Genomic DNA, 56,805 nt, shown 5'->3' with positions numbered 1-56,805 from the left:
GCACGATCATCGCCATCGCCTCGAACTCCGTCATACCCCGGCTCATCAGGTAGAAGAGCTGGTCCTCGCTGACCTTGGAGACCGTCGCCTCGTGGCCCATCGACACGTCGTCCTCGCGGACGTCCACGTAGGGGTAGGTGTCCGAGCGGGAGATGGTGTCCACCAGCAGCGCGTCGCAGAGCACGTTGGACTTGGCGCCCTTGGAGCCCTCGCCGATCTCGATCAGACCGCGGTAGCTGGTGCGGCCGCCGCCTCGTGCCACCGACTTGGAGACGATGTTGGAGGAGGTGTTCGGAGCCATGTGCACCATCTTGGCGCCGGCGTCCTGGTGCTGGCCCTCGCCGGCGAAGGCGATCGAGAGCGTCTCGCCCTTGGCGTGCTCGCCCATCAGGTAGACGGCCGGGTACTTCATCGTCACCTTGGAGCCGATGTTGCCGTCGACCCACTCCATGGTCGCGCCCTCATAGGCCACGGCCCGCTTGGTGACCAGGTTGTAGACGTTGTTCGACCAGTTCTGGATCGTCGTGTAGCGGCAGCGGCCGCCCTTCTTGACGATGATCTCGACCACGGCGCTGTGCAGCGAGTCCGAGGAGTAGATCGGGGCGGTGCAGCCCTCGACGTAGTGGACGTAGGCGTCCTCGTCGACGATGATCAGCGTCCGCTCGAACTGGCCCATGTTCTCGGTGTTGATCCGGAAGTAGGCCTGCAGCGGGATGTCCACGTGGACACCCTTGGGCACGTAGATGAACGAGCCACCGGACCACACGGCCGTGTTCAGCGAGGCGAACTTGTTGTCGCCGACCGGGATGACGGTGCCGAAGTACTCCTTGAAGAGCTCCGGGTGCTCCTTGAGCGCGGTGTCCGTGTCCAGGAAGATCACGCCCTGCTGCTCCAGGTCCTCGCGGATCTGGTGGTACACGACCTCGGACTCGTACTGCGCGGCGACACCGGCGACCAGGCGCTGCTTCTCCGCCTCCGGGATGCCGAGCTTGTCGTACGTCGCCTTGATGTCGGCGGGCAGGTCCTCCCAGGACTCGGCCTGCTTCTCGGTCGAGCGCACGAAGTACTTGATGTTGTCGAAGTCGATGCCCGTGAGGTCCGAGCCCCAGGTCGGCATGGGCTTCTTGCCGAAGAGCTTGAGGCCCTTGAGACGCAGGTTCAGCATCCACTCGGACTCGGACTTCTTCGCCGAGATGTCGCGCACGACATCCTCGCTCAGGCCGCGCTTGGCCACCGAGCCGGCGGCGTCGGGGTCGGACCAGCCGTACTCGTAGGTGCCCAGACCTTCGAGCTCCGGGTGCGAAACGATGTCAGTCATACGAGGTTCCTCCGCGCGGACGCAGGTTCCGGATCAGTGGTTGGCGTACCGGCAGTCGGCACGGCATCGGGCGTCTGCTGCGCAGACGACGATGCGGCACCGGATGCCGGCACATAGGTGGTGCAGACCCCGTCGCCGTGGGCGATGGTGGCCAGCCGTTGCACATGGGTGCCCAGGAGCTGGGAGAAGACCTCGGTCTCCGCCTCGCAGAGCTGCGGGAACTGCTCGGCGATGTGCGCGACCGGGCAGTGGTGCTGGCAGAGCTGGGCGCCGGCCGGGGCCGCCTTGGAGGCCACGGCGGACGGCACACGCCGCACCGTCGCAGCGTACCCGTCGGCACTGAGGGCCTGCGCAAGCGCCTCCGTGCGCTCACCGGCCGCGGCCTGCTCCAGGGTGGAGAGGTAACGCTCGCCCTGCTTGCCGAAGCGGGCCCGGGCGAAGGCGGCGACCGCCTCCTCGCCCGCCTTGCCGCCGCCCACCGCGTCGGAGATCCAGCGCAGGGCGTCGGCGGCGAGCTGGTCGTACGCCTGGTAGAAGGCGTCCCGGCCGGATTCGGTGAGGGCGAAGACCTTGGCGGGGCGACCCCGGCCGCGGCTGCCGTAAACCCGCTGCTCGCGGGACTCGACCAGGCCCGACGCGGCTAGGCCGTCCAGGTGACGGCGGACCGCCGCGGCCGTCAGGCCGAGCCGGTTCGCCAGGTCGGCGGCGGAGGACGGGCCGTGGTCCAGGATCGAACGGGCGACCCGGTCACGCGTCGCCCGGTGCCCGTCCAGCAGCACCTCGGCCGCCGTCTCGGGCACGGCACAGCCGGGGGCCGACTCGGCCTCCTGCATGTCCCGACGCTCCCGCACGTTTTTCACAACACCAGTGTTGCGTAATTACTTCCGGCAGGACAAGCCGTGACCCACGCAACATTCGTAACCTCAATCACGCAGGTAAGCCTTACCTGACCTGCGGAAACGATCACTCGCGCACCGCCGGGAGGGTCCGCGCCCCGTTCCGGGCGCCCCCGGCACCCCTCCCGCCACACCCCGGCGGCGGCCGGACGGCGCCCGCCGGCACCCCTCCCGACCCCCGCCCCGCGCCCGGGATCCGCCCACGCCTCTCCTAAACTCACCGCTATGCACGCAGAACCCGCAGTCGAGATCGCCGGGCTGGTCAAGCGCTACGGCGACAAGACCGCGGTGGACTCGCTCGACCTCACCATCCGGCGGGCCTCGGTCACCGCCGTCCTGGGCCCCAACGGGGCCGGCAAGACCACCACCGTCGAGACCTGCGAGGGCTACCGCCGCCCCGACGCCGGCACCGTCCGGGTGCTCGGCCTCGACCCCGTGACGCAGGGCGCGCGGCTGCGCCCCCGGATCGGGGTGATGCTCCAGTCCGGCGGCGTGTACGCGGGCGCACGCGCCGTCGAGATGCTCCAGCACACCGCCCGGCTGCACGCGCACCCGCTGGACGTCCCCGAGCTCGTCGAGCGGCTCGGCCTCGGCTCCTGCGGCCGCACCACCTACCGCCGCCTCTCCGGCGGCCAGCAGCAGCGCCTCGCCCTGGCGATGGCCGTGGTCGGCCGCCCCGAGCTGGTCTTCCTGGACGAGCCGACCGCGGGCCTGGACCCGCAGGCCCGCCGCGCCACCTGGGACCTCGTCCGGGACCTGCGCCGGGACGGCGTCACCGTCGTCCTGACCACCCACCACATGGACGAGGCCGAGCAGCTCGCCGACGACGTCGCCATCGTCGACCGGGGCCGGGTCATCGCCGCCGGCACCCCCGATGAGCTCTGCCGCGGCGGCGCCGAGAGCAGTCTGCACTTCGACGGCCCCGCCGGCCTCGACCTCGCCCCGTTGCTCAAGGCCCTCCCGGACGGCTGCACCGCGCTGGAGCCCGCCCCCGGCAGCTACCGCGTCGAGGCACCCGCGGTCGACCCGCAGCTGCTGGCCGCGGTGACCGGCTGGTGCGCCGCCGCCGGCATCCTCCCCGAGCGCCTGAGCGTGCAGCGGCGCAGCCTCGAAGACGTCTTCCTCGACCTGACCGGACGGGACCTGCGCTCATGACCACCTACACGCCGGACCCCGGCGCGGCGCCCGTCGGCCGCATGCTGCTGGCCCAGACCGCCTTCGAGACCAGGATGCTGCTGCGCAACGGCGAGCAGCTGCTGCTCACGGTCGTCATCCCGACCGTCCTGCTGGTGCTCTTCAGCGCCGTCGACATCGTCGCGGTGGACGGCCCCGGCAAGCGGGTGGACTTCCTCGCCCCCGGGCTGCTCGCCCTCGCCGTGATGTCCACGGCCTTCACCGGTCAGGCCATCGCCACCGGCTTCGAGCGCCGCTACGGCGTGCTCAAGCGACTCGGTGCCAGCCCGCTGCCGCGCTGGGCCCTGCTCACCGCCAAGACCGGCTGCGTGCTGGTGACGGAGGCCCTCCAGGTCGCCCTGCTGTCGGTGATCGCCCTGGCGCTCGGCTGGTCCCCGCACGGGCTCGCCACACCGCAGGGGGCGCTGTCCGTCGCCGCGCTGCTCGTGCTGGGCACCGCCGCCTTCTCCGGGCTCGGCCTGCTGATGGCCGGCACCCTGCGCGCGGAGGCCACCCTCGCCGCGGCCAACCTGGTCTTCGTCCTGCTGCTGCTGGCCGGCGGCGTGATCGTCCCGCTGAGCAGGTTCCCCGCCGGCGTACGCGCCGTGCTGGAGCTGCTGCCCATCAACGCGCTCTCCGACGGGCTGCGCTCGGTGCTCCAGCACGGCGCCGGCGTGCCCTGGTCCGACCTCGGCGTCCTCGCCGTCTGGGCGGCCCTGGCCCTGGCCGCCGCGGCCCGCTTCTTCCGCTGGGAGTAAGGGGCGGCCGGGCGGACCCCGGACGCGCCACGGCCCGGCCCCCACTCGGTGGGGGCCGGGCCGTGGCGCGTCGGCTACCTGATCGATCGGCTACCCGGTCAGTGGCGGCCGGCCGCACGGCGGCGGCGGGCGAGCAGGAGCAGACCGCCGCCGACCACGACCACGCCGGCGCCGGCCGCCGCGACGATCGGGGTGGCGTCATTGCCACCGGTCTGGGCGAGCGCCGGGGAGTTCGGGCTGGGCACCGTGCTGACCGGCGCGGTGACCGCCGGAGCCGCGGTGGTGGTGGCCGGGCTGCTGGGCGGGGCCGGGGTCGAGGTGCTCACGGTCGGGGCGGCGGTGGCCTTGGTCGTCGTGGGCGCCGCCGTGGTCGGCGCGGGGGTGGTGGGTGCCGAGGTGGTCACCGTCGGCGTGGGGGTCGGGGTGCTGGTCTTGGTGGCGGTCGGGGACGGGGACGGGGTCTGGCAGACCTCTATGGTCTTGGTCTCCGTCTTGTTCCAGTCGGGGTTCTTTGGGTCCTCGGTCGTGGTGACCACCAGGGTCGCCTTGACCGGCGCGGAGTGCGCCGCCACCGGGAACGTCTCGTGGTACGCGCCGCCGAACTGGTGCTGGTCGAGCACCTTCTTGCCGTCGACGGTGAGGCTGACCACGTTCTTCGTACCGTGGTCGTCCTTGTAGTTCTTCAGATCGATGACGATCTTGTCGCAGGTCACCTGCCAGGTCGGGGTGTGCGCCGAAGCGCTGGTCGCCAGCACACCCGGCACCAGAACGGCAACGCCCGTGACCACGGCGAGCGCCGCGCCGAGTGTCCGCACCTGTCGCGCCATTTCGCTCTTCCCTCCGAACGGTCTTTCGCGGCAGGACGTTTGGCCGAACCAGGGACGCCCCGCTACGCCTTGCGGGGGGACTCTACCGGCACTCCCGCACCTCGCTACCCCCCCGTTCGGCCTGATCCGTCCTGTCCGCCAGACCCCCGGAGGCGGCCCAGCGGCGCGCCGTACCCACCCACCAGGACAACGGGACGCGGGCCCGGTCCGGTTCAGCTTGAATTGATCATGCCAGAACGGACCGGCCGCAGGTGCCCGATTCGACCGGAACGGACCGGTGGACGTACGGAAACCGACGTAGTCGACCGATCCGGCGAGCACGGACGACCGGCGCCCCGCCCGGCCCAGGCACCGACCCGCCCCCGCCCGAAGATCGCCTACCACGCAACCTAGGATGAAGCGGTGCGTACCCCCTCCTCCCTGCTCGCCGAACGCTGGCACCCGTCCGCCGTGGTCGTCCGACGCGCCGCGCTCGCCGCGCTGGTGATGAGCGTGGTGATCGTGGTCACCGGCGGCGCCGTCCGGCTCACCGCCTCCGGCCTCGGCTGCACCACCTGGCCCCGCTGCACCGGCGAGAGCATCGCGCCGACGCCCGAGATGGGCATCCACGGCGTCATCGAGTTCACCAACCGGATGCTCACCTACGTGCTGAGCGCCGCGGTCGGCTGGGCGATCCTGGCCGCCCGCTGCCACCGCCCCTGGCGACGCAGCCTCACCAAGCTGGGCTGGGCGCAGTTCTGGCTGGTGATCAGCAACGCCGTGCTCGGCGGCATCACCGTGCTCACCGGCCTCAACCCGTACACCGTGGCGCTGCACCTGATCGCGGCGATGGCGCTGGTCTGGGTCGCCCTGCTGCTCTGGGAGCGCTCGAAGGAGGGTGACGGCCCGCCGCAGCCGGCCGTGGCCCGGCCGATCGTCCAACTCTCCCACGTCCTGGTCACGGTGATCGGCCTGCTGGTCGCCGCCGGCACGCTGGTGACGGGCGCCGGGCACCACCCCGGGACGCCCAAGGACAACAAGATCGTCCCGCGGATCCCGCTGGACTACGACCGGCTCGCCCAGGTCCACGCGGACCTGGCGTTCGTCTCGGTCGGACTGGTCATCGCGGTGATCTTCGTCTTCGCCGCGGTCAAGGCCCCGCCGGCCGCCCGGGCCAGGACCCGCGAGCTGTTCGTCGTCCTGCTGCTCCAGGGGGTGCTGGGCTTCGTCCAGTACTTCACCGACGTCCCGGAGATCCTGGTCGGCCTGCACATGCTGGGCGCCACGCTGACCTGGATCGCCGCGCTGCGCATCCCCCTCGCCCTGCGGGTACGCGAGCCCGCCGAGCCCACCGCCGGGGTGCCGGCACCGGCCGCGCAGGGCGAGGCGGCGGGGCGGACCGAACAGGCCGCGCCGACCGAACAGGCCGCCGGCGTCTGACCCGCACCGCGCCCACGCACGACGGCCCGGCTCCCCCGCGAGGAGAGCCGGGCCGCTGCCGTTCAGCCGCCGGGGGCGGCGCTCAGCCGCCGATCTGGATCCCGGCCATCCGCTTCCACTCGTACGGGCCGGTACGCACCCGCAGTGCCAGCTCGCCCTCGAAGGAGTCGTGCAGCTTGAGGCCGGCCAGCTCGGCGGCCCGCCGGCCGACGGCGTACGTCGGGGCGACCTGGTCGCCCCAGGAGCCGTCCGCGCCGACCAGGACGATCCGGGTGGCCGTCCGGCCGACGTACTCGACGACGGCGTCGGCGCTGCCGCCGTGCTGGGCGGCGAAGCCGGTGAGGTTCTTGGCGATGCGCTTGGCGCGGCGCTCGGCGCGGGCGTCCGGCGCGGCGGGGGTGGCGGTGTCTGCGCTGCTCATGCCCGCATGCTACCCATCGGTAGCCGCACTGGCGACGGCAGCGGCGTGTGCGGCGGACCACACGGCGCCGATCTACCCTGGCGTGGTGACCTTCCAAGGCTGGCCCGCCGAGGCGCTGGAGTTCTACGAGCGCCTGGAGACCGACAACTCGAAGACGTTCTGGCAGGCCCACCAGGGCCGGTACGAGGACGCCGTCCGCGCGCCGATGACCGCCCTGCTGGAGAAGCTGGAGCCGGAGTTCGGGCCGGGGAAGATCTTCCGCCCCAACCGCGACATCCGCTTCAGCGCCGACAAGACGCCCTACAAGACGCACATCGGCGCCGTCCTGGACTCCGGCGGCTACATCCAGCTCTCCGCCGACGGGCTGGCCTGCGGCAACGGCCTTTACCACCCGGCGGCGGACCAGCTCGCGCGCTACCGCGCCGCGGTGGCCGAGGACATCGGCGGCGCGGAACTGGAACGCCTGGTCGCCGAGGTGCGCCGGGCCGGCCCGCAGGTGGTCGGCCGGGACCCGCTGAAGACCGCACCGCGCGGCTACCCCAGGGACCATCCACGGATCGAGCTGCTCCGCTACCGGGGCCTGATCGCCTGGCAGGAGTGGGAGCCCGCACCGTGGCTGGGCACCGCTCAGGCGTACCGGCGGATCACCGGCTTCCTGCACGCCTCCCGGCCGCTGAAGGACTGGCTGGACGAGCGCGTCGGCCCCAGCGAGCTGCCGCCGCGCTGAGCGGCCCGGGCGCCACCCGGGCGGGCCCCGCCGCACCCCGGCGAACACGAACGCCCCCGCCGCCCGGACCGGGCGGCGGGGGCGTCGGCGGCTCTCGGAGCACGGCGCGGGGTGGTCAGCCGATGAACGGATCCACCGCGATCACCACGAAGAGCAGCGTCAGGTAGGTGATCGACCAGTGGAACAGCCGCATCTCCTTCAGCTTGGCGCCCACCACACCCGACTTGGCGCGGGCGTGCAGGCCGTGCGCCTCCTTCAGCCAGGCGGCGCCCAGCACGAGGGCCGAGACGGGGTACAGCCAGCTGGTGTGCGCCAGCGGCCACAGGGCCAGCGAGACGGCGACCATGACCCAGGAGTAGGCGACGATCTGCCGCGCCACCGCCAGGTTGCCCTTGATCACCGGCAGCATCGGCACACCGGCCTTGGCGTAGTCCTCGCGGACCTTCATCGACAGCGGCCAGTAGTGCGGCGGCGTCCAGAAGAAGATGACCAGGAAGAGCACCAGCGCCGACCAGGACACCGAGTTGGTGACGGCCGCCCAGCCGACGAACACCGGCATGCAGCCGGCGATCCCGCCCCAGACGATGTTCTGCGCGGTGCGCCGCTTCAGCCCGAGCGTGTAGACGAAGACGTAGAACAGCAGCGCGGTCAGCGCGAGCGCCGACGCCAGCGGGTTGACGAGCAGGCCCAGCCAGATCGTCGAGCCGACCGCCAGCGAGATGCCGAAGACCAGCGCCTCGCGCGGCGAGACCATGCCGGTCACCAGCGGCCTGCGCTCGGTGCGCGACATCACCGCGTCGATGTCGCGGTCGATGTACATGTTGAGGGCGTTGGCACCGCCGGCCGAGAGGTAGCCGCCGATGACGACCTCCAGCACCAGCAACGGATCCGGCACCCCGCGCTGCGCCAGGAACATCACCGGCACGGTGGTGATCAGCAGCAGCTCGATGATCCGAGGCTTGGTCAGTGCGATGAATGCCCCGACGCGGGCCCCGAACGGCCGGTGCGCAGGCGTCGCCCCGGTGACCCCGGCCGGGCGGGTTTCGACGGCGGTCACTAACACCCCAACTGAAGATGAATCTTCGCAGGCGTCCAGCGGGACCATAGGTGCCGAATCGTCCGCTCTGCGCGTACCACGCCACCTTAGACGCTCCATATCTCCCCACCGGCTTCGGGGTCCCCCGGCGAGGCGTAACGCACACCCCTGGGTGAACCGACAAAGCTGACCTGGGACAACCCCGCTCCCCCGTCCTGACCACCGGAGGGGCAGATGCGGTCAATGCGGGAGAGGGTGGGACAAAAGTCCCACCCTTCTCATCGTGGGAATCACCATACGAATATCCCGGTTCCATCAGCACGGAGGGTGAGCCCCGGCCCGGGCGGTAGGCTCGCACAGAGAAGCGGGATCTACCCTCCGTGACCGGCACCACCCAAGCGTCAGGTCCACACCGCCGTGGCCGACCCGGTCCCCTTCACGGGGTCACTCTTCAATACGGAAGGAGCCCTGAGACAGGGTGAGCACGACGCCGACGAACGCATTCGAGTGGACCGAGCTGGACGAGCGCACGGTCGACACGGCCCGCGTCCTGGCCATGGACGCAGTACAGAAGGTCGGCAACGGACACCCCGGGACGGCCATGTCGCTGGCCCCCGCGGCGTACCTGATCTTCCAGCGCTTCCTGCGCCACGACCCGACGGCCCCGTCCTGGGTGGGGCGCGACCGCTTCGTCCTCTCCCCCGGGCACACCAGCCTGACCCTCTACACCCAGCTCTTCCTGTCCGGCTACGGCCTGGAGCTGGACGACCTCAAGTCCTTCCGGGTCGCCGGCAGCCGCACCCCGGGCCACCCGGAGCACGGCCACACCGCGGGGGTCGAGACCACCACCGGGCCGCTCGGCCAGGGCATCGGCAACGCGGTGGGCATGGCGATGGCCGCCCGCTACGAGCGCGGCCTGTTCGACCCCGAGGCCCCGGCCGGCGAGAGCCCGTTCGACCACACCATCTGGGCCATCGTCTCCGACGGCGACCTGGAGGAGGGCATCTCCGCCGAGGCGTCCTCGCTGGCCGGCCACCAGAAGCTGGGCAACCTGGTCGCGCTGTACGACGACAACCACATCTCGATCGAGGGCGACACCGCGACCGCCTTCTCCGAGGACGTGCTGGGGCGCTACGAGGCGTACGGCTGGCACGTCCAGCGGGTCGCGCCCAAGTCCAACGGCGACATCGACGTGGCCGCGCTCGCCGAGGCCCTGGAGGCCGCGAAGGCCGAGACCGGCCGCCCGTCCATGATCGCTATGCGCACGATCATCGCCTGGCCGGCCCCGGACGCCCAGAACACCGCCAAGGCACACGGCTCGGCGCTCGGCGCGGCCGAGATCGCCGCGACCAAGAAGGTGCTCGGCTTCGACCCCGAGAAGACCTTCGAGGTCAGCGACAAGGTCCTCGCCCACGCCCGTGAGGTCATCAAGCGCGGCAAGGCCGCCCACGCCACGTGGGAGCAGGACCTCGCCGCCTGGCGCTCGGCCAACCCGCACCGCGCCGAGCAGTTCGACCGGATCCAGACCGGCGAGCTGCCCGAGGGCTGGAAGAAGCACCTGCCCGCGTTCCCGGCCGGCAAGGACGTCGCCACCCGCAAGGCGAGCGGCGAGACCCTCAAGGCGCTCGGCGCGGTGATCCCGGAGCTGTGGGGCGGCTCGGCCGACCTCGCGGAGTCCAACCTCACCACGATCGACGAGGACAGCTCCTTCCTCCCCGCGGGCAACCCGCTGAAGTCCGCGAGCCCGTACGGTCGCACCATCCACTTCGGCATCCGCGAGCACGCCATGGGCTCGGTCATGAACGGCATCGCGCTGCACGGCCGGACCCGGGTCTTCGGCGGCACCTTCCTGGTGTTCGCCGACTACATGCGCCCCGCCGTGCGCCTGGCCGCGCTGATGAAGCTGCCGGTCACCTACGTCTGGACGCACGACTCGATCGGCCTCGGCGAGGACGGCCCGACCCACCAGCCGGTCGAGCACCTGGCCGCGCTGCGGGCCATCCCGGGCCTGGCGATGGTCCGCCCGGCCGACGCCAACGAGACGGCGGTCGCCTGGCGCACCGTCCTGGAGCGGCAGAGCACCCACCCCGGCCCGGTCGGCCTGGCGCTCACCCGCCAGAACGTCCCGACCTTCGACCGCGAGGTCTTCGGCTCCGCCGAGGGCACCGCCAAGGGCGGGTACGTCCTGGCCGAGGCGTCCAACGGCGCCCCGCAGGTGGTCCTGATCGGCACCGGCTCCGAGGTCCAGCTGGCCGTCGCGGCCCGCGAGGCCCTGGAGGCCGAGGGCATCGCCGCCCGCGTGGTCTCGATGCCCTCCGTCGAGTGGTTCAACGAGCAGGACCAGGCCTACCGCGACCACGTCCTGCCGCCGACCGTCAAGGCCCGCGTCTCGGTCGAGGCCGGCATCGCGCAGGGCTGGCGCGAGCTGGTCGGCGACCACGGCGCGATCGTCAGCCTGGAGCACTTCGGTGCCTCGGCCGACTACCAGGTGCTGTTCCAGGAGTTCGGCATCACCACCGAGGCCGTGGTGCACGCCGCCCACAAGTCGCTGCGCTCGCTGGAAGCCGTGAACCGCTAGTACCCCTGCCCGTGAGCCGAAGGACGCGCCGATGCCGAGAGTGACGAGCGACCAGCGCCGCAGGAGCGCCGGAGCGAGGACCGTCGGCACCGGATCCGGGCGTCCGGAGGCGAGCAGGCAGTAACGCTCGCGAGCCGCGTGCCCGCCCGCACAGCGGGCACGCGGCCCGTCTGACGACCCCACAGACAGACGAAGAAGACGAACGAAGAGGACTGAGCACCATGACTGACGCACTGAAGCGCCTCAGCGACGAAGGCGTGGCGATCTGGCTGGACGACCTCAGCCGCAAGCGGCTGAACACCGGCAACCTGGCCGAGCTGGTGCAGAACAAGCACGTGGTGGGCGTCACCACCAACCCGACCATCTTCCAGAAGGCCATCGCCGGCAGCGGCGACTCCTCCTACGACGGCCAGCTGCGCGACCTCGCGGTCCGCAAGGTCACCACGGAGGAGGCGGTCCGGATGATCACGACCTCCGACGTGCGCGACGCCGCCGACGTGCTCCGCCCCGTCTACGACGCCAGCAACGGCCGTGACGGCCGGGTCTCGATCGAGGTCGACCCCCGCCTCGCGCACCACACCGCCCCCACCGTCGCCGAGGCCAAGCAGCTGTGGTGGCTGGTGGACCGCCCGAACGTGTTCATCAAGATCCCCGCGACCAAGGCCGGCCTGCCCGCCATCACCGAGGTCATCGGCAAGGGCATCAGCGTCAACGTCACGCTGATCTTCTCGCTGGAGCGCTACCGCGCCGTCATGGACGCCTTCCTGGCCGGCCTGGAGCAGGCCAAGGCCAAGGGCCTGGACCTCTCCCAGATCGAGTCCGTCGCCTCCTTCTTCGTCTCCCGCGTGGACACCGAGATCGACAAGCGCCTGGACAAGGTCGGCGGCGACGCCAAGCAGCTGCGCTCCAAGGCCGGCGTGGCCAACGCCCGCCTCGCCTACCAGGCGTACGAGGAGGTGTTCGGCTCCGCCGACGGCCGCACCGCGCCCTCCGAGCGCTGGAAGGCCCTGGAGGCCGCCGGCGCCAACCCGCAGCGCGCGCTGTGGGCCTCCACCGGCGTGAAGGACCCGGCCCTGCCGGACACCCTCTACGTCACCGAGCTGGCCGCCCCGGGCACCGTCAACACCATGCCCGAGGCCACCCTGGAGGCCACCGCCGACCACGGCGTCGTCACCGGTGACACCATCACCGGCAACTACGCCGACGCCAAGGCCGTGATGGACGCGATCGCCGCCGCCGGCGTCGACTACGACGACGTGGTCCAGGTGCTCGAGGACGAGGGCGTCGAGAAGTTCGAGCAGTCGTGGAACGAGCTGCTCGACACCGTCACCGCCTCGCTGGCCGCCTTCGCCGCCGAGAAGTGACTCCTGCTCACACCAGCGCACTGAAAGCGGAGCCAATCAAGTGAGCACTGATTTCCCCGAGTTGACGTCGGAAACGGACGCGGACGATCTCCCGCCCGCACCCGTCAACCCGCTCCGTGACCCGGCAGACCGGCGGCTCCCGCGTATCGCGGGGCCGTCCGGCCTGGTCATCTTCGGGGTCACCGGCGACCTGTCCCGCAAGAAGCTGATGCCGGCCATCTACGACCTGGCCAACCGCGGTCTGCTGCCACCAGGGTTCTCCCTGGTGGGCTTCGCCCGCCGCGAGTGGGAGGACGAGGACTTCGCCCGGGAGGTGCACGACGCGGTCAAGGAGCACGCGCGTACGCCGTTCCGCGAGGAGGTCTGGCAGCAGCTCGCCAAGGGCATGCGCTTCGTCCAGGGCGACTTCGACGACGACGAGGCCTTCGACCAGCTGCGCGCCACCATCGAGGACCTCGACAAGGCGCAGGGCACGGGCGGCAACTTCGCCTTCTACCTGTCGGTGCCGCCGAAGTTCTTCCCGACCGTGGTCCAGCAGCTCAAGAAGCACGGCCTCGCCGAGCCCCCCAAGGGTTCCTGGCGGCGTGCCGTCATCGAGAAGCCGTTCGGCCACGACCTGGAGAGCGCCCAGGAGCTGAACCGGATCGTCCACGAGGTCTTCCCCCGGGACGAGGTCTTCCGGATCGACCACTACCTGGGCAAGGAGACCGTCCAGAACATCCTGGCGCTGCGCTTCGCCAACACCATGTTCGAGCCGATCTGGAACCGGTCGTACGTCGACCACGTGCAGATCACCATGGCCGAGGACATCGGTATCGGCGGGCGCGCCGGGTACTACGACGGCATCGGCTCGGCCCGGGACGTCATCCAGAACCACCTGCTCCAGCTGATGGCGCTCACCGCCATCGAGGAGCCCGCGTCCTTCCACCCGAAGGCGCTGGTGGCCGAGAAGCTGAAGGTGCTCTCCGCCGTCAAGCTCCCCGCGGACCTCGGCAAGCACACCGTGCGCGGACAGTACGCGGCGGGCTGGCAGGGTGGCGAGGAGGTCGTCGGGTACCTCGACGAGGACGGCATCGACCCGCGCTCGAAGACGGACACCTACGCGGCGATCAAGCTGGAGATCAACAACCGCCGCTGGGCGGGCGTGCCGTTCTACCTGCGCACGGGCAAGCGCCTGGGCCGCCGGGTGACGGAGATCGCGGTGGTCTTCCAGCGCGCGCCGTACCTGCCGTTCGACTCCTACGCGACGGAGGAGCTGGGGCAGAACGCCCTGGTCATCCGGGTGCAGCCGGACGAGGGCGTCACGGTGCGGTTCGGCTCCAAGGTGCCGGGCACCTCCTTCGAGGTACGGGACGTCACGATGGACTTCGCCTACGGCGAGTCCTTCACCGAGTCCAGCCCGGAGGCGTACGAGCGGCTCATCCTCGACGTCCTGCTCGGTGACGCCAACCTCTTCCCCCGGCACCAGGAGGTCGAGCTCTCCTGGCAGATCCTCGACCCGATCGAGCAGTACTGGGACACCCACGGCAAGCCCGCCCAGTACCCGGCCGGCACCTGGGGCCCGGTCGAGGCGGACGAGATGCTCGCACGAGACGGCAGGAGCTGGCGCCGGCCATGAAGATCGACCTGACGAACACGACGTCCAGCAAGATCAACGCTTCACTGATGGACGCCCGTCGGCGCAGCGGCTCCACCGCTGCCGGCATGGTGCTCACCCTGGTGATCGTGACCGACGAGGGCAGCGCGTACGACGCCCTCAAGGCCGCCAACGACGCCTCCCGTGAGCACCCGTCCCGCATCCTCGCGGTGATCAAGCGCGCCGGGCGCTCGCCCCGGGCCCGCGCCGAGACCCGCCTGGACGCCGAGATACTGCTCGGCGCCGACGCCGGCCCCGGCGAGACGGTCATCCTGCGGATGCACGGCGAGCTCGCCGCGCACGCGCAGTCGGTCGTCCTGCCGCTGCTGCTCCCGGACGCCCCGGTGGTGGTCTGGTGGCCGGAGAACGCCCCGGCGCACCCGGCCCTGGACCCGCTCGGCTCGATCGCCCAGCGCCGGATCACCGACGCCGTGACGGCCGAGTCGCCGGTGGGCCAGCTCGCCCAGCGGGCCCAGAGCTACACCCCGGGCGACACCGACCTCGCCTGGACCAGGATCACCGGCTGGCGCTCGATGCTGGCTGCCGCGCTGGACCAGCGGCCCACCACGATCACCTCCGCGGTGGTCGAGGGCGAGTCGTACAACCCCAGCGTGGAGCTGCTCGGCCTCTGGCTGCTGAACCGGCTGCGGGTGCCGGTCGAGCGGGTGGTCACCGGCGGCCCCGGTATCACCGCCGTCCGGCTGCGCACCAAGGACGGGGACATCGTCCTCGACCGTCCGGACGGGCTGATGGGCACCCTCTCGATGCCCGGCTCCCCGGACCGCCAGGTCGCGCTCAAGCGCCGTGAGACGGCCGAGCTGATCGCCGAGGAGCTGCGCCGGCTCGACCCGGACGACATCTACGCGGCTGCCGTGCGGACGCCCGTGGACCGGCTTCGCGAACCGGCGGACGCGGGCGTCGCGGCGGAGGCCGCGCCGGCCGGCAAGGTCATCGAGGCCGCCGTCACCGCCAACCCCGCCCGGGTCACGGCCAAGATCCTGGCCGAGAAGACGGTCGAGAAGGCGGTCGACGAGGCCTCCGACGGCGGGGGCGGCGCCGAGAGCGGCAGCGTGACGGCCGGCGCAGGGAAGGCTCCGGGCAAGCGCGCCGGCAAGCGGAGCGGCGCATGAGCACGACCGCGCCGCAGCTGGTGGTGCACCGCGACAAGGAGCTGATGGCCCAGGCCACGGCGGCGCGGCTGATCACCCGGATCGTCGACGCGCAGTCCGCCCGCGGCACCGCCTCGGTGGTGCTCACGGGTGGGCGCAACGGCAACGCGCTGCTCGCCGCCGTCGCCGCCTCCCCCGCCAGGGACGCGGTGGACTGGGCGCGGCTGGACCTCTGGTGGGGCGACGAACGGTTCGTCCCCGCCGAGGACGGCGAGCGCAACGCCGTACAGGCCGGGGAGGAGCTGCTGGCGAGCGTCCCGCTGGACCCGGCCCGGGTGCACGAGATGCCCGCCTCCGACGGCCCGGACGGCCCGGACGTCGAGGCGGCGGCCGCCCGGTACGCGCGGGAGCTCGCCCGGGCTGCCGGGGCGGACGCCCGCTCCGGTGTGCCCGAATTCGACGTGCTGCTGCTCGGGGTCGGCCCGGACACCCATGTGGCGTCCCTGTTCCCCGAGCACCCGGCGGTCCGCGAGAGCGGGCTGACGGTCGTCGCGGTGCGGGACGCGCCCAAGCCCCCGCCCACCCGGATCTCGCTCACGCTGCCCGCCATCCGGGCCGCCCGCGAGGTATGGCTGCTCGCGGCGGGCGAGGACAAGGCGGAGGCCGTCGCGCAGGCCCTGTCGGACCCGGGCGAGGTCAAGGCCCCGGCATCGGGCGCGTACGGGCGGGAGCGCACCCTATGGCTGCTCGACCGCTCCGCCGCGGCGAAGATCCCGGGCCGGCCGTAGCGCCTGCCGGATGAGAGCGGCCGGTGGCCGGGCGTCCTGGACGCCCGGCCACCGGCCGCTCGGCGAAGCGCGGCGGGCCGCGCCGGGCCGCGCCGGGCCGCCTAGAGCGGTGCGCAGCGGACCCTGCGGAGCACGAGCAGGACCAGGGCCGCCGTCAACGCCAGGCAGATGCCCGACTCCGCCGCCTGAAGCGGCCAGTAGTCACTCGCCCGGTGGATGTTGAACTCCTCGTTGCCGCCGTGCGTCAGCAGGCAGCCCGAGTAGTCCGGGGCGACGCTGCACAGGTCGTACGGCAGCTGGTGCGCGACGGATCCGAGGAACTGCCGGGCGAACCCCCAGGTGTCGTAGCCCACCGCCGACGGTCCACCGCGCGCGGTGTCCCAGTGGATCAGGTACGGACGGACGGCTCCCAGCAGGTACTGCAGTACCAGCAGCACACACGCGGTGGCCGCCATCGCCCGGACGACCCGGCGCAGCAGCAGGCCCGCCGCGGCGCCGAGCGCCAGCCCCAGCAGGGTCGTCGCCACCAGCACCGGGCCGCCCGCCGCCATGAAGCTCTTGCTGAACCAGCGGACGCCGGTCAGCTCGCCGCCGCCGGCCAGCCAGAGCCAGCGGTACATGACCATCGCCACGGCCGAGACGGCCAGGCCGATCGCACCGACCGTCAGCAGCTTGGCCGCCACCCAGCGGGTGCGGGTGACGGACTGCGTCAGCACCAGCCTCCAGGTGCCGCGCTCGAACTCGGCGGCCAGCAGCGGGGCACCCACGAAGACGCCGAGCACGAGCGGCATCAGCGTCAGCAGCGCGCCACCGAGCTGCAACAGCCGCCCGTAGGTCTCCTGGAAGTTGTGCATCGCCCTGCCCGGGCAGGCCGGGTCCCGGGTGTACTCCCGGCAGCCCGCGATGTGGTGCGAGTCGATGTAGGAGACCATCGCGGAGTGCACCACCGGTACGGCGACGACGGCGACGGCCACCGCCACCAGCAGCACCCGGATCAGCATGCGGTGCTGGCGCCACATCAGCCAGCCCAAGCGGGCCTGGAGCGGCGCCCCGGAGCCGGCCGCGGCGCCCGGCCTGTCGGCGGTGACCGGCTGGGCGGCGCTCACGCGGCCACCGCCGACCGCGCGGGGCGGGCCTCGTCGGTCAGCAGCGCGGGGGCGGCGGGCGAGCGCAGGTGGGCCAGCAGCACCTCCTCCAGGGTCGGGGCGCTCGCCTCCCAGTCACCGGGGACCGGCCCGTCGGGGCGTACCAGCGCGGTGAGTTGACGCCCGTTCTGCCTGCTGTCGATGACCTGGTGCGGTGCCAGCGCGGCGGGCAGCTCCGGGCCGACCGACTGCCTGGGCACGGTGGTGCTGCCGATCAGCAGGCGGTGGGAGTCCACGATCTCGTCGATGTCGCCGGCGAGCAGGGCCCGGCCCTCGGAGAGCAGGAGCAGGTAGTCGCAGGCGTCGGCGAGCTCGGCGATCACGTGCGAGGACATCAGCACCGTGGTGCCGCGCTCGGCGGCCTCGGCCATCAGCACGCCCATCATCTGGTGGCGGGCGAGCGGATCGAGGTCGGACATCGGCTCGTCGAGGATCAGCAGCTCGGGGCGCTTGCCGATGGCGAGCGCCAGCGAGACCCGGGTGCGCTGGCCGCCGGAGAGCGACCCGATCCGGGCGGAGAGCGGCAGGCGCCCCTCGGCGATGATCTCCTCCGCCCTGCCCTGGTCCCAGAACGGGTTGAGGTCGCGGCCCAGCCGCAGCAGTTCGCCGACCGTGAAGCCGGTGTAGAGCGGCTTGTCCTGGGCCACGAAGGAGACCCGGCTCTGCAGCTGCGGATCGTCCAGGGGCAGGCCCAGCACCCGTACCGAGCCCTCGGTGGGCACCAGCAGATGCGAGGCGATGGACATCAGCGTGCTCTTGCCGGCGCCGTTCGGGCCGACCACGGCACAGATCCGCCCGACCGGCACCCGGAACGAGCAATCGCGCAGCGCCCAGCCGTCCCGGTAACGCTTGCCGAGGCCCACGGCCTCCAGGGCCGGCGGCTCGGCGCCGACGTGCTGCTCGGTCATTCGATCCCCTCGATTGCTTCGGTCCGGCTCCCCGGACCTACCGTGTACTCCTCGTCGAGCACGGCGGTGACCAGGGCGGCGACGTCGTCGCGTTCCAGGCCCGCCGTGCGGGCTCTTCGGGCCCAGGACGACAGTTCCGCACGCAACGGGGAGTCCGTCGCCGCCTCCTCCCGGGCGAGTGAGCGGAGCACGAAGGTGCCCTTGCCCGGCCGGGGCGCGACCAGCCCCTCCCGTTCGAGCTCCCGGTAGGCCTTGAGCACGGTGTTCGGGTTGACCGCCGTGGCGGCCACCACCTCCCTGGCCGTCGGCAGGCGGTCCCCCGGCAACAGCAGCCCCAGGCGTAGGGCGTTCCTGGTCTGCTGGACGATCTGGAGGTACGTGGCGACACCACTGCGGCGGTCGATGCGGAAGTCGACCATCTGCATCACCATTCCACTAAGTAGTTAGTGGAATGGTGATGCAAAGAAGCCCCGCCGTCAACCTGGACGGCGGGGCGAGTGGGGCAGAGCCGGTCCGAGCATGGCCGAAGGGCGGTCGGGTGCGGCCCGCCAGGGGCCGGCGGGACAACGGCAGGGCGAGGGCCGGGGCGGTGGCGGGGCAGCGCCGCCCGCGAACGCCAACGGGGGCCGGGCCGACGGCCCGACCCCCGCTACCGAGGTGACATGGGTTCAGATCTCGCCACGCAGCTTGGCGAGCGCCTCCGCGAGGATCGCCTCGCCGTCGGCGTCGGTGCGCCGCTCGCGGACGTACGCGAGGTGGGTCTTGTACGGCTCGTTGCGCGAGGGGGCCGGCGGGTTGTGCTCGTCCTGGCCGGCCGGGAAGCCGCAGCGCGGGCAGTCCCAGGTCTCCGGGATGACGGCCTCGGCGGCGAAGCTCGGGCGCGTCTCGTGCTTGTTGGCGCACCAGAAGGAGATCCGGTTGCGGGGGGCGGACTCGCCGCGCTCCGCCTCGCCCATCGGGCCGGCGCCGACTCTGCTGCCACGGATGGCGTTGCCACTTGCCACGGTCTGACTCCCTGCGTGCTGGTGCGATGCGATCTCAGCCGACACCCTGGGACAGGGAGACCGAGGCCCCGTGACGGGCCAAGGTCGCGGCCAGTATCCACTGCCGGCCGGCCGCGGCCTGCGGACGGTGGCGAAGTTGTCCCAGTGTAAGCAGCCGATAAGGATCTGTCGCACCGCCTCCGGGACTGTGCCCGGGGGCACCGCTCCAGGATAGGCGGGCGGACGACGCTCCGTCAGATCTGCGGCAAATCGGCCGCCACGCGAGGGCACTGCCGCCCGGGCGCGCTCAGGTCTGGTACTTGAGCAGCAGGCCGAGCACAACGATGCAGGCGAACCAGCCGAGGCCGACGATCACGGTGATGCGGTCGAGGTTACGCTCGGCCACGGCGGAGCCACCGCCGGTGGACATCGCGCCACCGCCGAACATGTCGGACAGGCCGCCGCCCTTCCCCTTGTGCAGCAGCACCAGGAGGATCATCAGCAGGCTGAAGATGATCAGGGCAATCGAGAACCCGAGAACCACGACGGGACCAACTCTCTCGTATCTTCGGCGAAGGGGCCGGGCCGTGTGAAGACGGTCCGGCCCCAAAGCCTACGTTGCTGCGGCGGCGTTAGCCTACTGCCTGCTCACGGTAGCGCACGATCTTGACGAACTCGTCGGCGTCCAGCGAGGCACCGCCGATCAGCGCACCGTCCACGTCCGGCTTGGCCATCAGGCCGGCCGCACTGGAGGACTTCACCGAACCGCCGTACAGGATGCGGACCTTCTGGGCCAGCTCGGCGCCGTACAGCTCGGCGAGGCGGGCACGGACCGCCGCGCAGACCTCCTGCGCGTCCTCCGGGGTCGCCACCTCGCCGGTGCCGATCGCCCAGACCGGCTCGTACGCGACGACGATCTGCTCGGCCTGCTCCGCCGGGACGCCCTCCAGGGCGCCGTCCAGCTGGGCCAGGGTGTGCGCGACGTGGGTGCCCGCCTTGCGGACCTCCAGCGGCTCGCCGATGCACAGGATCGGCAGCAGGTCGTTGCGGAAGGCCGCCTTGACCTTGCCGTTGACGATCTCCTCGTTCTCGCCGTGGTACTGGCGGCGCTCCGAGTGGCCGATGGCCACGTAGGTGCACTTCAGCTTGGCGAGCATCGGGCCGGAGATCTCCCCGGTGTAGGCGCCGCCGTCGTGCTGCGAGATGTCCTGGGCACCGTACTTGATCTTCAGCTTGTCGCCGTCGACCAGGGTCTGCACCGAGCGCAGGTCGGTGAACGGCACCAGGACCGCCACCTCGACCGCGGCGTAGTCCTTGTCGGTCAGCGAGAAGGCCAGCTTCTGGGTGTGGGCGATGGCCTCGAGGTGGTTGAGGTTCATCTTCCAGTTGCCCGCCATCAGCGGGAGACGCTCAGTCATGATGATCAGCCTTCCAGTGCGGCGAGACCGGGAAGGGTCTTGCCCTCCAGGTACTCCAGGCTTGCGCCACCGCCGGTCGAGATGTGCCCGAACTTCGTCTCGTCGAAGCCCAGGATGCGGACGGCCGCGGCGGAGTCGCCGCCGCCGACCACGGTGAACGCGTCGCTCTCCAGCAGCGCCTGCGCGACGGCCTTGGTGCCCTCGGCGAAGGTCGGGTGCTCGAAGACGCCGACCGGGCCGTTCCAGAACACCGTCCGGGCGTCGGACAGCTTGGCCGCGAACAGCTCGCGCGTCCTGGGGCCGATGTCCAGGCCCTCCTTGTCCGCGGGGATCTTGTCCGCGTCGACGACCTCGAAGTCCTCGACCGGGGCGTGCGTCTTGGTGTCGGGGAAGTGCGCGGAGAGGCAGATGTCCACCGGCAGCACGAACTCGACGTTGTTCTGCTTGGCCCGCTCCAGGTACTCCAGGACGACCGGGATCTGGTCCTTCTGCAGCAGCGAGATGCCGACCTCGTGGCCCAGGGCCGCGAGGAAGGTGTACGCCATGCCGCCGCCGATCAGGATGCGGTCGGCCTTGCCCAGCAGGTTGTCGATCACGCCGACCTTGTCGGAGACCTTCGAACCGCCGAGGACGACGACGTACGGGCGCTCGACCTCCTCGGTGAGGCGCTTGAGCACCGCCACCTCGGTGGCGATCAGGTCGCCGACCGCGTGCGGCAGGCGGGCCGGCAGGTCGTACACCGAGGCGTGCTTGCGGTGCACCGCACCGAAGCCGTCGCCGACGTAGAGGTCGGCGAGGACGGCCAGCTGGTCGGCGAACGCGCCGCGCTCGGCGTCGTCCTTGCTGGTCTCGCCCGGGTTGAAGCGCAGGTTCTCCAGCAGCGTGACCTCGCCGTCGGCCAGGGCGGCGACGGTGGCCTTCGCGCTCTCGCCCACGGTGTCGGTCGCGAAGGCGACCGGACGGCCGAGGATCTCGCCGAGGCGAGCGGCGACGGGGGCGAGGGAGAACTGGGCCTCGGGCTCGCCCTTGGGGCGGCCGAGGTGCGAGGCGACGATCACCTTGGCGCCGGCCTGAACCAGCTTGGCGATGGTCGGTGCGACGGCGCGGATCCGGCCGTCGTCGGTGATCTTGCCGCCCGAGAGCGGCACGTTGAGGTCGGCGCGGACGAATACCCGGCTGCCGGCGACGTCGAGGTCTTCGATGGTCTTCACGGTCTTCGAGTCTCCTGGGGAGAAGGTGCGCGAGGAAGGCTGCCACACGAGGGATCGCACGCGGCACGCGCCCCCCGGGGGAGGGGGCAGCGGCGACGGGCCGCCTGGGGGGTTCGAGGGTGCGCAGGGGAAGGGCCCGGACGGTCGTACTGGGTGTCCGGGCCCTTCCCCTATGTCACGTCAGCTCCCGCTGCGTCAGAGCTGGCCGCCGACGAGGGAGGTCAGGTTGACGAGGCGGTTGGAGTAGCCCCACTCGTTGTCGTACCAGCCGAAGACCTTGACCTGGTTGCCCTGGGCCATGGTCATCAGGGAGTCGAAGATCGTGGAGTACGGCGAGTTCACGATGTCGGAGGAGACGATCGGGTCCTCGGTGTACTCCAGGATGCCCTTGAGGGAGCCCTCGGACGCCTTCTGGAAGGCCGCGTTGACCTCCTCGACGGTGACCTCACGCTCGAGGGTCACGACCAGGTCGGTGATCGAGCCGGTCGGGACGGGGACGCGCAGCGAGGTGCCGTCCAGCTTGCCCTTGAGCTCCGGCAGGACGAGCGCGGTGGCCTTGGCGGCACCGGTCGAGGTCGGGATGATGTTCAGCGAGGCGGCACGGGCGCGACGCAGGTCCTTGTGCGGGAAGTCCAGCGTGACCTGGTCGTTGGTGAACGCGTGCACCGTGGTCATCAGACCCTTGACGATGCCGAAGCTCTCGTTGAGGACCTTCGCCAGCGGCGCCACGCAGTTGGTGGTGCAGGAGGCGTTGGAGATCACGGTGTGGTTCGCCGCGTCATACTTGTCGTCGTTGACACCCATGACGATGGTGACGTCCTCGTCGGTGGCGGGCGCCGAGATGATGACCTTCTTGGCGCCGGCCGAGACGTGCTTCTTGGCCTGGTCGGCCTTGGTGAAGATACCGGTGGACTCGATGACGATGTCCACGCCCAGCTCGCCCCAGGGGAGGTTGGCCGGGTCACGCTCGGCGATGACCTTGAAGGTCTTGCCGTCGACGGTGATGCTGTCGGCGGTGTGGCTCACCTCGGCCTGGAGGGTACCCAGGATCGAGTCGTACTTGAGCAGGTGCGCCAGCGTCTTGGTGTCGGTCAGGTCGTTGACACCGACGATCTCGATGTCCGCGCCCTGGGCTCGAACCGCACGGAAGAAGTTGCGGCCAATGCGGCCGAATCCGTTGATGCCTACCCGGATCGTCACGAAACCGATCTCCTTGTTAGGTACGCCGGAACTATGCCGACGGGGGTGGAAATGGGATGTCCCCGACCACCCATGACCCTACCCCTCCGAAGCGGGGAGGGGCACATCCCCCCTTGGTCAAGGCCTTGGCGTGGCGCGTCAAGACCGCATAATCAGGGCTTCTCTCCTCGGGCCCGCGGCAGTTGGTGGAACATCCCGGAATTCGGCGCCGACTCCGGCGCAGCGCAGGTTCGGGCACGAAGCAGCCGATGTCCGGAATCCGGACATCGGCTGTTTCGACAGGTGGGACGGATGAGCTCAGTTGAGCGCCATCTCGTCGGTCAGGTTGGCCTCGGTGCTGGGCAGACCGAGCTCGGATGCGCGCTTGTCGGCCATCGCCAGCAGCCGGCGGATCCGGCCGGCCACCGCGTCCTTGGTGAGCGGCGGATCGGCCAGGGCGCCCAGTTCCTCCAGCGAGGCCTGCTTGTGCTGCATCCGCAGCTGGCCCGCGGCCGCCAGGTGCTCGGGCACCTCGTCGCCGAGGATCTCCAGCGCGCGCTGCACCCGGGCACCGGCAGCGACCGCCGCACGGGCCGAGCGGCGCAGGTTGGCGTCGTCGAAGTTGGCCAGCCGGTTCGCGGTGGCCCGCACCTCGCGGCGCATCCGGCGCTCCTCCCAGGCCAGCACCGACTCGTGGGCGCCCAGCCGGGTCAGCAGCGCGCCGATCGCGTCGCCGTCGCGGATCACCACCCGGTCCACCCCGCGCACCTCGCGCGCCTTGGCCGGGATGCCCAGCCGCCGGGCCGCGCCGACCAGCGCCAGCGCCGCCTCGGAGCCGGGGCAGGTGATCTCCAACGAGGAGGACCTGCCGGGCTCGGTCAGCGAGCCGTGCGCCAGGAACGCGCCGCGCCAGGCCGCCTCGGCGTCGCAGGTCGCGCCGGAGACCACGGCCGGGGGAAGCCCCCGGATCGGCCGGCCCCGGCCGTCCACCAGCCCGGTCTGCCGGGCGAGCAGCTCGCCGTCCTTGACCACCCGCACCACGTACCGGCTGCCGCGCCGCAGGCCGCCGGGAGCCATCACCACCAGGTCCGAGGAGTGTCCGAAGATCTCCAGCAGGTCCTTGCGCAGCCGCCGCGCGGCCACGCCGGTGTCCAGCTCGGCCTCGATCACGATCCGGCCGCTCACGATGTGCAGACCGCCCGCGAACCTGAGGATCGCCGACACCTCCGCCTTGCGGCAGCAGGCCCGGGTGACGGGGAGCCGGCTGATTTCGTCCTTGACCGCTGGAGTCATCGCCATGGGCCGATCCTTCCATGTGTCCGGAAGATCCGGTCGTACGCGGCGGCCAGAAGCTCCGGGTCGTGTCGCGGAGTGCCGTCGGCCGCCGCCACCCGGCCGAGCACCAGGGCGGCGCCCATCCGCTCGGCCGCCTTCTCCAGGCCGGCCAGGTCGGCCACGCCGAAGGCGCCGCCGGTGACCGCCCGCTCGTCCACCAGGATCGCATCCACCGCGAGCTCCGGGGCGTGGTCGGCGATCACCTCCAGGTGGCGCTGGGGGGTGAAGCCCTCGGTCTCCCCGGGCTGCGGGGCGAGGTTCAGGGTGAGCAGTCGGCGCGCACGGGTCTCGGTGAGGGCCTTGGACAGCTCGGGGACGAGCAGGTGCGGCACCACGCTGGTGAACCAGGAGCCGGGCCCGAGCACCACCCAGTCCGCCTCCAGGACGGCCGCCACGGCCTCGGGCACGGCCGGCGGCTCCTCGGGCAGCAGCCGGATCGACTGCACGGTGCCGGGGGTGACGGCGACGTTCGCCTGGCCGCGGACGGCGCTCAGCTCGGCCGGCCTGGCCGGGTCGTGGCCCCGGACGTCCGCCTCGATGTCCAGCGGCACGGCCGACATCGGCAGCACCCGGCCCTGGACGTTCAGCAGCCGCCCCACCCAGTCCAGCGCCGCGACCGGATCCCCGAGCTTCTCCCACAGGGCGACGATCAGCAGGTTGCCCACGGCGTGGCCGCCGAGCTCACCGGAGCCGCTGAAGCGCTGCTGGATCACCTCGGACCAGGTACGGCCCCAGTCGTCGTCCCCGCACAGCGCGGCCAGCGCCTTGCGCAGGTCACCGGGCGGCAGGACGCCGAGCTCGCTGCGCAGCCGGCCGCTGGAGCCGCCGTCGTCGGCGACGGTGACCACCGCGGTGAGGTGGGTGGTGAGCCGGCGCAGCGCCGAGAGCGAGGCGGACAGGCCCTGCCCGCCGCCGAGCGCGGCGATCCTGGGCGCGTTAGCCCGCGGTTTGCCGGCGGCCGAGACGCGTGACGGGACCACCGACCGGTCAGCGGCCTTGTTCTGAAGCTGCCGCCCGGGCAAGTATCCCGTCACACCTACCTCGCGTTCCTCTGCCTGCCGCCTCCTGCCGACCGGCAGGTGGGCGGCTACTCCCGTCCCATGTCCCGATGGACGAGCACCGTCTCGACGCCGTCCGCGATCAGACGCTTCGTCAACCGCTCCGACATGGCCACGCTGCGGTGCTTGCCACCGGTGCAGCCTACGGCAAGCGTCATGTAACGCTTCCCCTCCCGCCGGTAGCCCTCGGTGACGATCCGCAGCAGCTCCGTGTAGCCGTCCAGGAACTCGTTGGCACCGGGCTGCTGGAACACGTAGTCCGCGACGTCACTGTCCGTGCCGGTACGGGCACGCAGCTCCGGCACCCAGTGGGGGTTCGGCAGGAAGCGACAGTCCACCACAAGGTCCGCGTCGACCGGAAGACCGTACTTGAAGCCGAAGGACATCACCGTCGCGCGCAGCTCGGGCTCGTCGTGGTCGGCGAACTGGGCGTCCAGCTTGGCGCGCAGCTGGTGGACGTTGAGGTTGGAGGTGTCGATCACCAGGTCGGCCTCGCCGCGCAGCTCGCGCAGCAAGTCCCGCTCCTGGGCGATGCCGTCGACGATCCGGCCCTCGGCCTGCAACGGGTGCGGGCGGCGGACGCTCTCGAAGCGACGTACCAGGGCGTCGTCCGAGGAGTCGAGGAAGACGACGCGCAGCTGGACGCCGCGCTTCTCCAGCTCGTCCAGCGAGGTCAGCAGGTCGTCGAAGAACTGGCGGCCGCGGACGTCGACCACCGCGCCGATCCTGGCGACGTTCCCCTGGGAGCGGGCCCCGAGGTCGACCATGGTCGGAATGAGGGCCGGCGGCAGGTTGTCGACGACGAACCAGCCAAGGTCCTCCAGGCACTTGGCCGCGGTGGAGCGGCCCGCGCCTGACATGCCTGAGATGATCACCAGCTCCGGGGCGTTCTCGCCCACGTCGGACACGGTCACTTCGGTTCCCCGATCTCGGTGGTTCTGCTGAGGAGAACGCCCGTGAAGGCGCCACGCTTCCCCGCCCCACCCGGACGAGTGAAGGCGTGGATCATCGGTTGACGGGCGGCGTCGGCCGTCATGGCGTCTCCTGGGGCGTTGCGGTCGGCGCCGGCGCCGGCGGCGCGTCGTCGGCGGTGGTGGTGGCGCCGGCGTCGGTTTCGGTCGCGTCGGTTTCGGTCGCGTCGGCAGCGCTCTCGTCGGCTGCGTTCACGGTGGTCGGACTCCGGTCGGCTGTGCTGTCCTCGATGATCTCGCCGGTGGCGGTGTTCACCGCGAAAGCCGCGGGTGTACGGGAGGCCAACGCTGCCGCAACAGTCTCCGCGGTGCGGCGGCCGATGCCGGGAACGGCGCACAGCTCGTCCACCGTGGCCGCCCGGAGCCGCTTCAGCGAGCCGAAGTGCTTGAGCAGCGCCTGGCGCCGGGTCTCGCCCAGGCCGGGCACGGAGTCCAGCTCCCCGGCGGTGAACCGCTTGGAGCGCTTGCTGCGCTGGTAGGAGATGGCGAAGCGGTGCGCCTCGTCGCGGACCCGCTGGAGCAGGTACAGGCCCTCGCTGCTGCGCGGCAGGACGACCGGGTCCTCCTCGCCCGGCAGCCAGACCTCCTCCAGCCGCTTGGCCAGCCCGCAGAGCGCCACGTCGTCGATGCCCAGCTCGTCCAGCGCCCGGCGGGCCGCGGCCACCTGCGGCTGGCCGCCGTCCACCACCAGCAGCTGCGGCGGGTAGGCGAAGCGGCGCGGCCGGCCGGTGTCCGGGTCGATCGGGCCGGCGACGCCCTCGCCGACGGCCACCTCTGCGGTGGCCCCGTCGCCGGTGGCCGGCTCGACCGAGGCCCGGCCCGCGAGCGGCTGGTCCTCCTGCCCCGGGTCGTCGGCCTCGGGGACGGCCCACTCGCCGGTCTGCTCGCGCTCCTGGAGGTAGCGGCGGAACCGCCGGGTGATCACCTCGTGCATCGAGCGGACGTCGTCCTGGCCCTCGAAGCCCTTGATCTGGAAGCGGCGGTACTCGCTCTTGCGCGCCAGGCCGTCCTCGAAGACGACCATCGAGGCGACCACGTCCTCGCCCTGGAGATGGGAGATGTCGAAGCACTCGATGCGCAGCGGCACGGAGTCCAGCTCCAGCGCGTCCGCGATCTCCTGCAGGGCGCGACTGCGGATGGTGAGGTCCGAGGCGCGCTTGGTCTTGTGCAGCGCCAGCGCCTGCTGGGCGTTGCGCTGGACCGTCGTCATCAGGTCCTTCTTGTCACCGCGTTGGGGCACCCGCAGGTCCACCTGGGCGCCGCGCAGGCTGGTCAGCCACTCCCGGACGGGCGCCGCGGGCTCCGGCAGCGCGGGCACCAGCACCTCGCGCGGCACGCTCTCGGTGCCGCCGCCGTACAGCTGCTGGAGGGCGTGCTCCACCAGGGCGGCGGTGTCCACGTCCTCGACCTTGTCGGTGACCCAGCCGCGCTGGCCGCGCACCCGCCCGCCGCGGACGTGGAAGATCTGGACGGCCGCCTCCAGTTCGTCCTCCGCCAGGGCCAGCAGGTCGGCGTCGGTGCCGTCGGCGAGCACGACGGCGTTCTTCTCCATCGCGCGCTTGAGCGCCACGATGTCGTCGCGCAGCCGGCCCGCCCGCTCGTACTCCATCGCGGCGGCCGCCTCGCGCATCTGCTCCTCCAGGCGGCGCAGGTAGTTGCCGGTGCGGCCGGCCATGAAGTCGCAGAACTCCTCGGCCAGCGCGACGTGTTCGGGCTGCGAGATCTTGCCGACGCAGGGCGCCGCGCACTTGCCGATGTACCCGAGCAGGCACGGGCGGCCGACCTGCTGGGCGCGCTTGAAGACGCCGTTGGAGCAGGTGCGGACCGGGAAGACCCGCAGCAGCAGGTCGACCGTCTCGCGGATCGCCCAGGCGTGGCCGTACGGGCCGAAGTAGCGCACGCCCTTCTTGTGCGCCCCGCGCATCACCTGGACCCGGGGGAACTCCTCGTTCAGCGTGACGGCCAGCTCGGGGTAGCTCTTGTCGTCGCGGTACTTGACGTTGAAACGGGGGTCGAACTCCTTGATCCAGGAATACTCCAGCTGGAGCGCCTCGACCTCGGTGCCGACCACCGTCCACTCCACCGAGGCGGCGGTGGTGACCATGGTCGCGGTGCGCGGGTGCAGGCCCGCGATGTCCTGGAAGTAGGAGGAGAGCCGGGGGCGCAGGCTCTTGGCCTTGCCGACGTAGATGACCCGCCGGTGGGCGTCACGGAACTTGTAGACGCCCGGTGAGGTCGGAATCGCACCCGGAGCCGGACGGTAGGTGGACGGGTCAGCCATGGATCTACCGTACCGAGTCGCGCGGACAGCCCGCGGGCCGGTTCGCATGGTGGCCGGACCCGTTGTCGATCTCACCGTTGATCTGGTGGCCGATCTTGCCGGTGATCCCGCTGCAGGTCCCGCCGGGAGCGCCGGGGATCGCCGGCGGGAGCCCGCGGCCGGGCCGCCGGCGGGCCCGAAGGGCGTACGACGGCCCGCCGGCGCTCAGCTCTTGGTCACCTTGAGGTTCCCGCCCTCGACCGCCACCTGGTACGAGGGCAGCGGGGTGGGCGCCGGGCCCTCCTGGACCGCTCCGTCGGTGATGCTGAACCGGCTGCCGTGGCACGGGCACTGGATCTGACTCGCCTTGACCTGGTCGACGATGCAGCCCGCGTGGGTGCACTTGGCGCTGAAGGCCTTGTACTGACCCTCCGTCGGCTGGGTGACGACGATCTTCTGCTCGCGGTAGACCTTGCCGCCGCCGACCGGCACATCGGCCGCCGGGCCCACCTCGACCGGGCCGGCCGAACTCCCGCCGGAGGACGAGGAGGACGAGGAGGACGAGGAGGAGCAGCCCGCCACGGCGAGCGTGCCACCGCCGACGGCGAGGACGGCTGCTGCTCCGCAGAGCAGGGTGCGGCGGGAGGTGGCGGGGCTTTCGGCGGCCTCTGACATCGGTGGCTGCTCCTGGTGTTGGGGGTGGGCACCGCGGTGAACGGCGCCGGCGGTGGACGGCAAGGCAGTGCGTGGCACGGCCCGACGTGACCGTGCGGCACACGGCACGGCGGCACGCGGCACTGCGGTACGCGGCGCCGGGCCGGCATGCGCGTCCGCGGCAGTCTATGCGCCGCCGCCGGGCCGCCCCACCCCCGGGCAAGACGGGGGCGGGGTGGCCCGGCAGGCGCACTCCGGCTGCTCCGCCGCTGCGACGGCCGCTACTTCGGCCGCCGCTGCGTCCGGCGGCCGCTACTTCTTCTTGGCCACGGCCCGCTTGCGCGGGGCCTTGGCCGGTGCGGCCTCGTCGGCCATGGCGTCACCGAGGATGTCGCGCAGGAACTTGCCGGTGTGGCTGTCGGTGACGGCCGCGATCTCCTCGGGGGTGCCCTCGGCCACGACCATTCCACCGCCGGAGCCGCCCTCCGGGCCCATGTCGACGATCCAGTCCGCGGTCTTGATCACATCGAGGTTGTGCTCGATGACGATGACCGTGTTGCCCTTCTCCACCAGCCCCGCGAGCACCCTGATCAGCTTGCTGATGTCCTCGAAGTGCAGGCCGGTGGTGGGCTCGTCCAGCACGTAGACCGTCCGGCCGGTCGAGCGCTTCTGCAGCTCGGAGGCGAGCTTGACGCGCTGCGCCTCACCGCCGGAGAGCGTCGGCGCGGGCTGGCCGAGCCGGACGTAGCCGAGGCCGACGTCGTTGAGGGTGCGCAGGTGCCGGGAGATGGCCGGGACCGCGTCGAAGAAGTCCATCGCCTCCTCGATCGGCATGTCCAGCACCTCGGCGATGGACTTGCCCTTGAAGTGCACCTCCAGCGTCTCCCGGTTGTACCGGGCGCCGTGGCACACCTCGCACGGGACGTAGACGTCCGGCAGGAAGTTCATCTCGATCTTGATGGTGCCGTCACCGGAACAGTTCTCGCAGCGGCCGCCCTTGACGTTGAAGGAGAACCGGCCGGGCAGGTAGCCGCGGACCTTCGCCTCCTGGGTCTCCGCGAAGAGCCGGCGGACGTGGTCGAACACACCGGTGTAGGTGGCCGGGTTGGAGCGGGGGGTACGGCCGATCGGCGACTGGTCGACGTGCACCACCTTGTCGACCTGGTCGGTGCCGGTGATCCGGGTGTGGCGTCCGGGCACGCTGCGGGCGCCGTTCAGCTCCCGGGCCAGGTGGGTGTAGAGGATGTCGTTGACCAGGGTGGACTTGCCCGAGCCGGAGACACCCGTGATCGCGGTGAACGTCCCGAGCGGGAAGCCGACCGTGACGTCCTTCAGGTTGTGCTCGCGGGCGCCGTGCACCGTCAGCTGGCGCTGCTTGTCGCGCGGGCGGCGGGCGGCGGGGATCGGGATGGAGCGCTTGCCGGAGAGGTACTGGCCGGTCAGCGACTCCTTGTTGCCGAGGAGCTCCTCCAGCGAGCCCGAGTGCACCACCTTGCCGCCGTGCTCACCGGCGCCCGGGCCGATGTCGACCACCCAGTCCGCCATCTTGATGGTGTCCTCGTCGTGTTCGACGACGATCAGGGTGTTGCCGATGTCCCGCAGCCGGACCAGGGTCTCGATCAGCCGGTGATTGTCACGCTGGTGCAGGCCGATGGACGGCTCGTCCAGCACATAGAGCACGCCGACCAGGCCCGAACCGATCTGGGTGGCGAGCCGGATGCGCTGGGCCTCGCCGCCGGAGAGGGTACCGGCCGCGCGGTTGAGCGAGAGGTAGTCCAGGCCGACGTCGACCAGGAACCGCAGCCGCTCGTTGACCTCCTTGAGCACCCGCTCGGCGATCTTCTTGTCCCGGGCGGTGAGCTTCATCGCGCCGAGGAAGTCGGAGCAGTCGCTGATCGACATCGCCGAGACGTCCGCGATGGACTTGCCCTGGACGGTGACGGCGAGCACGACGGGCTTGAGCCTGGTGCCCTGGCAGGTCGGGCAGGGCACCTCGCGCATGTAGCCCTCGAAGCGCTCGCGGCTGCTGTCGCTCTCCGCCTCGGTGTGCCGGCGCTGGATGAACGGCACCGCGCCCTCGAAGCCCGTGGTGTACGAGCGGTCGCGCCCGTAGCGGTTGCGGTAGCGGACCTCGACCTGGTGCTTGTGGCCGTACAGCAGCGCCTTCTTGGCCCGGGCGGGCAGCCCGGCCCAGGGCAGGTCGGTACGGAAGCCCAGCTCGCCGGCCAGCGCGTCGATCAGCCGCTGGAAGTACTCCTTGGTGTGGCCGCCGGACCACGGGTGGATGGCGCCCTCGTCCAGCGACTTCTCCTCGTCGGGGATGACGAGCTCCGGGTCCACCTCCATCCGGTTGCCCAGGCCCGAGCAGTCGGGGCAGGCGCCGAACGGCGAGTTGAAGGAGAACGAGCGCGGTTCGAGCTCCTCGAAGGAGACGTCGTCGTACGGGCAGTAGAGGTGCTCGGAGAACATCCGCTCACGCTCGGGGTCGTCCTCCGGGAGGTCGACGAAGTCCAGCACGACCATGCCGCCGGCCAGCTTGAGTGCCGTCTCCACCGAGTCCGTCAGGCGGCGCTTGGCGCTCTCCTTGACGGTGAGGCGATCGATGACCACCTCGATGGTGTGCTTCTCCTGCTTCTTGAGCTTGGGCGGCTCCGCCAGCTGGACGGTCTCGCCGTCGACCCGGGCGCGGGCGTACCCCTTGGACTGGAGGTCCGCGAAGAGGTCGACGAACTCGCCCTTGCGCTCGCGCACCACCGGGCTGAGTACCTGGAAGCGGGTGCCCTCCGTGAGTTCCAGCACCCGGTCGACGATGGCCTGTGGGGACTGCTTGGCGATCGGGCGGGCGCAGTGCGGACAGTGCGGCTTGCCGATCCGGGCGAACAGCAGCCGGAGGTAGTCGTAGACCTCGGTGATGGTGCCGACCGTCGAGCGGGGGTTGCGGTTGGTGGACTTCTGGTCGATCGAGACGGCCGGCGAGAGGCCCTCGATGAAGTCGACGTCGGGCTTGTCCATCTGCCCCAGGAACTGCCGGGCGTACGAGGACAGCGACTCGACGTAGCGGCGCTGGCCCTCCGCGAAGATCGTGTCGAACGCGAGCGAGGACTTGCCGGAGCCGGACAGACCGGTGAAGACGATCAGCGAGTCGCGCGGGAGGTCGAGGGAGACGTTCTTGAGATTGTGCTCGCGAGCACCGCGGACGATGAGGCGGTCGGCCACTGCTTCTGGCGCCTTTCTCCGGTGTGGAAGGGACGGGGCCGGGGCGGGGGCATTCCAGTGTCACAGCCCGTGCCACCCAGTGTCGCAGCCCGGCGCCCCCGCCCGGAGTCCCGGACTTCCAGTGTGGGACAGCCAGCCTATAGCGCAGACGTTCGATTATCGACTCTGTCCAGTCGGGTTCACCCGAACGAGTGGCAAGGGCGGCGGGCGGCCACCCGCCGATCCGGCAAATCCCCTGCTCACCAAGCGGATCAGCGATAGCGTCACTCACGTCAACGAGCGGCGGCCGTCCCGGCAACGCCGCATCCAGGCCAATCGCCCGCCGATCGCACACCGGTCGCGGGCCGACCGGAGGGCACCCCGATGACGGACGACCGGACCGCGGCCGAGAGCCCGGCGACGAGCGCGGCCGAGAGCGCGGCGACGAGCCTGCGCCTCGTCGCCGGGAGCACCGAGCTGCTACTGCACACCCTCGACGGGCTCAAGCCCGAGGCCGTGGCCGAGCCCTGCGCCCTGCCCGGCTGGACCCGCGGCCACCTCCTGGCGCACATCGCCCGCAACGCGGACTCGCTGGTCAACCTGCTGGACGGGGCCCGCACCGGCCGGGACATCCCGCAGTACGCCACCCCCGAGACCCGCGACCGGGACATCGAGGCCGGCGCGGCCCGCCCACTGGACGTCCAGCTCACCGACGTCCGGGCCGCCGCCGAGCGCTTCGTGCAGGCCGCCGCCGCGCTGCCCGAGGAGGCCTGGAGCGTCCAGGTCCGCCACCGGGCCGGATACCTGTTCAGCGCGTCCGACATCCCGTGGAAGCGGCTGATGGAGGTCGAGTACCACCACGTCGACCTGGACACCGGCCACACCCCCGCGCACTGGCCGGAGGTGTTCGCCGTGCGCGAGCTGCGGCGGATCGCGGCGAACCTGGACGGCGCCGAGGGCCTGCCCGGGGTGCGGCTGATCGCCGACGACATCACCGACCGGCTCCGGATCGGCGCCGGCAGCGACGGCGACGGCGACGGTAGCGGCGAGCCCGGGCTGACGGTGGAGGGCCCGGTGCGGGCGCTCACCGCCTGGCTCTCCGGGCGCTCCGACGGCGACGGACTCCAGGTCCACCGCGGTGGCGTCCTGCTCTCCGACGCCCGCGCCGCGCTGCCCCGGCTTCCCCCGCTGGCCTGACCGCGCGACGATGATCTCTGAGGCGATGATGCCGGCAGACGAGACCCGAGACCCACGAGGAGCGGACCGATGGCGTACCACGGAGCGGTGAAGGTCGGCGGCCCGCCGGACGTGCGGGAGCTGGCCCACCTGATCATCACCAAGGTGGCCGTCGGCCCGTACGACAACAACGCGTACCTGCTGCGCTGCCGGGCCACCGACGAGCAGTTGCTGATCGACGCGGCGGCCGACGCGCCGGCCCTGCTGGAGACGGTGGGCGAGCGGCTGGCCACCGTGGTCACCACCCACCGCCACCACGACCACTGGGGCGCGCTGCCCGAGGTGGTGGCCGCCACCGGCGCCCGCACGGCGGCCGGGCGGATCGACGCCGAGGCCATCGACGTGCCCACGGACCTGCTGCTGGAGGACGGCGAGACCGTGCGGGTGGGGCGGGTCGAGCTCACCACCCGCCATCTGGTCGGGCACACCCCCGGCGCGATCGTGCTGATCTACGACGACCCGCAGGGCCACCCGCACGTCTTCACCGGCGACTGCCTCTTCCCCGGCGGCGTGGGCAACACCTGGGGCGACCCGGCCGCCTTCGAGAACCTGTTCCGGGACGTCAAGGAGAAGATCTTCGACGCCCTCCCGGACGAGACCTGGGTCTACCCCGGGCACGGCAACGACACCACGCTGGGCGCCGAGCGCCCGCAGCTCGACACCTGGCGCGAGCGCGGCTGGTAGCGACCCGGGACGTGCGCGGACCCGCGACCGGTGATCCGGTCGCGGGTCCGTCGCGTTCGACCTGCCGGCCCCCGGCGCCCTGCCCCGGGAGTCGGGGGCAGGGCGCCGTCAGACCTCCGGGCCGCCGGCCTTCTAGGCTTCTACCTTCTCCCGCTGCTCCTCCTCGGCCTCCTGCTGCCGCTTGGAGGCCACCAGGCTGGTCACGGTGGTGACGGCGAGCACCACCACGATGAACCCGAGCGAGAACGGGATGCCGATCTCGGGGACGTGCACACCGCTCTCGTGCAGTGCGTGCAGCACCAGCTTCACGCCGATGAAGCCGAGGATCACCGACAGCCCGTACGACAGGTGGACCAGCTTCTTCAGCAGCCCGCCGATCAGGAAGTACAGCTGTCGCAGCCCCATCAGGGCGAAGGCGTTGGCGGTGAACACGATGAACGGGTCCTGGGTGAGGCCGAAGATCGCGGGGATCGAGTCCAGCGCGAACAGCACGTCGGTGGTGCCGATCGCGAGCATCACGATCAGCATCGGCGTCATCAGACGACGGCCGTTCTCCCGGATGAAGAGCTTGGTGCCGTGGTACCTGTCGGTGGAGGGGAAGCGCCGCTCGATGGACTTGAGCAGCCGGTTCTCCTCGAACTCCTCGTCCTCCTCCTCGGATCGGGCGTCCTTGATCAGCTTCCAGGCCGTCCAGACCAGGAACGCGCCGAAGATGTAGAACACCCAGGAGAAGGTCGTCACCAGCGCCGCGCCGCCCGCGATGAACACCGCCCGCAGCACCAGCGCGATGATCACGCCGACCATCAGCACGCGCTGCTGGTAGATCCTGGGCACGGCGAACTTGCCCATGATCAGGATGAAGACGAAGAGGTTGTCGACGCTGAGCGACTTCTCGGTGATGTACCCGGCGAAGAACTCACCGGCGGGCCGGGAGCCGAAGTGCCACCACAGGAAGCCGCCGAAGACCACCGCGAGGGCGACCCAGACGGCCGTCCAGATGCCGGCCTCCTTGATCGAGACCTCGTGCGGCTTGCGACCACCGATGAAGAAGTCGGCCACGATCAGCGCTATCAGCACACCGATCGTGCCGACCCACATGGTTACGGAAACGTCCACTGCTGCTCCTCCGGCAGGTAGGCGAGAACACATCGTCACTGCCGGAGGTCTCTTCCGCCCGTCGGCTCACCGCTGCGACGCCGCCCGGACCAGCGCCCCGGGAGGCCCGTACAAGGGCGTCCGTGATGACGGGAACGCTACGAGGGAGTACTCCCCTCCGCTTCGGCCAACACTAACAGAACTCCCAAGAAAGGGTAAAGAAGGTAAAGACCTACCCCGGACCTCTCCCCGCGAGGAAGCCCCACCGGAGGAGGGTGGAGAGGGCGGTGAGGGCAGTGAGGAAGGCCGGGACGGCGCGAGCCGTCAGAGGAACGGCTCGATCGCCGGGAGCATGTCCTGGAACGTCCTGGCCCGGGCCGGTGCGCCGATCGCCTGCATGCCCCAGCCGCCGCCGACATCCTCGCGGTACACCTTGGCCATGATCTGGCCGGTGTGCGGCCCGCCGCCGGCCAGCTCGTAGCGCGCCAGCTCCTGGCCGGTGCTCTCGTCGACCAGCCGGCAGTGCGCGTTCTGCACCTCGGCGAAGGTCTGCCCGGTGTACGAGCTGACGGTGAAGACCACCTGGGTGATGTGCGCCGGAACATGCGCGAGGTCGACCAGAATCGACTCGTCGTCGCCCCCCGAGCCGGCCCCGCCGACCAGGTTGTCGCCGGTGTGCCGGACCGAGCCGTCGTTGCTCTCCAGGTGCTGGAAGAAGACCACGTCGGACGGCGTCTTCTCGGCGTAGAGCAGCGCGGAGGCGTCCAGGTCGATCTGCCGGGTGCGGCTGCCGAACAGGCCGCGCTTGGGAGCGGCCCGCCAGCCGAGCCCCATCCGCACGACCGTCAGCGACTCGCCCGAGCTCTTCTGCAGGCTGACCTGCTGCCCCTTGGCCAGGTTCACCGACACGGTGTTGTCCTCTCTCCTCAGCCGCGCGGGTCGGTCTCCCGCTTCGGCTCCCACGGCGGTACACCCCCTTGCCGTCCCCCGGCTGAGGCCCCTTGGTAGCGCGGTACGCTCCGCCCGCCGTCGGCCCGGCAGGCGGGCCGTCGGCGCACGGAGAAAGCACCCGCAGGCCAGCCTAGGGCCTGCGGGCCTTCGCACCGTTCAGCACGTACCCCTTTGCAGCAGTCCTGAGACACCAAAGGGGTTTACTCAGGCCATTCCGGCCTCGCGCATCTGCCGGAGCTCCTTCTTCAGCTCCCCGACCTCGTCGCGGATCCGGGCGGCCACCTCGAACTGCAGGTCCCCCGCCGCCGCGTGCATCCGGTCGGTCAGCTGCTGGATGAGATCGGCGAGCTCGGCCGCCGGCAGGCTCTTGGCCGGCTTGCGGTCGGCGCCCAGCGCCGGCACCGGCGCCTTGCCGCCCTTCCCGCCGCCGCGGTACCCGGTGGAGAGCAGCTCGTCGGTGTCCACGTCCTCGCGGGCGAGGGTGGCGACGATGTCACCGATCTTCTTGCGCAGTGGCTGCGGGTCGATGCCGTGCTCGGTGTTGTACGCCTGCTGGACGGCCCGGCGGCGGTTGGTCTCGTCGATGGCCTTCTCCATCGCCGCGGTGATCTTGTCCGCGTACATGTGCACCTGACCCGAGACGTTTCGGGCGGCGCGGCCGATGGTCTGGATCAGCGAGGTACCGGAGCGCAGGAAGCCCTCCTTGTCCGCGTCCAGGATGGCGACCAGCGAGACCTCCGGGAGGTCCAGGCCCTCGCGGAGCAGGTTGATGCCCACCAGGACGTCGTACTCGCCCGCCCGCAGCTCGCGCAGCAGCTCGACCCGGCGCAGGGTGTCGATGTCGCTGTGCAGGTAGCGGACCCGGATGTCCAGGCCGAGCATGTAGTCGGTGAGGTCCTCCGCCATCTTCTTGGTGAGGGTGGTGACCAGCACCCGCTCGTTCTTCTCGACCCGCTTGCGGACCTCGTGCACCAGGTCGTCGATCTGGCCCTCGGTCGGCTTGACGATCACCTCGGGGTCGATCAGGCCGGTCGGACGGATGATCTGCTCGACCTGGCCCTTGCCACGCGAGAGCTCGTACTTGCCGGGCGTCGCGGAGAGATAGACCGTCTGCCCGATCCGCTCCAGGAACTCCTCCCACTTCAGCGGGCGGTTGTCCATCGCGGACGGCAGCCGGAAGCCGTGCTCCACCAAGGTCCGCTTACGGGACGCGTCGCCCTCGTACATCGCGCCGATCTGCGGGACGGTGACGTGCGACTCGTCGATGACCAGGAGGAAGTCCTCCGGGAAGTAGTCGATCAGCGTGTTGGGCGCCGTGCCGGGCGCGCGGCCGTCGAAGTGCATCGAGTAGTTCTCGATGCCCGAGCAGGTGCCGATCTGGCGGAGCATCTCGATGTCGTACGTGGTGCGCATCCGCAGCCGCTGGGCCTCCAGCAGCTTGCCCTGCTTCTCCATCCTGGCCAGGGTCTCGGCCAGCTCCTTCTCGATGTCGTTGACCGCCCGCTCCATCCGCTCCGGGCCGGCCACGTAGTGCGAGGCGGGGAAGATGTAGACGGAGTCGTCCTGGCTGATGATCTCGCCGGTGAGCGGGTGCAGGGTGTAGAGCGCCTCGATCTCGTCCCCGAACATCTCGATCCGGACGGCGAGCTCCTCGTACACCGGGAAGATCTCGATCGTGTCGCCGCGGACCCGGAAGGTGCCCCGGCTGAAGGCGATGTCGTTGCGGGTGTACTGGACGTCGACGAAGCGGCGCAGCAGGACGTCCCGGTCGATCTCCTCGCCCACCTTGAGCGGGACCATCCGGTCGACGTACTCCTGCGGGGTGCCGAGGCCGTAGATGCACGACACCGAGGCGACCACGATCACGTCCCGCCGGGTGAGCAGCGAGTTCGTCGCGGAGTGCCGCAGCCGCTCGACCTCCTCGTTGATCGAGGAGTCCTTCTCGATGTAGGTGTCCGTCTGCGGGACGTACGCCTCGGGCTGGTAGTAGTCGTAGTACGAGACGAAGTACTCGACGGCGTTGTTGGGCAGCAGCTCGCGGAACTCGTTGGCCAGCTGGGCGGCCAGGGTCTTGTTCGGCGCCATCACCAGGGTGGGGCGCTGGAGCTTCTCGATCATCCATGCCGTGGTCGCCGACTTGCCGGTGCCGGTGGCGCCGAGCAGCACGACGTCCTTCTCGCCCGCGCGGATCCGGCGCTCCAGCTCGGCGATGGCCGCAGGCTGGTCACCATTGGGTTGGAAGGGACTGACGACCTCGAAGGGCGCCACTGACCGCTCAATGCTCGTGATGGGTCGCACGAGACCACCGTACGACCCACCACCGACAATCCGGCCGACTTCGCCGGACACGAGCCCGACCCGGGCCCAGCCCCGGGGAGCCCCCGAGCCGCCGCGGAGATCGGGCGAGCGAGCCGAAGGGGCGCGCCGGTGCCGAAAGGAAGGAGCGAGGAAGAGAGCGAAGCGAACGCGGGAGCGACGCCCGTCGGCACCGGACCGGAGCGCCCCGCAGGCGAGCCGAGCCCTCAGAGAAGAGTCCTGCTGTCCCGGGCGAGGGCGACCAGGCGGGAGATCGCGCGGAGGTACTTCTTGCGGTACCCGCCGCGCAGCATCTCCTCGGAGAAGACCTGGTCGAACGGGATCCCCGAGGCGGTGATCGGCAGCTCCCGGTCGTACATCCGGTCGGCGAGGACGACCAGCCGCAGCGCGGTGGACTGGTCCTCCACCGGCCGCACCCCGCGCAGGCAGACCGCCCGGACGTCGTCCAGCATCGCGCCGTACCGGCTCGGGTGGACGGCCGAGAGGTGGTCGAGCAGGGTGGCGAAGTCGTCCAGCGAGGCGCCCTCGGTCCGGGCGGCGGCAGCCTCCACGTCCTCGTCCGTGTAGGGCGGCGGCGCCTCGGGCAGGCCTCGGTGGCGGTAGTCCTGGCCGTCGATGCGCAGCGGGCGGAAGTGCGCGGACAGGCCCTGGATCTCGCGCAGGAAGTCGGCGGCGGCGAACCGGCCCTCGCCGAGCTTCTCGGGCAGCGTGTTGGAGGTGGCGCAGAGCTTGACGCCGTTGTCGACGAGCCGGCCGAGCAGGGTGGAGACCAGGACGGTGTCGCCCGGGTCGTCCAGCTCGAACTCGTCGATGCAGAGCAGCTTGTGCCCGGAGAGGGTCTGGACGGCCTGCTGGAAGCCGAGCGCGCCGACCAGGTTGGTCAGCTCGACGAAGGTACCGAAGGCCTTGGGGCCCGGGGTGGCGTGCCAGAGCGAGGCGAGCAGGTGGGTCTTGCCGACGCCGTAGCCGCCGTCCAGGTAGACGCCAGCCGGGCCGGTGGGCGCGGGCGCGGAGCGGCGGAACCAGCTGCGCTTGGGCGCGCCGTCGGCGGAGTTGAGGGTCGCGGCGAACTGCTCCAGGACCTGGACGGCCTCGTACTGGCTGGGCTGGCTGGTGTCCGGGAGGTACGTCCCGAAGCTGACGTCGGAGAACCTCGGCGGGGGGACCATCTCGGCGACCAGGCGCTCGGCGGGTACCACCGGTCGGCGGTCCGTGAGCGCGATGGGGGCGGTCGCGGTTATGGCGTGGGTGTCGGCGTGGGGGCCTGGGGCTGCGGGCACGTTAGTAGAGGGTACGCCTGGTGGAAGACTGGCTTTCATGCAGCAGCTGATCAGCCCTCTGGCCGAGCCGTTCCCCGACCCCACGTCGCTGGAGTCGCTGGCGGCCGTCTACGCGTACCCCGACCAGGTGAATCACGGCCGTGCGTGGCTGCGGGCCAACATGGTGGCCGGGCTGGACGGCGGCGCGCGCCTGGACGGGCTCTCCGAGGGCCTGTCGGGGGATGCCGACAAGCGGATCTTCGGCGTGCTGCGAGCTCTGTCCGACGTGGTGCTGGTGGGCGCGGAGACGGTGCGGGCGGAGGGGTACCGGCCGGCCAGGGCGCGGGAGCAGTTCGCGGCCGCCCGCGCGGCGGCGGGGCAGCGGCCGGCGCCGGCGATCGCGGTGGTGAGCCGCTCGCTGGAGCTGGACCTGACGGCCCCCCTGTTCACCGAGCCGCTGGTCAGGACGGTGGTGGTGACCACCGAGGACTCCCCCGCCGAGGGCCGGAAGGCGGTCGCCGAGGTGGCCGACCTGGTGGTGGCGGGCGAGGGCTCGGTGGACCTGCGGGCCGCGGTGGCCGAGCTGGCCGGCCGGGGCTGGACCCGGCAGCTGAGCGAGGGCGGGCCGCGGCTGCTAGGGCAGCTGGCGGCGGACGGCCTGCTGGACGAGCTCTGCCTGTCGCTGGCACCGCTGATCACCGGCGGCAGCGCGCCACGGATCGTCCACGGCGCGCAAATGCCTGACGTGCAGCGAATGAGGCTGGTCTCATTGATCGAGCAGAAAGGTTTCCTCTTCACCCGTTATCTGCGTCCGCAGACCCTGTGATCCGGCTGCCACCGTGGCCCGGGTGCCGTCTGTGCAGCGTGAGGAAAGCTTCCTCCGGGCACTATGTGATTGCACCACGCCGGACCCGGGGACCTGCGACTGGAAGGGACTCACGTGTTCAGAACAGTATTGATGATTGAGAAGGCACTCTCCGACGCCGATGTGGAGCTCGTCACCACACTCCACAGCGAGGAGAAGGTCTCCTTCATCGTCCTGATGCAGCCCCGCGGCAAACAGGACGAACTGCTGCGCGCCCTCGACGACGTCGCTCTCGGGCATCTGGACAAGGTGGCACGCGAGCACGACGAGTCGGCCAGCACGCCGACGGTGGCCGGCGAGTCACTGGAGCACAGCCTGCGGCATCTGCGCGAGGCCGGCGCCGAGGCCGTCGGCGAACTGGTGGAGGACCGCCCGCTGGAGCGGCTGCGCGAGGTGGTCGAGACGAACAGCGCCGACGAGGTGGTCGTGCTGACCTCCCCGCACTTCGTGGAGGAGTTCTTCCACCGCGACTGGGCCTCCCAGGCACGGCACAAGGTCGGCGTCCCGGTACTGCGACTGTTCGCCAGCGACTCCTGACTCGCTCCGCCGGTGGTGCAGAATCGTCCTTGCGGCCCGTCCGCAAGGACGATTCGCCTTCCACCACCCCGCTCGATCCCGGTCGAGCACCGATCGAGCCCCGGCGGGCCCGGATCACCCCCGATCCGGCCCCGCCCAGCGCGATCGACCCCTGTTCGCCGTCCCCGCCTGTACGGAGCCCCGCCTTGAACGACGCCGCGCACGACCTGCACGCCCCGCACTTCATCGGCATCGGCGGCGCCGGGATGTCCGGCCTGGCGAAGATCCTCGCGGTGCGCGGCGCCCAGGTCTCCGGCAGTGACTCCAAGGAGTCCGAGACCGTCCTCGCGCTGCGCGCCCTCGGCGCCCAGGTGCACGTCGGCCACGCCGCCGAGAACGTACCCGAGAGTGCGAGCAGCATCGTCGTCTCCAGCGCCATCCGCGAGGACAACCCCGAGCTCGCCGCCGCCCGCGAGCGCGGCATCCCCGTCGTGCACCGCTCGGACGCGCTGGCCGCGCTGATGGGCGGGCGCCGGGCGCTGGCCGTCGCCGGCACCCACGGCAAGACCACCACCACCAGCATGCTCGCCGTCAGCCTCGCCGAACTGGGCCTGGACCCCTCGTACGCGATCGGCGGCGACCTCGACGCACCCGGCTCCAACGCCCACCACGGCACCGGCGCGATCTTCGTCGCCGAGGCGGACGAGAGCGACCGCAGCTTCCACAAGTACGCCCCCGAGGTCGCCATCGTCCTCAACGTGGAGCTCGACCACCACGCGAACTACGCCTCGATCGAGGAGATCTACGAGTCCTTCGAGACGTTCGTCGCCCGGATCACGCCCGGCGGCACGCTGGTCGTCTCCGCCGACCACGCGGGCGCACGTGAGCTGACCGCCCGGGTCGCCGGCCGCGAGGGCCTGAACATCGTCACCGTGGGCGCCGCCGAGGACGCCACCGTACGGGTGCTGTCGGTGGCCGCGCGCGGCATGACCAGCGAGGTCACCGTGCTGCTCGGCGGCGCCGAGCTGACCTTCACCGTCTCCGTCCCCGGCCGGCACTACGCGCACAACGCCGTCGCCGCCCTCGCGGCAGGCGTCGCCCTGGACATCCCGGCCGCCGACCTCGCCAAGGCGCTCGGCAGCTACACCGGCGTACGGCGCCGCCTCCAGCTCAAGGGCGAGGCGGCAGGCGTGCAGGTGATCGACTCCTACGCCCACCACCCCACCGAGATGAGCGCCGACCTGGAGGCCATCCGGGAGGGTCTGGAGGGCTCCGGCCGGGTGCTGGTGGTCTTCCAGCCGCACCTGTTCAGCCGGACCCAACAGCTCGCCGAGGAGATGGGCCAGGCGCTGGCCCTCGCCGACGCCTGCGTGGTGCTGGACATCTACCCGGCCCGCGAGGACCCGATCCCCGGCGTCACCAGCGAGCTGATCGTCGACGCCGCCCGCCGCGCCGGCGCCGACGTCACCGCCGGGCTCACCTTCGACGCCGCCCCCGCCGGCCTCGCCGGCCTCGCCCGGCCCGGCGACCTGGTGCTCACCATGGGTGCCGGCGACGTCACCAACCTGGGCCCGGAAATCCTGAAGCACCTCGCGAACGTTGCTACCAACGCCTGACCCTCGCACCACCCGGCCGGCCACGCCCGACGCCGGCCACCGAGCTTCGACCCCGGGAGCAACGCCGTGAGCTACGAGATCGAGAAGTCCGACGCCCAGTGGCGCGCGGAGCTCAGCCCCGAGGAGTACCACGTACTCCGCGAGGCGGGCACCGAGCGCCCCTTCGTCGGCGAGTACACCGACACCAAGACGGTCGGCGTGTACAGCTGCCGCGCCTGCGGCTCCGAACTGTTCAGCTCGGAGACCAAGTTCGACAGCCACTGCGGCTGGCCGTCCTACTACGCCCCGCTCGCCGGCGACCGGGTGCAGTACATCGAGGACGTCTCCCTCGGCATGCGCCGCGTCGAGGTCCGCTGCGCGCGCTGCGGGGGCCACCTCGGCCACGTCTTCGAGGGCGAGGGCTACGACACCCCCACCGACCAGCGGTACTGCATCAACAGCATCTCGCTGACGCTGAAGCCCACCGAGGGCTGAGCCGCGCAACACGGAGCCCCCGCCATGACACCGCCAGGAGTCGTTGCGGGGGCTCTGCTCTGCACCGCCCCCCGGCTCCGGTCGGCTGCCTTCCGGGGATGACGGCCGGGGCGGAGTCCGTTCGTGGCTACCAGCGGGTGCGGGCGTAGCGATTGGCCTCGCGGATGCGCTCCAGCAGCGATGCCCGGCGCTCGCGGTCCTCGGGCGGCAGCGGCTGGTCGGTGTGCTGCTCCGGGGTGAGCGGCGGCCGTCGCTCAGGGTCGGGAGTCACCTCGGCTGCCGTGTCGTCGGGGACAGGACACCACGGGTGCGTCATGGCAGTGCTCGCACGACGAGACCAGGGATCACCCGTGCCTCGTCGTCCTCGCCCGCACCGGTCGCCACCACCCGTCCGATGCACACCGCATGGGCGCGAATGAACTGCGCGATGGCGATTACGGTTTGAGCATTGGCACCGCCGATCTGTACGTGCCCGCCGATGACGTGACCCGTCGCGTTGGAGGGTGAAAGCGAGACCAGCGGTGGCAGGTCGGCCAGCCGCAAGGCGTCCTCCAGCTCTCCGGCGGCCCGCTCCGCCATTCGCTCGTGCACGCTGATCAACCGGTTGCGTTCACTGTCCGGACTGATGTCGGCCATCGGCCGCCCCTCTCCGCGTCGGTGCTCTCATCATCGACAGCGAAATGGGCGGTATCAGCCCCATATGCGGGACGTGACGGCGTTTCAGGCGCTAGCGTCCAAGAAAGCCCAAACGTCCGGGGGAGTGCCCTTGAACATCGCTCTGAGAGACGGTATGGCAGCCGCGGGGCTCAACCCTCGGCAGCTGGCCACCCGGGTGGGCGTGACGCCGAAGACGGTGGAACGCTGGCTGTCGGATGAGTCGCTCATCCCGCATCAGAGGAACCGCGCCGACGTAGGTACCGCCTTAGGGGTTGATGAACGGATGATCTGGCCAAAGGCGGTACGTGCCGCTCTCAAGACCGGCCACGACCGCGAGGTGTTCGCCGCCTATCCCTACCGGTCCGCCTGCCCGCAGGCGGTGTGGGGACAGCTGATCGCGGACGCCGAGCGCGAGATCTTCTTCGCCGGGTACACCAACTACTTCGTGTGGCTGGAACAGCCGGCGCTGGTGCAGACGCTGCGTCGCAAGGCCGACGCCGGCTGCCGGATCCGGTTCCTGTTGGGCGACCCCGCATCGGAGACGACCCGGCAGCGTGAGCGGATCGAGGACGTCGCGCTCACGGTGTCGACCCGGATCCGGATCACCCTGGAGCACCTGGCCAAGCTGGCGGACGCGGCGAGCGTGGAAGCACGCTTCAGTGCACCCGACGACGGCGCGAACCACGTCGGCCTGTCGGTGTTCCGGTTCGACGGCGATGCTCTCGTGACGCCTCACCTGGCTCGGTTCGTCGGCCACGACTCCCCCATGATGCACCTGCGGCGACAGCAGGCCGGGGGGATGTTCGACCGGTTCGCGGAGCACGCCGAGGAGCTCTGGGAGCGTGGCAGTCCTGCCAACTGACCCGATCGGCCCCCTCGGTGTCACACCGAGGGGGCCGTTGAGGCCGAGCCCGCCGAGGGGGCGGTGCGCCTGCGGTCAGGTGACCGTCACTCGACCGGGCACCAGCAGACCCAGACGCCGTGGATGCGGAAGCAGAAGCAGCCTCCCGCACTCTCCGAGACCGAGCTCATCGGCTTGTTGAAGGAGACGATGATCTTCCCGTCGATCTCGACCCGGTCGCCGTTGCCGGCCTGTACCTGCTGGGACGCGCGCTCTAGGATCTTGGCCGTCAGTGCCCGTCCGAAGAAGTCGGGTGTGTGGATCTGGGCGAGAGCGTCGTCGAGCGCCTTCTCCTGGTCAACCTTGTTCGCAGCCACTGCTACCTGCCTTTGGTCAGGGAGGTGCCTCCCCCGTCAGGAGCCGGAAGCCCTTCGGGAGGCACGGGCGAGCTCGGCGCATGCGTGTGCCACGCAACCGGACGCCTTGAAGTCACCGACCGGCGGTGACGAGCTCGCGCTGCCAACTCTCCGACACCTCGCAACGGCCCGCACTCCGGGAGCGCCGTCCGGCCTACGGTCGGGTGATCCGTCTCGTGGGGCTGGGCGCGACCGCGCATGGCGGCCCGTGACTGCGGCCCGGCTCAGCCCGGTGGGGGGTGCCCGGCCCGGTCGGGCCGGGCCGGGCCGCACGAAATGGCAGGGGCGACAGGATTCGAACCTGCGACGCGCGGGTTTGGAGTCCGCTGCTCTGGCCAACTGAGCTACGCCCCTTCGTGCTTCCAGCTTCCCCCGGCGGGCCGATCCGGTGCAACGGAATATCGTGCGGCGCGGGCGGACGCACCGCGTTGCACGGCGTGAGCCGCGCGCACTACATTCAGCGGCTGCAACGCGCACGAGCCTGATGATCATTCAGCAGGGATGATCGATCAGCCGTGCGCGCCCTGCACAAGTCGGGGGACATTCACGGGGCAGGGCTGCTGCCGTGCGCCCCCGCGCGCCATTCGCAACGGGGGAAGGAAGAAGCATGTCAGCCAGCCGCCACCAGGTGCCGACCGGCCAGCCGGACACAGCCGCGATGGAGTGAGGCCGTCGGCGGAGGGAACGACCCCCGTCCGCCGAACGCATCCGACACCGGATCTCCGTCTCCGGGCGTCCGACCGAGACGTGCGAGACGTCCGGCACGTCCGTCAATCTGCCGAGTCCCACACCTGAGGAACAGTCATCACCGTGTCCCGCATCTCCACGCTCGCCGCAGCCGGCGCCACCGCGCTGCTCGCTCTCTCCTCGCTGACCGCCTGCGGCCCCGACAACTCGTCCGCCGACGCGGCCGCCACGCCTGCCGCGACGGCGGGCGGCACCGCCAAGCCGACCCCCGGCACCACCACGGGCGCCACCGGCGGAGCCACCACCGCCGGTGCCACCGCCGGCACCGCCGACGCCTCCGGGGTCCCGGCCTCGGCGTGGATCGCGGCGGCCGACATCCCACTGGCAGCGGCGTACCACTGGCAGCCCCCGGCGGGCGCGGCCGCGACGGCGAAGAACCCCAAGTTCCAGTTCGAGCAGCTCTGCCGCTCCACCCGCGCGCCCGAGAACGACCTCGGGGACTGGAAGGGCCCCGCCGCCCAGGCCTCGCTGGTCGCCGGCAACCGAGCCGACTGGCAGGTCAAGCAGACGATCATCCACTTCCCGGGCACCAGCAGCATGGGAGCCCAGATGGCCAGCTCGCTCTACCGGGGTCTGGAGGAGGAGCTGAAGGCCTGCGGCACGTCCGTGCGCGGCGCCACGGCGAAGGTCACCGGCACCAGCAACCCCACCGACGGCAACTCGGACCTCGCCGCCACCGTCACCGTCCCGGTGCAGGGCGGCACGTCCACCCTGCACGTGTACCTGTCGCTGACCGGCCGCGTGGTGACCGAGCTCGCGCTCTGGTCCGACCGTCCGGCGCACCCGTGGGCCGCTCCGGCGGACGCCGACGTCCTGAAGGCACTCGCGGCGCCGATCTGCCCGGCCGTCAAGGACTGCTGACACCCGCGACGCCCGCCGACGCCCGCCGACGCCGGCCCAGGCCGCGGCGGGCGTCGCGGCCCGCCGTGGCGTCGCGGTCAGCGGGCCCCGGGGAGCTGCTTGATGAACTTACGCTCGCTCGCGCAACGCTCGTAGCCCAGCCAGGCGTTGATGGCCAGCATCGGGGCGTTGGTGTCGTCGTTGCTGGTGAAGGCCTCGGTGTACCCGGCCGCGCGGGCGCGGTGCAGGGAGTCCGTCTTGGCCAGCTTGGACAGGCCCTGGCCCCGGTGGCTACGGCGGCAGGCGGTGAAGGCCGACCAGTAGCGGCTCTCGCCGTCGGTCTGGGCGGCGCTGAACGCCACCGGCTCCCCGTCCGCGAGCACCACCGAGGTGAGCGCCCGGTCCAGGTCGGGGCGGGACCACACCTCGGTCAGCCAGCTGTCGTAGTCCGCCGCGTCCTGCGCGATCTCGCCGGGCTCGTCCCGGGCCGCGTCCGCCTCGACGACGAAGAGCGGGAACGGGTCGTCCAGGTAGTCAGCGGCCGTACGGAGCTCGATCCCGGGAGCCGGCGCCGGTACGGGCGGCAGCGGGGCGGTGAGGTCCCGGCCGGAGAAGTGGGCGAGGCTGCCCTGCCGGAAGCCCCGGTTGGCGGCGAAGGCGAGCGCGTCCGGGACCTCGTCCACCCAGCAGTGCAGCTCGGTGACGCCCTGCGCGGTGAGGTGCCGCTCGGCGGCGGCGAGCAGCGCGGTGAAGACGCCCCGGCGGCGGGATTCGGGCCGCACGCTTCCGTTGGCGAAGCCCACGCCCCGGGCCGTCGTACCGGTGACGACTCCGCAGCGGATGCAGCCGACGACCTCGCCGTCCAGCTCGGCGACGAAGGTCCGGTAGTGCTGATCGGCGGGGAGGTTGGCGGCCAGCCAGGTGAACACCTCCGCGCCGAGCACCAGATGGGAGCGCCCGGCGCGGTGGATGGCGGCGGCCGCCACGGCATCGGCGGGGCGGAAGTCACGAATCGTCACGGTCTCAGTCATATGCGGGTCACGATAGCCATGTACCTGCTCGGAATCCTCCGAATTTCCCGCCCGTAATCCACCGGGCCCGGTGACAGATACCCCGAATCGGACAGATAGGCTCCGCAAGCTCAAGTAATGCTCTGAGAAACCCGGACGAGGCTTGGCAGCGACCCCGACCGGGGACATCCTCAGCATCGAGCGGGGCAGTGACCCCGCCCCCACACTTCACATCGGCCGAAGGCCGCGTCGGCAACGAAGCCCGCGACCCGCCCGGCCACCTCCCACCGCCTGCCCTGCGAAGGGGGCGCACCCATGACTTCTGCTGCACCGGCACCACCGGCACTGCCCCGGCTCGGCGTCGGCCTCGGCTGGCGGGCCGAGATCGACACCCTGGTGGAACGACTGCCCGGCCTGGACTGGGTCGAGGTCGTCGCGGAGAACATCTGCGCCGGCCACCTGCCCGAATCGCTGCGGATCCTGCGCGGACGCGGCGTCACCGTGATCCCGCACGGGGTCTCGCTCGGGCTCGGCGGCGCCGACCTGCCCGACCGTCGGCGCCTCGCCGAGCTGGCCGAGGCCGCCGAGGCGCTGGACGCCCCGCTGGTCACCGAGCACCTCGCCTTCGTCCGGGCAGGCGACCTGGAGGCGGGCCACCTGCTGCCGGTGCCGCGCTCGCGCGACTCGCTGCGGGTGATCGCCGAGAACGTCCGGATCGCCCAGGAGCAGTTGCCCGTACCGCTCGCGCTGGAGAACGTCGCCGCCCAGCTGGCCTGGCCCGACGACGAGCTGACCGAGGGGCAGTTCCTCGCGGAGCTCGTCGAGCGTACGGGCGTGCGGCTGCTGATCGACGTGGCCAACCTGCACACCAACCGGGTCAACCTGGGCCTGGACCCGGCCGCCGAGCTGGACCGGCTGCCGCTGGAGGCGATCGCGTACGTGCACGTCGCGGGCGGCCGGCTGGTCGACGGGGTATGGCACGACACCCACGCCCACCCCGTCACCGAACCCGTCCTGGAGGTGCTGGCCGAGCTGTGCGCCCGGGTGGCGCCGCCGGGGGTGCTGCTGGAGCGGGACGACAACTTCCCTTCGCCCGCCGAGCTGAGCGGGGAGCTGGAGGCGATCCGGCGGGTGCTGGAGGGGGTGGCGCAGCATGTCTGACCAGCTCATTGTCTCGGCGCGACGCGACGCCTCGCACGGGCACGGCTCCACGCACGGGCACTCCACGCACGGGATCGGCCCCGTTCACGGGCTCGGCCCCGTTCACGGGGACGACGTCCCGGAGCCGGCGACCCGCCCGGCGGTCGGTGATCACCGGCTGGAGTACCTGGCCAGGGGCGAGGACGCCGAGCTGGTGCTCGCGCGGGCCGGGCTGGCCCGGCGGCAGCACGCGCTGCTGGCGGCGCTCGTCGCCGGCGGGCCGGTGCCGGCGGGCTTCGACCCCCGCCAGGTACGCGCCCAGGCGATCGGGCTGGCCGCCAAGCGGCGGGACACCGTCGCCCGGGTCTGCCCCGAGCTGCCGCGCGTGGTCGGGCCGAGCTTCGGCCCGCTCTTTCTGCGCTACGCCCAGCAGCATCCGCAGAGCGGCGGCTACCGGGCCGATGCCCGGGCCTTCGCGCGGTGGGCACTGACCGCCCCGCACCGGCCCGAACGCCACCCGGAGCTCGTCACCGAGCCCGTCACCGAACCCGCCGACGAGCCCGGCGACGCACTCGGCACAGCGCAGCGCCGGGCCCTGGAGCAGTGGCTCACCCCGCCCCCGGCGCAGGCCGAGGGCTCGCTGAGCCGGCTCCGCCGGGCGCTGCCCCGGGCGCTTCGCCCGTCACACCACTGATCGACCAAACCACTCACTTCCGGGGGATTCCTATGTGGGACAGCGCCCTGCTCACCGTCTCCAGCGTCGCCCTCGCGGGCTCCGGCCTGTACGCGCTGCACACCAAGCAGCGGGCCCAGCACGTCGCCAGGCCGCAGGGCCTGCCCGGGCGCGGCCTGCCGCTGCTGGATGCCGCCTTCCTGGCCGGCGGGCCCGGCCGGGTGGTCGACACCGTCCTGGTGCGCATGCACCAGGAGGGGCGCGTGATCGTCTCGCGCGCCGGGCTGGTCACCGTCACCGGCACGGACCCGTACGACGACGTCGAGGCCGTGCTGATCGAGGAGACCGGCCGCGACCGCCGACGCGACCTCGCCGGGCTGCGCCGGGCGACCATGGAGAGCCCGGCGGTCCAGCGGATCGGCGACCGGCTCGCCGAGCGCGGCCTGATGCGCGACCCGGGGCGCCTGCGCCAGGCCAAGCGCGCCCGGCGGGTGCTCTGGCTGACGTCGCTGCTCGCCGCCGTGACGACGGTGGTGACGCTCGCCGCCGGCAGCCCCTCCCTGCCCGCGCTGTTCGTCCTGCCGGTGGCGGCCCTCGCGCTGCTGGTCGCCGCGCGGCCGGCCAAGGGCGGGCGGCTCACCCCGGCCGGGCGGCGGCAGTTGGGCCTGATGTCCACCAGCAGCTCGCCGTGGAAGCCGCACCACGGGGTCGGCACCGGCGCCGCGAGCGGGGTGCTGCTCGGCGCCCTGGCGCTGGAGGGCATCGGCGGGCTGCCGGACGAGGAGCTCCAGGAGGCGATGCTCGCGGCCGCCGCGATGAACCAGCCCCTGCGTCCGGGCGCGCTGGCCGGGTCGGGCTCCGACTCCGGGTCGAGCTCCGGTACGGCGCTCTGGTGCGCCTCGTCCACCACGGGCTGCGGCTCCTCCTCGCCGTCCAGCGGCGGGTCGTCCAGCAGCTGCGGCTCGTCCTCGTCGAGCTGCGGCTCCTCGTCCTCCAGCTGCGGGTCGTCCAGCAGCTGCGGCTCGTCCTCGTCGAGCTGCGGCTCCTCGTCCTCCAGCTGCGGGTCGTCCAGCAGCTGCGGGTCCTGACTCCGCCCGGCGCGCGGAAGCACCTACGGGGAGCAGGGGCCGGCGTGCGGCCCGTGGTTCGGGTCGGCGTGCGGACCGGCGCGTGGGCTCGGAGCAGGGCGCGCATCCGGGCCCAGCGGTCACAGTTCGGTATCACGGGCGCGGAATCCGCCCCATTCGGCCGAGGGAGGTCTACAACGAACCCCATGTGGTTGCTCTTCCTGATCCCCGCCTGCGTCGCCGCCGTGCTGTCGTGTCTGCGGCTGGTGCGGATCGCGGCCACCGCGGACTCGCTCTCCACCCCGGACGGCCCCCGCCAGGGCGATGCCATCGGGATCGGCCTGTACGAGACGGCCTACCTCGCGGGAGGACCCGACCGGGTGGTCGACCTGGCGCTGGTGCTGATGGCCTCGCGGGGCCGGCTGCACCTCGCCCACACCGGCTGGACGACCGTCGCCGACCCGCAGGGCCGCAGCCGGCTGGAACGGGCCCTGGTCGCCACCGTGGGCCCCGAGGGCCAGTGCCGGACGGCGGAGCTGCGCCGGGCGATGGCCGCACACCCGACGGTGCTGGAGATCGGCAGCCGGCTGACCCTCGGGGGCCTGGCGACCCCGTCGATCGTGCGGGAGAGCACCGCGCTGGTGATCCGGCAGGTCCGGCAGGCCCTGCTCTTCTGCCTGGTCCTGCTGGCGGCCGCGCTCACCCTGGATTCGCCTCCCGGCAAGGACGCGACCGCCGCGCTGGCGTGGTTCTCACTGCCGCTGATACTGACCTCCGGCACCCTGCTGATGGCCCGGGTCGACGTCTACCCGTACACGCGGTGGGCGTCGCCGCTCGGCCAGGAGGTACTCCACGAGGTGCGGCTCCCCCGGCCGGCCGGCTGGTCGGACGACACCGAGCGCGAACTGCTCACCGCCGTGGCGATGGACGGCACCGCCGCCGTCCCCGACGCCCGGCTGCGCGCCGCCCTGCGGCACCCGCGTTACCCGCGGCACTGAGCCGCCGGTCGGCGGGGCACCACGGCACCCGGCCGGCGGTCGCAGCGGACCCCGCACGAGTTCGCCGGTCCGCGTCCCTGACTGCGGGAGGGTGCCACCCCGACGGGGGTGGCACCCTCCTGGTGGCCGAGCGCCGAGGCTCAGACCAGGCCGTTCAGCAGCTCGGTGAGAGGCTTGCGGCGGCCCGTGAAGAACGGCACCTCCTCGCGCACGTGCAGCCGCGCGCGGGACGGGCGCAGGTCGCGCATCAGGTCGACGATGCGGTGCAGCTCGTCCGCCTCGAAGGCGAGCAGCCACTCGTAGTCGCCGAGCGCGAACGAGGCGACGGTGTTGGCGCGGACGTCGGGGTACCCGCGGGCCATCTGACCGTGCTCGGCGAGCATCGCCCGGCGCTCGGCGTCCGGGAGCAGGTACCACTCGTACGAGCGCACGAAGGGGTACACGCAGACGTAGTCGCGCGGGCGCTCGTCGGCGAGGAACGCCGGGATGTGCGACTTGTTGAACTCCGCCGGGCGGTGCAGCGCCATGTTCGACCAGACCGGCTCCAGCGTGCGGCCGAAGGCGGTACGGCGGAAGCGGTTGTACGCCTCCTGGAGGTCGTCGGAGTCCTCGGCGTGCCACCACACCATGACGTCGGCGTCGGCGCGCAGGCCGGACACGTCGTACGTGCCGCGCACCGTGACGTCCTTGGCGGCCAGCTGCGCGAACAGCTCGTCGACCTCGGCCGCGAGCGCGGCGCGGTCCTCGGGCAGCTCGCCCTTGAGCTTGAACACGGACCACATGGTGTAGCGGATCACCTGGTTGAGGTCGCGCGCCTTCTTCTTCTCGGGCTGCTGCGCGGTGCCCTGCTGCTCAGTGCTCTCAGTCATACGGACATTGTCCCCTCAGTCGCGGGCGCCCCGACCGGCGGGGCCAACACCTTGTCAACGAGCAGCCCGACGGCCGAGCGCGCGCTCGCGATGCACGCCGGGATGCCCACCCCGTCGTAGGCCGCGCCGCACAGGACGAGGCCGCCGAGGCGCTCCGCCTGCTCGCGGATCCTGGCCACCCGGTCGAGGTGGCCGACGGGGTACTGCGGCAGCCCGCCGTGCCAGCGGGTGACGGCGCTGTCGTACGGCTTCGCGCGCAGACCGACGGCCTCGCCGAGGTCGGCCAGCGAGCGGGCGAGCAGTTCGTCGTCGGACAGCCCCAGGACCTGCTCCTCGCCCTGGCGGCCGAGCGAGGTGCGCAGCAGGAAGGCGTCGGGGGCGGCACGCTCCAGCCAGCCCCACTTGTTGGAGGAGAAGGTGGAGGCCTTGATCCGGTGGCCGTCCACCGGCGGCACCAGGAACCCACTGCCGGTGAGCGGTTCGGTCAGGTCGGAGCGACGGAAGGCCATGGTGACCAGCGCCATCCCGGCGTACTCGACGGCGGACAGCTCGGCGGCGGCGCCGGGGGCGTCCGGGCGCAGCAGGCGGGCGGCCTGCGGGGCGGGGACGGCCAGCACCACGGCGTCCGCCGTCAGCACCTCGCCGTCGACGACGATCCGCCAGCCCTCGGGGGTGCGGCGCAGCTCCGCCACGGGGGCGCCGGTGCGCAGCTCGACGCCGGCCTTGGCGCAGGCGGCGGCGACGGCCTCCGGGAGGGTGCCGATGCCGCCGCGCAGGCCCTGGAAGACCGGGCCCGCGGCGGCTCCCGCCTTCGCGGCCAGCGCGCGTACGCCCTCCACCAGCGGCCCGCCGCTGCGGGCGAGGGGGAGCAGCGCGGGGACGGCGGCGCGCAGCGAGATGGCGTCGGCGTGCCCGGCGTAGACCCCGCCGAGCAGCGGCTCCACCAGCCGGTCGACGACCTCGCGGCCGAGCCTGGCCGCGACGTACTCGCCGATCGTCACGTCCTCGTCGGCCCCGATGCCTTCTGCTCCCCCATCGGTGCTCTCCGCCCCGGCCCGGCGCAGGCCCTCCGGGGAGAGCACCCCGCTGGCGGCCAGCGCGTCGAGGTCGCCGGGCACGCCCATCAGCTGGCCGCCGGGCAGCGGGCGCAGCGCGCCCCTGGTCCAGATCGCGGCCTTCGCGGTGCTGGGCGGCTCCAGGAAGTCGGCCAGGCCGACTTCCTGTGCGAGCTCCACCCCCTCGGGGCGGCGGGCCAGCATCGACTCGGCCCCGAGGTCGACGCGTACGCCGCCGACCTCGCCGCCCTGCAGCTTGCCGCCGAGCCGGTCGGCGGCCTCCAACAGGGTGACGGACGCCCGCGGGCTGCCGCCGGCGGCCCCGCTGAGGAAGGCGGCCGCGGCGAGGCCGGCGATACCGCCGCCGATCACGACGACATGTGGTTGCGACATGCTTCGCAGTCTTGCAGAACTTATGGCGAAGCCGTCACGGCGTCCGCGTCCGGTCGGGCAGCGCGGTCATGCCTCTACGTTAGCCACTGTCCGGGGCGCGGGTGGCAGTGTTCGAGGGGATGGAACGGTGCCTGCGGGCCCGGCTCGCCGACTCCGACGCGGACGTCCGCGCCTGACGCCGGGCTCGCTCTACGATCGGCCGCATGACCGACTACCTCGCCGTCCTGACCACCACCGACAGCGCCGTGGCCGCCGCCGTGCTGGCCCGCTCCGCCGTCTCGGCCAGGCTGGCGGCCTGCGCGCAGGTGGACGGCCCGGTCACCTCCACGTACTGGTGGCAGGGCGCGGTGGAGACGGCCGAGGAGTGGCGGATCACCTTCAAGACCACCGCCGAGCGCTACCCGGCGCTGGAGGCGCACGTGAAGGCCGCGCACTCCTACGACACCCCGGAGCTGGTGGCCACCCCGATCACCGCGGGCAGCGCGGAGTACCTGGCCTGGCTCTCGGCGGCCGTGGCCCCCTGACACCGGCCCGCGCGGGCCAGGAGCCGAGGGGGCGGGAACGGACGAGGCCGGGGCGGACGGACGTCAGGTCCGTGCGCCCCGGCCTCGCCGGCGGTGCGGGTTCAGACGGTGTCGGCGTACCAGAGCCGGCTCGGCGGCCGGACCGCGTCGCTGTCCGGGTACCGCTTGGGCATCCCGGGCCGCAGGGCCGGGCGCAGCAGTTGCCACGTCCGCTCGATCGCCCCGCCAGTGAAGCCGTCGAACTCCGGTGTGACCTGGAGCAGCACGGCTCCGTCGCGCAGGGTCTCGACCCGGTGGAAGTCACCGGCGGCGATTGCCTCCGCGCCACCGAGCTGCTGGGCGATCTCGCGCGGGATCACCGTCAGCCACTCGTACCCGCGCAGCAGCCGCCGCGAGTGCGGCAGCGTCAGTTCGGGCAGCGGCGGGCCGACCCGCTCCTCGTGCTCGGTGCGGCCGAGCGTGAGGCTGTAGCCGATCTGGGCGTAGGACGGGTCGACCTCCTGCGAGAAGTCGCGCAGCAGCTCCGTCCACCGGGGCTGGTCGGCCGGCGCGAAGCGCCCCTCGGGGGCTTCCGCGCTGAGCCTGACCCAGTCCTCGGCGTCCTCGTCACGCGCGACGCCCATCCGCAGCAGCTCCTGGCCGGGCATGCCCTGCTCGTCCAGCCGGTAGATCGCGAGCTCGGCCAGCTGGACGTCCGAGATCAGCCACTTGCGCAGATTCGGCAGGTTCTTGCGGGTCAGCACCTTGCTGCGGTTGGTGATCCGGCCGCGACCGACACTGTCCACCTTGAGGAAGCCCCAGAGCCCCCCGGGCGGGCCGCAGGGCACCGCCTTCTTCAGCGACTCCTCGACCAGGTCGGTCGAGTCGAGGACCGCCTGGAAGGACTCGCCCTCCAGGCGCTCCGCGCCCTCGGTGAGCCAGCGCCACGCCAGGTCGGCCAGCGCCTCGGTACCGCGGAACTCGGTGTCGATCTCGCATCGGATCGCGTGCATGCCTGCTCACCACTCCTTTCGGGACAACCGTCGGTCGAAACCGGAGGTCATCCTAGGTGACGGGGTTGAAGAGGATGATGAGACCGCCGATGAAGCCGACCACCGTCGCCACCCCGGTGGTCTGCTGCTGCTGGGGCGTCATCGTGGGCACGTTGATGGTGAGCCCGTCCCCTCCGCCCTCGCCGAGCGGGACGGCGTGGGGCATCTCTCCGGGCGCCGGAAGGCCCTTGATCGGGCGGGTCGAGGTCCAGTCAGGCCGCCTGCCGCCCAGTTCCTTCCTCAGCGGTACCGGGCTGGGCTGCGGGACGGGCACGGGGTGCGGCACCGGGTCGGGCTCGCCACCGCGGGGGTCGTCCTTCGACCACGAGTAGGTGATGATCCCGGCCTTCCGGCCGTCCTTCGCGGTGATGAACTCGGAGGGATTGCCGAAGTTGGGCACCGGGCCGAGTTCCGTCCCGAGCGGGTCGCCGACCCGCACCGTCCGGGTGTCGCCGCTGTCGGTCAGCATCTTCTGCAGGTTCTTGACGTACCGGGCGAGCTGCGCCGGGCCGGCCTCCTCGGCGCCACCGCCCTGGTGCTTGACCTCCCAGATCATGACCTCGTCCTTGCCCCACTCGACGATGTCGGCGTAGCCGGCCTTGGAGTTGCCCTTCGCCGAGGCACCGCGGATGAAGACGTCCATGTCGAAGTCGTTGTACGGGTGCTTGGACTTGAGGTACGCGGTGGCCATCAGGACGGCCGTGTCATGGCGCGGCTGCCAGACCTTCCACCACTTCTCCTCCTCGGGCGCGGGCTCGTCCTCGCCGAGGTCGACCGGCTCGGTCTCCTCCGCCGGGACGGCGTTGGCCTTGTCGGCGCGTGCCTGCTCCAGCTGCCAGGCCCTCAGGTCCGGGTCGTAGAGGCCGGACGGGTCGCTGCGGTTGACGGGGTCGCTGTGCGAGTAGCCGTAGCTGTTCCACTGCTGCGGGTCGTCCGGTACGAGCAGCGGGTCCGGGCTGAGGAAGCGTCCGGTGCTCGGCTGGTACTGCCGGGCGCCGAGATTGGTCAGGCCGGTGACCTCGTCCTTGGTGCCGCCGACGAAGCCCTTGTCCCCGGCCCAGATGCCCGGCGCGGGCTGGCTGCCGCGCGGGTTGCCGAAGGGGTCCATGGCCCGGCGGGTGACGGCGAGGCTGGTGGCGTCGACGGTCAGCAGGCCGCTGTTGTG

Annotated in this window: 52 protein-coding genes, 1 tRNA gene and 1 pseudogene (2 of these 54 only partly in view); 22 read left to right on the top strand and 32 right to left on the bottom strand. The window is 71.8% G+C overall.

Features of this window, described 5'->3' with window-relative positions; all coding sequences use genetic code 11:
* Window positions 1-1,318, bottom strand: partial view of a Fe-S cluster assembly protein SufB gene (gene sufB / locus ACIBH3_RS11525; protein ID WP_396311721.1) — the 5' portion only. Its footprint begins 98 nt before the window's first position; only the first 1,318 of its 1,416 coding nucleotides appear in the window; it begins with the start codon at window positions 1,316-1,318; the stop codon falls past the left edge of the window.
* Window positions 1,315-2,151 (bottom strand): helix-turn-helix transcriptional regulator, encoded by an 837-nt coding sequence (locus tag ACIBH3_RS11520; protein WP_396311720.1) that lies wholly within the window; start codon window positions 2,149-2,151, stop codon window positions 1,315-1,317. Before ACIBH3_RS11520 ends, sufB begins: the two co-directional genes overlap by 4 nt.
* A 288-nt stretch (window positions 2,152-2,439) precedes the next feature.
* Here ACIBH3_RS11520 and ACIBH3_RS11515 point away from each other — a divergent pair, with 288 nt between their 5' ends.
* Window positions 2,440-3,369, top strand: coding sequence for an ABC transporter ATP-binding protein (locus ACIBH3_RS11515; protein ID WP_396311719.1), 930 nt, complete (start codon window positions 2,440-2,442; stop codon window positions 3,367-3,369).
* A complete protein-coding gene (locus ACIBH3_RS11510) occupies window positions 3,366-4,145 on the top strand; it encodes an ABC transporter permease (RefSeq protein ID WP_396311718.1) in 780 nt (259 codons plus the stop codon). Before ACIBH3_RS11515 ends, ACIBH3_RS11510 begins: the two co-directional genes overlap by 4 nt.
* Before the next feature lie 98 nt (window positions 4,146-4,243).
* Here ACIBH3_RS11510 and ACIBH3_RS11505 read toward each other — a convergent pair whose 3' ends face one another.
* Complete coding sequence (locus ACIBH3_RS11505; protein ID WP_396311717.1) at window positions 4,244-4,972, bottom strand: LAETG motif-containing sortase-dependent surface protein; 729 nt, start codon at window positions 4,970-4,972, stop codon at window positions 4,244-4,246.
* A gap of 402 nt (window positions 4,973-5,374) precedes the next feature.
* Between ACIBH3_RS11505 and ACIBH3_RS11500 the strand changes: the two genes are divergently transcribed.
* A complete protein-coding gene (locus ACIBH3_RS11500) occupies window positions 5,375-6,391 on the top strand; it encodes a heme A synthase (protein ID WP_396311716.1) in 1,017 nt (338 codons plus the stop codon).
* 82 nt (window positions 6,392-6,473) lie between these two features.
* Here ACIBH3_RS11500 and ACIBH3_RS11495 read toward each other — a convergent pair whose 3' ends face one another.
* Window positions 6,474-6,812: a hypothetical protein gene (locus ACIBH3_RS11495; protein ID WP_396311715.1), complete on the bottom strand. Its 339-nt coding sequence runs from the start codon at window positions 6,810-6,812 to the stop codon at window positions 6,474-6,476.
* An 85-nt stretch (window positions 6,813-6,897) separates the two neighbouring features.
* On the opposite strand from ACIBH3_RS11495, the gene ACIBH3_RS11490 reads away from it, so the two are divergent.
* A complete protein-coding gene (locus tag ACIBH3_RS11490) occupies window positions 6,898-7,539 on the top strand; it encodes a DUF2461 domain-containing protein (RefSeq protein ID WP_396311714.1) in 642 nt (213 codons plus the stop codon).
* Window positions 7,540-7,654: 115 nt separating this feature from the next.
* Here the strand turns inward: ACIBH3_RS11490 and ACIBH3_RS11485 are convergent, their stop codons facing one another.
* Complete coding sequence (locus ACIBH3_RS11485) at window positions 7,655-8,596, bottom strand: heme o synthase (protein WP_396311713.1); 942 nt, start codon at window positions 8,594-8,596, stop codon at window positions 7,655-7,657.
* Between the two features lie 457 nt (window positions 8,597-9,053).
* Between ACIBH3_RS11485 and tkt the strand changes: the two genes are divergently transcribed.
* From tkt to pgl, 5 genes are all read left to right on the top strand, one after another.
* Window positions 9,054-11,153 carry a transketolase gene (gene tkt / locus ACIBH3_RS11480; protein WP_396311712.1) on the top strand — a complete coding sequence of 700 codons (2,100 nt, stop codon included), beginning with the start codon at window positions 9,054-9,056 and terminating at the stop codon, window positions 11,151-11,153.
* Window positions 11,154-11,374: 221 nt separating this feature from the next.
* Window positions 11,375-12,517: a transaldolase gene (gene tal / locus ACIBH3_RS11475; protein WP_396311711.1), complete on the top strand. Its 1,143-nt coding sequence runs from the start codon at window positions 11,375-11,377 to the stop codon at window positions 12,515-12,517.
* A gap of 61 nt (window positions 12,518-12,578) precedes the next feature.
* Entirely contained in the window at window positions 12,579-14,135 is a 1,557-nt protein-coding gene (gene zwf, locus ACIBH3_RS11470) for a glucose-6-phosphate dehydrogenase (RefSeq protein ID WP_396311847.1), read from the top strand.
* The gene (gene opcA / locus ACIBH3_RS11465; RefSeq protein ID WP_396311710.1) at window positions 14,132-15,283 is read left to right on the top strand and encodes a glucose-6-phosphate dehydrogenase assembly protein OpcA; all 1,152 of its coding nucleotides are present in this window, start codon (window positions 14,132-14,134) and stop codon (window positions 15,281-15,283) included. The genes zwf and opcA overlap by 4 nt, the downstream gene beginning before the upstream one ends.
* The gene (gene pgl, locus ACIBH3_RS11460; protein WP_396311709.1) at window positions 15,280-16,050 is read left to right on the top strand and encodes a 6-phosphogluconolactonase; all 771 of its coding nucleotides are present in this window, start codon (window positions 15,280-15,282) and stop codon (window positions 16,048-16,050) included. The genes opcA and pgl overlap by 4 nt, the downstream gene beginning before the upstream one ends.
* Before the next feature lie 101 nt (window positions 16,051-16,151).
* Here the strand turns inward: pgl and ACIBH3_RS11455 are convergent, their stop codons facing one another.
* The 14 genes from ACIBH3_RS11455 to uvrA form a co-directional block, all read right to left on the bottom strand.
* Entirely contained in the window at window positions 16,152-17,156 is a 1,005-nt protein-coding gene (locus ACIBH3_RS11455; RefSeq protein ID WP_396311708.1) for an ABC transporter permease, read from the bottom strand.
* Window positions 17,153-18,103, bottom strand: coding sequence for an ABC transporter ATP-binding protein (locus tag ACIBH3_RS11450; protein ID WP_396311707.1), 951 nt, complete (start codon window positions 18,101-18,103; stop codon window positions 17,153-17,155). The genes ACIBH3_RS11455 and ACIBH3_RS11450 overlap by 4 nt, the downstream gene beginning before the upstream one ends.
* Window positions 18,100-18,522, bottom strand: a complete 423-nt coding sequence (locus ACIBH3_RS11445; protein ID WP_396311706.1) for a GntR family transcriptional regulator — start codon at window positions 18,520-18,522, stop codon at window positions 18,100-18,102. The genes ACIBH3_RS11450 and ACIBH3_RS11445 overlap by 4 nt, the downstream gene beginning before the upstream one ends.
* A 249-nt stretch (window positions 18,523-18,771) precedes the next feature.
* Window positions 18,772-19,059, bottom strand: coding sequence for an RNA polymerase-binding protein RbpA (locus ACIBH3_RS11440; RefSeq protein WP_243436955.1), 288 nt, complete (start codon window positions 19,057-19,059; stop codon window positions 18,772-18,774).
* Window positions 19,060-19,393: 334 nt separating this feature from the next.
* Window positions 19,394-19,630: a preprotein translocase subunit SecG gene (gene secG / locus ACIBH3_RS11435; protein WP_396311705.1), complete on the bottom strand. Its 237-nt coding sequence runs from the start codon at window positions 19,628-19,630 to the stop codon at window positions 19,394-19,396.
* Between the two features lie 88 nt (window positions 19,631-19,718).
* Entirely contained in the window at window positions 19,719-20,504 is a 786-nt protein-coding gene (tpiA, locus tag ACIBH3_RS11430; protein ID WP_396311704.1) for a triose-phosphate isomerase, read from the bottom strand.
* 5 nt (window positions 20,505-20,509) lie between these two features.
* Window positions 20,510-21,715, bottom strand: a complete 1,206-nt coding sequence (locus tag ACIBH3_RS11425; RefSeq protein ID WP_396311703.1) for a phosphoglycerate kinase — start codon at window positions 21,713-21,715, stop codon at window positions 20,510-20,512.
* Between the two features lie 195 nt (window positions 21,716-21,910).
* Complete coding sequence (gene gap, locus ACIBH3_RS11420; protein ID WP_396311702.1) at window positions 21,911-22,915, bottom strand: type I glyceraldehyde-3-phosphate dehydrogenase; 1,005 nt, start codon at window positions 22,913-22,915, stop codon at window positions 21,911-21,913.
* Between the two features lie 297 nt (window positions 22,916-23,212).
* On the bottom strand, window positions 23,213-24,193 hold the full coding sequence (gene whiA / locus ACIBH3_RS11415; RefSeq protein WP_396311701.1) for a DNA-binding protein WhiA: 981 nt from the start codon (window positions 24,191-24,193) through the stop codon (window positions 23,213-23,215).
* Window positions 24,184-25,209, bottom strand: a complete 1,026-nt coding sequence (gene yvcK, locus ACIBH3_RS11410; protein WP_396311846.1) for a uridine diphosphate-N-acetylglucosamine-binding protein YvcK — start codon at window positions 25,207-25,209, stop codon at window positions 24,184-24,186. The genes whiA and yvcK overlap by 10 nt, the downstream gene beginning before the upstream one ends.
* A gap of 107 nt (window positions 25,210-25,316) precedes the next feature.
* The gene (gene rapZ, locus ACIBH3_RS11405; RefSeq protein ID WP_396311845.1) at window positions 25,317-26,147 is read right to left on the bottom strand and encodes an RNase adapter RapZ; all 831 of its coding nucleotides are present in this window, start codon (window positions 26,145-26,147) and stop codon (window positions 25,317-25,319) included.
* A 172-nt stretch (window positions 26,148-26,319) separates the two neighbouring features.
* On the bottom strand, window positions 26,320-28,539 hold the full coding sequence (gene uvrC / locus ACIBH3_RS11400) for an excinuclease ABC subunit UvrC (RefSeq protein ID WP_396311700.1): 2,220 nt from the start codon (window positions 28,537-28,539) through the stop codon (window positions 26,320-26,322).
* Between the two features lie 204 nt (window positions 28,540-28,743).
* Entirely contained in the window at window positions 28,744-29,193 is a 450-nt protein-coding gene (locus ACIBH3_RS11395; protein WP_396311699.1) for a Rieske (2Fe-2S) protein, read from the bottom strand.
* 291 nt (window positions 29,194-29,484) lie between these two features.
* Complete coding sequence (gene uvrA / locus ACIBH3_RS11390) at window positions 29,485-32,388, bottom strand: excinuclease ABC subunit UvrA (protein WP_396311698.1); 2,904 nt, start codon at window positions 32,386-32,388, stop codon at window positions 29,485-29,487.
* A gap of 363 nt (window positions 32,389-32,751) precedes the next feature.
* On the opposite strand from uvrA, the gene ACIBH3_RS11385 reads away from it, so the two are divergent.
* Window positions 32,752-33,564 carry a maleylpyruvate isomerase family mycothiol-dependent enzyme gene (locus tag ACIBH3_RS11385; RefSeq protein WP_396311697.1) on the top strand — a complete coding sequence of 271 codons (813 nt, stop codon included), beginning with the start codon at window positions 32,752-32,754 and terminating at the stop codon, window positions 33,562-33,564.
* Between the two features lie 69 nt (window positions 33,565-33,633).
* Window positions 33,634-34,287, top strand: a complete 654-nt coding sequence (locus ACIBH3_RS11380; RefSeq protein ID WP_396311696.1) for an MBL fold metallo-hydrolase — start codon at window positions 33,634-33,636, stop codon at window positions 34,285-34,287.
* A gap of 132 nt (window positions 34,288-34,419) precedes the next feature.
* Here the strand turns inward: ACIBH3_RS11380 and ACIBH3_RS11375 are convergent, their stop codons facing one another.
* The 4 genes from ACIBH3_RS11375 to zapE form a co-directional block, all read right to left on the bottom strand.
* A complete protein-coding gene (locus ACIBH3_RS11375; RefSeq protein WP_396311695.1) occupies window positions 34,420-35,403 on the bottom strand; it encodes a TerC family protein in 984 nt (327 codons plus the stop codon).
* Window positions 35,404-35,706: 303 nt separating this feature from the next.
* Window positions 35,707-36,291, bottom strand: a complete 585-nt coding sequence (locus ACIBH3_RS11370) for a TerD family protein (protein WP_396311694.1) — start codon at window positions 36,289-36,291, stop codon at window positions 35,707-35,709.
* 246 nt (window positions 36,292-36,537) lie between these two features.
* Window positions 36,538-38,631, bottom strand: a complete 2,094-nt coding sequence (gene uvrB, locus ACIBH3_RS11365; protein WP_396311693.1) for an excinuclease ABC subunit UvrB — start codon at window positions 38,629-38,631, stop codon at window positions 36,538-36,540.
* A gap of 224 nt (window positions 38,632-38,855) precedes the next feature.
* On the bottom strand, window positions 38,856-39,968 hold the full coding sequence (zapE, locus tag ACIBH3_RS11360; protein ID WP_396311692.1) for a cell division protein ZapE: 1,113 nt from the start codon (window positions 39,966-39,968) through the stop codon (window positions 38,856-38,858).
* On the opposite strand from zapE, the gene ACIBH3_RS11355 reads away from it, so the two are divergent.
* From ACIBH3_RS11355 to msrB, 4 genes are all read left to right on the top strand, one after another.
* Complete coding sequence (locus ACIBH3_RS11355; RefSeq protein ID WP_396311691.1) at window positions 39,967-40,734, top strand: pyrimidine reductase family protein; 768 nt, start codon at window positions 39,967-39,969, stop codon at window positions 40,732-40,734. The two genes, zapE and ACIBH3_RS11355, sit on opposite strands and share 2 nt — an antisense overlap.
* A 114-nt stretch (window positions 40,735-40,848) precedes the next feature.
* Window positions 40,849-41,310: an indole-3-glycerol phosphate synthase gene (locus tag ACIBH3_RS11350; RefSeq protein WP_396311690.1), complete on the top strand. Its 462-nt coding sequence runs from the start codon at window positions 40,849-40,851 to the stop codon at window positions 41,308-41,310.
* A 185-nt stretch (window positions 41,311-41,495) separates the two neighbouring features.
* The gene (gene murC, locus ACIBH3_RS11345; RefSeq protein WP_396311689.1) at window positions 41,496-42,905 is read left to right on the top strand and encodes a UDP-N-acetylmuramate--L-alanine ligase; all 1,410 of its coding nucleotides are present in this window, start codon (window positions 41,496-41,498) and stop codon (window positions 42,903-42,905) included.
* A 66-nt stretch (window positions 42,906-42,971) separates the two neighbouring features.
* Window positions 42,972-43,379, top strand: coding sequence for a peptide-methionine (R)-S-oxide reductase MsrB (gene msrB, locus ACIBH3_RS11340; protein WP_396311688.1), 408 nt, complete (start codon window positions 42,972-42,974; stop codon window positions 43,377-43,379).
* A gap of 127 nt (window positions 43,380-43,506) precedes the next feature.
* Here the strand turns inward: msrB and ACIBH3_RS11335 are convergent, their stop codons facing one another.
* Both ACIBH3_RS11335 and ACIBH3_RS11330 read right to left on the bottom strand, forming a co-directional pair.
* Entirely contained in the window at window positions 43,507-43,650 is a 144-nt protein-coding gene (locus tag ACIBH3_RS11335; RefSeq protein WP_396311687.1) for a hypothetical protein, read from the bottom strand.
* A gap of 41 nt (window positions 43,651-43,691) precedes the next feature.
* Window positions 43,692-44,015: a hypothetical protein gene (locus tag ACIBH3_RS11330; RefSeq protein ID WP_396311686.1), complete on the bottom strand. Its 324-nt coding sequence runs from the start codon at window positions 44,013-44,015 to the stop codon at window positions 43,692-43,694.
* Window positions 44,016-44,139: 124 nt separating this feature from the next.
* Here ACIBH3_RS11330 and ACIBH3_RS11325 point away from each other — a divergent pair, with 124 nt between their 5' ends.
* Window positions 44,140-44,898, top strand: coding sequence for a DUF5919 domain-containing protein (locus ACIBH3_RS11325; RefSeq protein WP_396311844.1), 759 nt, complete (start codon window positions 44,140-44,142; stop codon window positions 44,896-44,898).
* Window positions 44,899-44,984: 86 nt separating this feature from the next.
* On the opposite strand, the gene ACIBH3_RS11320 is transcribed toward ACIBH3_RS11325, so the two are convergent.
* Complete coding sequence (locus ACIBH3_RS11320) at window positions 44,985-45,254, bottom strand: hypothetical protein (RefSeq protein WP_396311685.1); 270 nt, start codon at window positions 45,252-45,254, stop codon at window positions 44,985-44,987.
* Window positions 45,255-45,570: 316 nt separating this feature from the next.
* Window positions 45,571-45,647: transfer RNA gene (locus ACIBH3_RS11315), tRNA-Trp, on the bottom strand.
* Between the two features lie 456 nt (window positions 45,648-46,103).
* On the opposite strand from ACIBH3_RS11315, the gene ACIBH3_RS11310 reads away from it, so the two are divergent.
* Window positions 46,104-46,901 (top strand): hypothetical protein, encoded by a 798-nt coding sequence (locus ACIBH3_RS11310; RefSeq protein WP_396311684.1) that lies wholly within the window; start codon window positions 46,104-46,106, stop codon window positions 46,899-46,901.
* Window positions 46,902-46,978: 77 nt separating this feature from the next.
* On the opposite strand, the gene ACIBH3_RS11305 is transcribed toward ACIBH3_RS11310, so the two are convergent.
* Entirely contained in the window at window positions 46,979-47,899 is a 921-nt protein-coding gene (locus ACIBH3_RS11305; RefSeq protein WP_396311683.1) for a GNAT family N-acetyltransferase, read from the bottom strand.
* A gap of 306 nt (window positions 47,900-48,205) precedes the next feature.
* Here ACIBH3_RS11305 and ACIBH3_RS11300 point away from each other — a divergent pair.
* The 4 genes and pseudogenes from ACIBH3_RS11300 to ACIBH3_RS11285 all read left to right on the top strand — a co-directional run.
* Window positions 48,206-49,027, top strand: a pseudogene (locus ACIBH3_RS11300) (DUF692 domain-containing protein); the annotation flags it as partial.
* A gap of 16 nt (window positions 49,028-49,043) precedes the next feature.
* The gene (locus tag ACIBH3_RS11295) at window positions 49,044-49,724 is read left to right on the top strand and encodes a hypothetical protein (protein ID WP_396311682.1); all 681 of its coding nucleotides are present in this window, start codon (window positions 49,044-49,046) and stop codon (window positions 49,722-49,724) included.
* Window positions 49,725-49,756: 32 nt separating this feature from the next.
* The gene (locus ACIBH3_RS11290; protein ID WP_396311681.1) at window positions 49,757-50,791 is read left to right on the top strand and encodes a TIGR04222 domain-containing membrane protein; all 1,035 of its coding nucleotides are present in this window, start codon (window positions 49,757-49,759) and stop codon (window positions 50,789-50,791) included.
* Between the two features lie 185 nt (window positions 50,792-50,976).
* Window positions 50,977-51,768, top strand: coding sequence for a TIGR04222 domain-containing membrane protein (locus ACIBH3_RS11285; protein ID WP_396311843.1), 792 nt, complete (start codon window positions 50,977-50,979; stop codon window positions 51,766-51,768).
* Between the two features lie 140 nt (window positions 51,769-51,908).
* Here the strand turns inward: ACIBH3_RS11285 and hemQ are convergent, their stop codons facing one another.
* Together hemQ and hemG are read right to left on the bottom strand one after the other, a co-directional pair.
* A complete protein-coding gene (hemQ, locus tag ACIBH3_RS11280) occupies window positions 51,909-52,637 on the bottom strand; it encodes a hydrogen peroxide-dependent heme synthase (RefSeq protein ID WP_396311680.1) in 729 nt (242 codons plus the stop codon).
* Window positions 52,634-54,085 carry a protoporphyrinogen oxidase gene (gene hemG / locus ACIBH3_RS11275; protein ID WP_396311679.1) on the bottom strand — a complete coding sequence of 484 codons (1,452 nt, stop codon included), beginning with the start codon at window positions 54,083-54,085 and terminating at the stop codon, window positions 52,634-52,636. The genes hemQ and hemG overlap by 4 nt, the downstream gene beginning before the upstream one ends.
* Window positions 54,086-54,288: 203 nt before the next feature.
* On the opposite strand from hemG, the gene cutA reads away from it, so the two are divergent.
* Window positions 54,289-54,609 carry a divalent-cation tolerance protein CutA gene (gene cutA / locus ACIBH3_RS11270; protein ID WP_396311678.1) on the top strand — a complete coding sequence of 107 codons (321 nt, stop codon included), beginning with the start codon at window positions 54,289-54,291 and terminating at the stop codon, window positions 54,607-54,609.
* Between the two features lie 101 nt (window positions 54,610-54,710).
* Here cutA and ACIBH3_RS11265 read toward each other — a convergent pair whose 3' ends face one another.
* Complete coding sequence (locus ACIBH3_RS11265) at window positions 54,711-55,601, bottom strand: hypothetical protein (RefSeq protein WP_396311677.1); 891 nt, start codon at window positions 55,599-55,601, stop codon at window positions 54,711-54,713.
* Window positions 55,602-55,653: 52 nt separating this feature from the next.
* Window positions 55,654-56,805, bottom strand: the end of a protein-coding gene (locus tag ACIBH3_RS11260; protein WP_396311676.1) for a ricin-type beta-trefoil lectin domain protein. Its footprint extends 5,910 nt past the window's final position; the window shows 1,152 of its 7,062 coding nt (coding positions 5,911-7,062); its start codon lies beyond the right edge, outside the window; it ends in the stop codon at window positions 55,654-55,656.

Source organism: Kitasatospora sp. NPDC050543, from assembly GCF_044457565.1.
GTDB lineage: Bacteria > Actinomycetota > Actinomycetes > Streptomycetales > Streptomycetaceae > Kitasatospora.
The sequence above is the reverse complement of the archived record's forward strand: the minus strand, read 5'-3'. Positions and strand labels throughout refer to the sequence as shown.

Excerpts from the sequence above, each read along its gene's own strand:
- zapE (WP_396311692.1), bottom strand. The coding sequence starts at position 39,968 with ATGAAAGCCAGTCTTCCACCAGGCGTACCCTCTACTAACGTGCCCGCA.
- ACIBH3_RS11380 (WP_396311696.1), top strand. The coding sequence starts at position 33,634 with ATGGCGTACCACGGAGCGGTGAAGGTCGGCGGCCCGCCGGACGTGCGG.
- ACIBH3_RS11510 (WP_396311718.1), top strand. The coding sequence starts at position 3,366 with ATGACCACCTACACGCCGGACCCCGGCGCGGCGCCCGTCGGCCGCATG.
- hemG (WP_396311679.1), bottom strand. The coding sequence starts at position 54,085 with ATGTCGCAACCACATGTCGTCGTGATCGGCGGCGGTATCGCCGGCCTC.
- ACIBH3_RS11445 (WP_396311706.1), bottom strand. The coding sequence starts at position 18,522 with ATGGTCGACTTCCGCATCGACCGCCGCAGTGGTGTCGCCACGTACCTC.
- ACIBH3_RS11505 (WP_396311717.1), bottom strand. The coding sequence starts at position 4,972 with ATGGCGCGACAGGTGCGGACACTCGGCGCGGCGCTCGCCGTGGTCACG.
- ACIBH3_RS11265 (WP_396311677.1), bottom strand. The coding sequence starts at position 55,601 with ATGCACGCGATCCGATGCGAGATCGACACCGAGTTCCGCGGTACCGAG.
- ACIBH3_RS11290 (WP_396311681.1), top strand. The coding sequence starts at position 49,757 with ATGTGGGACAGCGCCCTGCTCACCGTCTCCAGCGTCGCCCTCGCGGGC.
- ACIBH3_RS11495 (WP_396311715.1), bottom strand. The coding sequence starts at position 6,812 with ATGAGCAGCGCAGACACCGCCACCCCCGCCGCGCCGGACGCCCGCGCC.
- uvrC (WP_396311700.1), bottom strand. The coding sequence starts at position 28,539 with ATGGCTGACCCGTCCACCTACCGTCCGGCTCCGGGTGCGATTCCGACC.
- ACIBH3_RS11330 (WP_396311686.1), bottom strand. The coding sequence starts at position 44,015 with ATGGCCGACATCAGTCCGGACAGTGAACGCAACCGGTTGATCAGCGTG.
- ACIBH3_RS11515 (WP_396311719.1), top strand. The coding sequence starts at position 2,440 with ATGCACGCAGAACCCGCAGTCGAGATCGCCGGGCTGGTCAAGCGCTAC.
- opcA (WP_396311710.1), top strand. The coding sequence starts at position 14,132 with ATGAAGATCGACCTGACGAACACGACGTCCAGCAAGATCAACGCTTCA.
- cutA (WP_396311678.1), top strand. The coding sequence starts at position 54,289 with ATGACCGACTACCTCGCCGTCCTGACCACCACCGACAGCGCCGTGGCC.
- rapZ (WP_396311845.1), bottom strand. The coding sequence starts at position 26,147 with ATGTCAGGCGCGGGCCGCTCCACCGCGGCCAAGTGCCTGGAGGACCTT.
- whiA (WP_396311701.1), bottom strand. The coding sequence starts at position 24,193 with ATGGCGATGACTCCAGCGGTCAAGGACGAAATCAGCCGGCTCCCCGTC.
- ACIBH3_RS11395 (WP_396311699.1), bottom strand. The coding sequence starts at position 29,193 with ATGTCAGAGGCCGCCGAAAGCCCCGCCACCTCCCGCCGCACCCTGCTC.
- ACIBH3_RS11295 (WP_396311682.1), top strand. The coding sequence starts at position 49,044 with ATGTCTGACCAGCTCATTGTCTCGGCGCGACGCGACGCCTCGCACGGG.
- ACIBH3_RS11450 (WP_396311707.1), bottom strand. The coding sequence starts at position 18,103 with ATGACCGAGCAGCACGTCGGCGCCGAGCCGCCGGCCCTGGAGGCCGTG.
- tpiA (WP_396311704.1), bottom strand. The coding sequence starts at position 20,504 with ATGACTGAGCGTCTCCCGCTGATGGCGGGCAACTGGAAGATGAACCTC.
- ACIBH3_RS11285 (WP_396311843.1), top strand. The coding sequence starts at position 50,977 with ATGTGGTTGCTCTTCCTGATCCCCGCCTGCGTCGCCGCCGTGCTGTCG.
- ACIBH3_RS11385 (WP_396311697.1), top strand. The coding sequence starts at position 32,752 with ATGACGGACGACCGGACCGCGGCCGAGAGCCCGGCGACGAGCGCGGCC.
- ACIBH3_RS11520 (WP_396311720.1), bottom strand. The coding sequence starts at position 2,151 with ATGCAGGAGGCCGAGTCGGCCCCCGGCTGTGCCGTGCCCGAGACGGCG.
- ACIBH3_RS11355 (WP_396311691.1), top strand. The coding sequence starts at position 39,967 with ATGCAGCAGCTGATCAGCCCTCTGGCCGAGCCGTTCCCCGACCCCACG.
- hemQ (WP_396311680.1), bottom strand. The coding sequence starts at position 52,637 with ATGACTGAGAGCACTGAGCAGCAGGGCACCGCGCAGCAGCCCGAGAAG.
- pgl (WP_396311709.1), top strand. The coding sequence starts at position 15,280 with ATGAGCACGACCGCGCCGCAGCTGGTGGTGCACCGCGACAAGGAGCTG.
- tal (WP_396311711.1), top strand. The coding sequence starts at position 11,375 with ATGACTGACGCACTGAAGCGCCTCAGCGACGAAGGCGTGGCGATCTGG.
- ACIBH3_RS11440 (WP_243436955.1), bottom strand. The coding sequence starts at position 19,059 with ATGGGCGAGGCGGAGCGCGGCGAGTCCGCCCCCCGCAACCGGATCTCC.